Source organism: Streptantibioticus parmotrematis, assembly GCF_019890615.1.
Taxonomy (GTDB): Bacteria; Actinomycetota; Actinomycetes; order Streptomycetales; family Streptomycetaceae; genus Streptantibioticus_D; species Streptantibioticus_D parmotrematis.
Map to the genome: position 1 here is coordinate 57672 of NZ_JAINVZ010000025.1, position 42535 is coordinate 100206.

A 42535-nucleotide genomic window follows, 5' to 3' on the forward strand; every position below is an offset into this window, starting at 1 on the left:
ACCGACGTCAACCCGCGCGCCCTGGCCTTCGCCCGCCTGACCCTCGCGCTGTCCGGCGCGCCCGAGGCCGACCTGCGGCAGGGCGGCCTCTTCGAGCCGGTCGGGGAGGAGCGCTTCGACCTGATCGTCTCCAACCCGCCCTTCGTGATCTCACCCGGCGAGCGCTTCGTCTACCGCGACGGCGGCATGGCGGGCGACGACCTGTGCCGCGCCCTCGTCCAGCGGTCGGCCGGTCACCTGACCGACGGCGGCTACTGCCAGCTGCTCGCCAACTGGCAGCACGTCGAGGGCGAGGACTGGCGCGAGCGCGTCACCTCCTGGCTGCCGCGGGGCTGCGACGCGTGGATCGTGCAGCGCGAGGTTCAGGACCCCGCGCAGTACGCCGAGCTGTGGCTGCGCGACGGCGGCGATCACCGTGCGGATCCGGCCACCTACGCGGCGCGCTACGACGCGTGGCTGGAGGAGTTCGAACGCGCCAAGGTCAAGGGCGTCGGCTTCGGCTGGATCACGCTGCGCAACTCGGGCGCCGACGTCCCGTCCGTCACCGCCGAGGAGTGGCCGCACCCGGTGCGCCAGCCGCTGGGCGAGGAGATCCAGCGCTGGTTCGAACGCCAGGACTTCCTGCGCGCCCACGACGACGCCTCGCTGCTGGCGGCGCGCTTCCGGCTGGCCGAGGAGGTCGTCCAGGAGCAGGTCGGCGCGCCCGGCGCCGAGGACCCCGAGCACGTCGTGCTCCGCGGCAACCAGGGCATGCGCCGGGCCACCAAGGTCGACACGGTCGGCGCGGGCTTCGCCGGGGTGTGTGACGGAACGCTCAGCGCGGGCCGCATCCTCGACGCCATCGCGCAGCTGCTCGGCGAGGACCCGGTGGTGCTGCGCGACCGCACCCCGGCCTCGATCCGGCTGCTGGTCGAGCAGGGCTTCCTGGAGGCCGTGGACTGACCGCGGCGCCCGGCTGAGCAGGCACTTCCCGGCCGCGCCGGGCCCGGTCCCGCCTCGTGCGGCAGGCTGTCCCGCTCCGGCGTGCCGGACGCGCGAGGCCGTCCCGCCGCGCGCCGGAACCGCCCGTACCACCCGGTCCGTGCGGCGGAAAGCACGGTTGTCGGGTTACCGTTCGAGTGGCGCCCGCGGACTTTTCCCGTTTGACACGGGGGCCTGGGTTACGGTCACACTCCGCAGCGTCACCCTTCCGACCCCGAGAGAAGAGCCGAAGTTGTCCCCGACCACCGACACCGCGCAGGGCGGCCACCGCCTCGTCATCGTCGAGTCGCCCGCCAAGGCGAAGACGATCAAGGGCTACCTCGGCCCTGGCTACGTGGTCGAGGCGAGCGTCGGGCACATCCGCGACCTGCCGAACGGCGCCGCCGAGGTGCCGGACAAGTACACCGGTGAGGTGCGTCGCCTCGGTGTCGACGTCGAGCACGACTTCCAGCCGGTCTACGTCGTCAACAGCGACAAGAAGAGCCAGGTCAAGAAGCTCAAGGACCTGCTCGCCGACGCCGACGAACTCCTGCTCGCCACCGATGAGGACCGCGAGGGCGAGGCCATCGCCTGGCACCTGCAGGAGGTCCTCAAGCCCAAGGTGCCGGTGCGCCGGATGGTCTTCCACGAGATCACCAAGCAGGCCATCCAGGACGCGGTGCGCAACCCCCGCGAGCTGAACAAGCGCCTGGTCGACGCCCAGGAGACCCGCCGCATCCTCGACCGGCTCTACGGCTACGAGGTCTCCCCGGTGCTGTGGAAGAAGGTCATGCCCCGGCTGTCGGCGGGGCGCGTGCAGTCGGTGGCCACCCGGCTGGTCGTCGAGCGGGAGCGCGAGCGCATCGCGTTCCGCTCCGCCTCGTACTGGGACCTGACCGGCTCCTTCTCCACCGGCCGCGCCGGTGACGCCACCGACCCGGGCACCTTCTCCGCCCGTCTGACCTCCGTCGACGGCCGCCGGGTCGCCCAGGGCCGCGACTTCGGGCCGAACGGGCTGCTCAAGGAAGGCGTCCAGGTCCTGCACCTGGACGAGGCGAACGCCCGGGCGCTGGCTGCCGCGCTCGCGGACAGCTCGTTCAGCGTCCGTTCCGTCGAGTCCAAGCCGTACCGCCGCTCGCCCTACGCCCCCTTCCGTACGACGACCCTCCAGCAGGAGGCGTCCCGCAAGCTCGGCATGAGCGCGAGCGTCACGATGTCGGTGGCCCAGAAGCTGTACGAGAACGGCTTCATCACCTATATGCGTACCGACTCCACCACGCTGTCGGAGACCGCGATCACCGCGGCCCGCGCCCAGGTCACCCAGCTCTACGGCGGCGACTACCTGCCGGACAAGCCGCGCACCTACGCCGGCAAGGTCAAGAACGCCCAGGAGGCGCACGAGGCGATCCGCCCCTCCGGCGACCGCTTCCGCACCCCGGCCGAGACCCGGCTGACCGGCGACCAGTTCAAGCTGTACGAGCTGATCTGGATGCGCACGGTCGCCTCGCAGATGAAGGACGCCGTCGGCCAGTCCGTCACCGTCAAGGTCGGCGGCCGCGCGTCGGACGGCCGGGACGCCGAGTTCTCCGCGTCCGGCAAGATCATCACGTTCCACGGCTTCATGAAGGCCTACGTCGAGGGCGCCGACGACCCCAACGCCGAGCTGGACGACCGTGAGCGCAGGCTGCCGCAGGTCGCCGAGGGCGACGCGCTGACCGCCGACGAGATCACCGCCGACGGCCACTCCACCAAGCCCCCGGCGCGCTACACCGAGGCGTCGCTGGTCAAGGAGCTGGAAGAGCGCGAGATCGGCCGCCCGTCGACGTACGCGACGATCCTGGGCACCATCCTCGACCGCGGCTACGTCTTCAAGAAGGGCACCGCGCTCGTCCCGTCCTTCCTCAGCTTCGCCGTCGTCGGCCTGCTGGAGAAGCACTTCGGGCGCCTGGTGGACTACGACTTCACCGCCAGGATGGAGGACGACCTCGACCGGATCGCGCGCGGCGAGGCGCAGTCCGTGCCGTGGCTGCGGCGGTTCTACTTCGGCGAGGAGTCCGGCGACGCCCTGGGCGACGCGGCCGCTGCGGGCAACGGCGACGGCGACCACCTCGGCGGCCTGAAGGAGCTCGTGACTGACCTCGGCGCGATCGACGCCCGCGAGGTGTCCTCGTTCCCGGTCGGCGACGGCATCATGCTGCGCGTCGGCCGCTACGGCCCGTACGTCGAGCGCATGACGCGTGACGAGAACGGCGAGGAGGTCAGTCACCGCGCCGACGTGCCCGACGACCTGCCGCCGGACGAGCTGACCGTCGAGCACGCCCAGGAGCTGCTGGACAAGCCCAGCGGCGACTTCGAGCTGGGCGCCGATCCCGAGACCGGCCGTCAGATCGTCGCGAAGGACGGCCGCTACGGCCCGTACGTCACCGAGGTGCTGCCCGAGGGCACCCCGAAGACCGGCAAGAACGCGGTCAAGCCGCGCACCGCCTCGCTCTTCAAGTCGATGTCGCTGGACACGGTGACGCTGGAGGACGCCCTGCGGCTGATGTCGCTGCCGCGCGTCGTCGGCACCGACCCCGAGGGCGTCGAGATCACCGCGCAGAACGGCCGCTACGGCCCGTACCTGAAGAAGGGCACGGACTCGCGCTCGCTCACCTCCGAGGACCAGCTCTTCACGATCACCCTGGACGAGGCGCTGGCCATCTATGCGCAGCCCAAGCAGCGCGGCCGGGCCGCCGCCAAGCCGCCGCTGAAGGAGCTGGGCACCGACCCGGTCAGCGAGAAGCCGGTGGTCGTCAAGGACGGCCGCTTCGGCCCGTACGTCACCGACGGCGAGACCAACGCGACGCTGCGCCGGGACGACGACGTGGAGACCATCACGCCGGAGCGCGGCTACGAGCTGCTGGCGGAGAAGCGCGCCAAGGGCCCGGCGAAGAAGACCGCCAAGAAGGCCGCCGCCAAGAAGGCTCCGGCCAAGAAGGCTCCGGCCAAGAAGGCCCCCGCCAAGAAGACCGCGGCGGCGAAGAAGACGGCTGCGAAGAAGACCACCACGGCCAAGGCCGCCGCCAAGAAGACGACCACGGCCAAGACCGCCGCGGCCGGGAAGCCGGCGTCCTCCGCGGAGTCCGCCGAGTGACCTGCTGAACGATCTGCTGACGAGCGGAGTGCCGGACCGACCGATGGTCGGTCCGGCACTCCGCTCGTCTGATCGTCGTGTCACGGTGGCGTCACCGCACGGTGCGCGCGTTCGGGCGGGGCGGTTACGCCGCCCGCGTGTTGGTTAGGCTGGCAGGATGACGCGTGCCGAGCAGCCAACGGGCGAGCCCGAAGACTTCACCAACGCACTCGCCGCCGACTCCCGCGAGCGTGCTGTGACCGCCCTGCTGCGGGTCCCGGCCTTGCGCAGGCTGTGGACCGCGCAGGTCACCAGCTCCGTCGGGGACCGCCTCGGGCTGCTGGCGCTGCTCGCTCTGGCGGTCCAGGCGGCCGTGGCCCAGCAGGTGTTCGGCGGTGGCTACCGGGGCGTCAGCTTCGCGATCGCCGTCGTCTTCGGCCTGCGGCTGCTGGCCGGACTGCTGTTCGGCGCCGTCCTGCTCGGCCCGCTCTCCACGCTCACCGCGCCACAGGGCGTGCTCGACCGGCGTTGGACGATGATCGGATCGGACGCGGTCCGCCTCGGCCTCTTCGTCGTCGCGCCCCTGTGGATCGACTGGCTCCCGAGCAGCGCGCTGACCTGGCTGCTCGTCACCGTCTTCGTCACCGGCGTCGCCGAACGCGTGTGGAACGTCGCCAAGGACGGCGCCGCCCCCGCGCTGCTGCCCGCACCGCCCGCCGACGGCGTACGCCCCGGGCCCGACCACCTCGACGCGCTGCGCAGGCTGGACCTGCGCACCGGGTTCGTCGCGCTGCCGGTCGCCGCGGCCGGTCTGATCGCCGCCGCGCTCGTCAACAACCTGCTCGGCGTGTGGTCCCAGTGGTTCGCCACCCACCACGTCGCCCTCGTCAGCTACGTCGCCGCCGGGCTGTTCGCCGCCTCGGTCGCGGTGCTCTACCTGCTCGAACTCCCGGGCGGCGCCACCCCGCGCCCGCGCTCCCCGCTGGAGGGCCTGCGGCTGCCCAAGGGCCCGGCCGGCGCCGAGAAGGGCCGCACCGGCGCCCTGCCGACGCTGGTCCTGTCCTGCGCCGCCGTCGCCGGGGCGATCGCCGCCTCGGTCGCGGTCGCCGTCCTGCACGCCGTGGACCTCGGATTCGGGCCGGTCGGCTTCGGCCTGCTCGTGGTCGCCCTGACCGGCGGCGTGGTCTGGGGCATCCGCACCGCCCCACGCGTCCTGCCCACGCTGTCCCGCCGCCGCCTGCTGGGCCTGGCGATCGGCGTCACCGGGATCGCGCTGCTCCTCACCGGCCTCGTCCCGGACCCGGTGACCGTGCTGGCGCTGTCGCTGCTGGCCGGCTACGCGGCCGGGCTCGCCGCCAACACCGGGCACACCCTGATCGACCAGGAGGCCCAGGAGGCGCGCCGGACGCGGACCACGGAACACCTGCACGCGGTGGTCCGGGTCGCGGTGGCCGTCGCCGCGGTGGCCGCGCCCGCGGTCGCCGGGCTGATCGGGCCGCACCGGCTGGTCGACGGGTCGTTCACCTTCGACCACGGCGGCGCCGCGTTCACCCTGATGCTGGTCGGCGCGCTGCTGCTGCCGGTGGCCGCGCTGGTCATCGGGACGCTGGACGACCGGCAGGGCGTACCGCTGCGCCGCGATCTGCGCGAGGCGCTGCGCGGCGACGACCCGGCGCAGGCCCCGGCGGCCTCCGGGTTCTTCATCGCCGTCGAGGGCGGCGACGGGGCGGGCAAGTCCACGCAGGTCGAAGCGCTCGCCGAGTGGATCAGGGGCAAGGGCCACGAGGTCGTCGTCACCCGCGAGCCCGGCGCCACCGCCATCGGCAAGCGGCTGCGCTCGATCCTGCTGGACGTCGCGAGCGCGGGCATCTCGCACCGCGCCGAGGCGCTGCTGTACGCGGCGGACCGCGCCGAGCACGTCGACTCGGTGGTCCGTCCTGCCCTGGACCGCGGTGCGATCGTCATCTCGGACCGCTACATCGACTCCTCCGTCGCCTACCAGGGCGCGGGTCGCGACCTGGCGCCCACCGAGATCGCCCGCATCTCGCGCTGGGCCACCGGCGGCCTCGTACCGCACCTGACCGTGCTGCTCGACGTCTCGCCGCAGACCGCGCGGGAGCGGTTCACCGAGGCACCGGACCGGCTGGAGTCCGAGCCCGCCGAGTTCCACGACCGCGTGCGCCGCGGCTTCCTGACGCTCGCCGCCGCCGACCCCTCGCGCTACCTGGTGGTGGACGCGGGCCAGGAGCCGCAGGCCGTGACCCGCGTCGTACGGCACCGGCTCGACCACCTGCTGCCGCTGTCCCAGCAGGAGATCGAGGCCCGCGCGGAAGCCGAGCGCAAGGCCGCCGAGGAGGCCCGCAGGCGCGCCGAGGAGGAGGCCGCCCGCAAGGCCGAGGAGGAGCGGCTGGAGCGCGAGCGGCAGGAGCAACTGGCCAAGCTGCGCGCCGAGGAGGAGGAGCGCAAGCGCCAGGAGGAGGAACGGCGCAAGCGCGAGGAGGCCGAACGCCAGGCGGAGGCCGCCCGCCAGGCGGCCGAGGAGGCCCGCAAGCGCGCGGAGGAGGAACGAACCCGTCGCGAGGCGGAGGAACGCGCCCGCGCCGAGGAGCAGGAACGGTTGCGCCGCCAGAAGGAGGAGCAGGATCGCCTGCGTTCCGAGGCGGAGGCCCGCCGCCTGGAGAAGCAGCGCAAGGCCGAGGAAGCGCTCCTGCGTGCCGAACACGCCCGTGAGCAGGCCCGCTTGGCGGAGGAGGCCCGGCGCGCGGAAGAGGCCAGGCTGGCCGAGGAGGCACGGCGGGCGGAGGAGACCCGGCGTGCCCAGGAGGCCGCCAGGACCCCCGCCGAGCCCGAGGGCCGTGCCGACGCCGAGCCCGAGGGCCCTTCTGGGCGGTCTTCCGAGGGGCCGGACGCCGAGACGACGCAGACCGTGGAGACACCGGCTGCCGCGCCCGCGCCGCGCGCCGACGACGTGACGCAGACCGTCGAGACCCCGCACCTGGGGCGCACGGACGAGACCCGCACCGACGAGACCCGCACCATCGAGGTCCCGGCGGTTCAGGACCCGGCGGCGGGCGGCAGTGCGGACCCGGCGGCGGGCCGACGTACGGATCCGGACGCCGAGGCGACCACGGCCATGCCCTCGGTCCGGCCCTCGGCGCCCCCCGCCGACGACGAGACGGCGGTGCTGCCTCCGGTCCGGCCGGTCCGGCCCTCCGCGTCCGACGACGAGACGGCCGTGCTGCCTCCGGTGCGTCCGGGCGGCGGCGATCGCGGCAACCCGGCGGACCGCGTTCCGCCCGGGCTGTTCCGCGACGAGCGCGCCGAGTCCTCGGTCGAGCGCACCCGCGAACTGCCGCAGGTGACGGACCCGAACGCGCGGGGCCGCGCGAACCCGCAGGCGAAATCCGGGGAGGACGTCCCGCCGCGGCCCGCCAAGCGCCCCCGTCCCAGCTGGGCGGAGGAGACCCCGCTCGACGACCTGCCGACCCTGGCGGACGAACTCCTCGGCCCGCGCGACGAGGACGACCACCGCGACGAGCACCACGACGACCGCGACGAGCGGCACGGCGAGCGGCAGGACGAGCGGCGCGAAGGCCGCCGGGGGCGCGGCAGGCGCTGAGCGGCGGGCCGGAGTCGGGCCCCTTCGGGCAGTCGGAGTCGTCGGGCCCCTCGGGCAATCGGGGTCGCCGGGCTCCGGCAGTCCGGGGCGTCGGCGTTGCCGGCGTTGTCGGCGTTGTCGGACCCACCCCTCACAATGGGGGACGACGACGCAGGAGAGGAGGGACCGCCGATGCCCGTGTGGGACGACCTGGTGGGCCAGGGCCCGGTGGTCGAGTCGCTGACCGCCGCCGCCCGGGACGCCGACGCCTTCGTGACCGCGGTCGCCTCCGGCGAGGCGCCCTCCTCCGCCACGTCGAAGATGACGCACGCGTGGCTGTTCACCGGCCCGCCCGGCTCCGGCCGTGCCACCGCCGCGCGCGCCTTCGCTGCCGCGCTCCAGTGCGTCAGCCCCGACCGCGCGCTGGGCGGCGTGCCCGGCTGCGGCTTCTGCGACGGCTGCCACACGACGCTGGTCGGCACGCACGCCGACGTCGAGGTGGTCGCCACCGACCAGTTGTCGATCGGCGTGAAGGACACCCGGGACCTGGTGCGCCGCTCGTCGCTGTCCCCGGCGGGCGGGCGCTGGCAGGTGATCGTGCTTCAGGACGCCGACCGGCTCACCGAGGGCGCGGGCAACGTGCTGCTCAAGGCGGTCGAGGAGCCCGCCCCCCGTACCGTCTGGCTGCTGTGCGCGCCCTCCGTGGAGGACGTCCTGCCCACGATCCGCTCCCGCTGCCGCCTGCTGACGCTGCGCACGCCGCCGGTGGACGCGGTGGCCGACGTGCTGGTGCGCAGGGACGGCATCGAGCCCGAGCTCGCCGCCGTCGTGGCCCGCGCCACGCAGGGCCACATCGACCGGGCCCGGAGGCTCGCCACCGACGAGCGGGCCCGCGCCCGCCGCGCCGCGGTGCTGCGCCTGCCGCTGCAACTCGGCGACATCGGCGGCTGCCTGAAGGCGGCGCAGACGCTGGTGGACTCGGCGACCGAGGACGCCAAGCAGGTCGCGGAGGAGGTCGACGCCAAGGAGACGGAGGAGTTGCGGGCCGCGCTGGGCGCCGCGTCCGGCGCAGGCAGGCGGATGCCACGCGGCACGGCGGGCGTGATGAAGGAGCTGGCCGACCGCCAGAAGCGCCGTTCCACCCGCACCCAGCGCGACACGCTGGACCTCGCGTTGACCGACCTCGCCGGTTTCTACCGCGACGTGCTGGCCGTGCAGTTGGGCACCGCGGCGCCGGTCGCCAACGCCGAGGTGCGCGACGCGATCGACCGCATAGCCGCCTCCGGCCGCCCGGAGCAGACCTTGCGCCGCATCGAGGCGATCCTCGCCTGCCGCGAGGCGCTCGACGGCAACGTGGCACCGCTGCTGGCGGTCGAGGCGATGACGATGGCGCTGCGCGCGGGCTGAGCGCGTGCGGTCGGGTTGAGCGCGTGCGGGCGCCGTCCACTGGCTGACGTGGCGTCAGCCCGGCGCGGGGGCGGTTGGTGCCTTCGGGTGATCATCGGACGCGGCGCGGTTCGCTGCGCGTCCGGCGGGGGCAAGCCTTGCACGCTGGCTGGGGCCGGCCGGGACCGCTCTCTCGCGGCGGTGCCGTAGCCGCGACGCCGCGCGACCCCACCCGGCGACCGCGGCCGGGCCGGTCCGCCCGGCTGTCCGCCGCTGTCCCCCAGGTGGTGCGTCCGTTGTCCCTGCCCGTGTCGCTGCCCGTCTCGTCATCGGCCTCGTCGTCATCGGTCTCGTCGGTCTCATCGGCCTCATCGGTCTCGCCGCTGTGGCCGTGGCCGTCACCGTCGCCGTCCGCGCCGCCCTCACCCCTGTCGACGGTGCTGTCCGGCGCGTCCCGCGTGTCTGGCATGCCCGGCGCGTCCCGCGTGTCCGGCGTGCTTCCGCGACCGGCGTACGAGGCGGCGTCCGCCTCCGCCGGGGCGATCACGCTGCTCTGCGTCGTGCTGCTCGTCACCGCCGTCGCTGCGGCGCTCTGGCTCGGGCGTACCGCCGTCGCCCGCTGGACGCTGGAACGCGCCGGCCGCGCCTACGAACTCCCCGAGAACTACCGTCCCGCCGTCCTTCGGGCCGCCGCCGCCCTCGCCGTGCTGACCTGCGGGATCGTGGCCGCGGTGAGCCTGCCGGACGGAGAGCCCGCCGCCCGTGCGCCGCTCGCCGCCCCCACCCTGCCCGCGCCTCCGGTCCGTAAGGCACCCGTCCCGCACGCCGCGCCGCAGAACGCGGTGGAGCCCGCGCCGGTCACCATCGCGCGCCCGGCGGGCGGCACCCTCCAGCGGTTCGCGGACGGCACCCGGGTCTGGCTGCCCCCGCAGTACGCGTACGGCGGCAGGGCGTCGCAGGCGTTCCCGATGGTGGTCGCCTACCTGCCGGCGACCGCGCCGGACCGCGAGCCGCTGTACCCGGCGTTCGTGCGGCACGTGCGGCAGGGGCTGGCCGATCCGTTCGTGATCGTGCTGCCGCGCGACTGCTCGGTGGATCCGGGCAAGGCCCTCGCCACGGCGGCGCGGCACTACCGCACGGTCGGCGGGCGCGGGGCCCGGGCGGTGGTCGGAGTCGGTGCGCTGGCCGCGTGCGCGGTGCGGGCGGCGCTGGCGAACCCGGGACGGTTCGGCGCCGCGGTGGGCGTCTCCGGCACGTACGGCAAGGGTGCCGTCGGGGTGCCGCGCGTCCGGCCGCTTTCCGCTCCGCACGTCCTGCTCGCGTCGGCGTCGGGGGAGGACGGACAACGGGCGTCGGCGCTGCGGCTGCGGGCGGCGCTGCGCCGGGTGGGCGTACGCGTGCGGATCATCGACGGCGTGGTGCCCGACCCCGGTACCGGCGGCGACGCCCGCCGCCACGAACTGGCCCTGGTCTCGGAATACCTCACCGAGGAGCTGGCGGGCCCGGCGCGTCCGGCCTCGTGACGAGCCCCGGCGCACGCCGTCCGCCGACTCCGGCGTCACTCGTACGAGTTGCGCTGGACGCGCGCCACCGCCCGGGGTGCGGATACGCTCGCCAGACCCGACGGGAGGACCTGTGGCAGCCATGGACACCGCGCGCATGCTCCGCACTTCGGCAACCGTGCTCGCCGTCGCGGGCCTGACGCTCTCCGGCTGCTCGTCGGGCAACGGCCGGGGCGCGGCCGCGGCCACCACGGGCACCGGGGCCACGGCGGGCACGGCGGCGGTCACCTCGTCGAGTGGTCCGAGCCTCGCCCCGTTGCCCTCGGGAATCCCGGCCGACCTCCAGTCGTACTACACGCAGAAGCTCAGCTGGCACTCCTGCGACGGCCCGGGCTTCCAGTGCGCCACGATGCGGGTGCCGCTCGACTACGACCACCCGGTCGCCTCCGACGACCTCAAGCTCGCCGTCTCCCGCCAGCGCGCGAGCGGCCACGGCTCCCGCATCGGCTCGCTGCTGCTCAACCCCGGCGGCCCGGGCGGCTCGGCCATCGACTACCTGGACAACGTGGCGGCCAGCTATCCGGCGCCGGTGCGGGCCCGTTACGACCTGGTCGCCGTCGACCCGCGCGGCGTCGCCCGCAGCGCACCGGTGAAGTGTCTGAGCGACACCCAGATGGACGCGTACACCGAGGTCGACACGACACCGCGCACCCAGCCCGAGGTCGACGCGCTGTCCAAGGCGGACAACTCGTTCGGCCAGGCCTGCGAACAGCACTCCGCCAAGCTGCTCGGCCACGTCAGCACCATCGACTCGGCCCGCGACATGGACGTCCTGCGCGCCCTGCTGGGCGACGCCAAGCTCAACTACGTCGGCAAGTCGTACGGCACGTTCCTGGGCGCGACGTACGCGGGCCTCTTCCCCAGCCGGGTCGGTCACGTCGTGCTCGACGGCGCGATGGATCCGTCGCTGTCCTCGCTGAAGATGGCCGAGACGCAGGCCGGCGGCTTCGAGACGGCGTTCCAGGCCTTCGCCAAGGACTGCGTGACGCGGGCTGACTGCCCGATGGGTCGCAGCACGGCCGCCGCCAACACCTACATCGCGTCGTTCCTGAACCGGCTGGACGCCCACCCGCTGGCCACCGGCCAGAGCCGCACGCTCGGCCAGTCGCTCGGCGAGACCGCGCTGATGGAGGCGATGTACTCCAAGGAGCTGTGGCCCCTGCTGCGGCAGGCGCTGAGCGCGGCCAACAGCGGCGACGGCAGCCAGCTCCTCGCCCTCTCCGATCAGTACTACGAACGCAACGCGGACGGCACGTACTCCAACCTCATGGCCGCCAACGCCGCCGTGAACTGCCTGGACCTGCCCCCGGCGGCGACCACCCCGGCGCAGGTGAAGGCCGCGATGCCGGCGTTCATGAAGGAGTCGCCGCGGTTCGGCGACGACTTCGCGTGGATGAGCCTGAGCTGCGCGAACTGGCCGGTCAAGCCCACCGGCCGCGCCGAGCGCATCCCCGCCAGGGGTGCCGCCCCGATCCTGGTCGTCGGCACCACCCGCGACCCGGCGACCCCGTACGCGTGGGCCCGCTCCCTGGCCGGCCAGCTGACGAGCGGCCGCCTGCTGACCTACGAGGGCGACGGCCACACGGCCTACGTCAACGGCGACGACTGCATCGACACGGCGGTCAACGGCTACCTCCTCCAGGACAAGCTCCCGCCGGAGGGCAAGCGCTGCGCGTGAACGCGCCGGGGGCGCGGGGCGGCCGCAGGTGGCCGTGGGCGGGCGGAGCACGTGGACCGGAGTCGGCGGCGCGGTCGCCGCACGTGGACCCGAGGCGGCGGGGGCGTCGGTGCCGCACGTGGACCTGAGCTGGCCGGGGCGCGGGTGCCGCACGTGAAACGCGGTACGAAGCACCCCCGTGGCGTGTGTAAACTTGCACCCGTTGCCCCCAGCGGGGGCGGCGCTGCCGCCTTAGCTCAGTCGGCCAGAGCGACGCACTCGTAATGCGTAGGTCAAGGGTTCGATTCCCTTAGGCGGCTCCGATAAAAGCCCAGGTCAACGACGTTATCGTCGGAGATCTGGGCTTTTTCAGTTGCAGCGCCGGTTGCAGTAGTGGCGGCGTGGAGGGGTTCGGGCTTCCCGGTCCGGCCCCAGAGCGCCTGGCCCATACGGGAGGCGGCTTCCTGGGCGAGCGGGACGGCGATGTGGGTGTACCGGGTGGTCACGCGGAGATCGGAGTGACCGAGGATCTCCATCACGATCCGGACGTCGACGCCGTACTCCAGGAGCAGCGTCGCGGAGGTGTGCCGCCCGTCGTGCACCCGGGCGTCCCGGACACTGGCGATCCGTAGCAGCGCCTTCCAGTCCTCCCAGTCGTCGCGCGGATCGACCGGCCGTCCGTCCGGCTGGCAGAACACGAGGTCGTTCTCCTGCCACACGGCGCCTGCTTGGGAGCGCTGGCGTTGCTGCTCGATGCGGTGCGCCTCAAGCTCCGGGATCAGCTCAGGCGGAAGCGAGATGGTGCGCTTGCTCTTGCCCTTCGGCTCGCGGAAGACGAGTCCGCCGCCTTTGCGTTGCGGGCAGGTGCTCGCGTGGCGGGCGCAGTCCTTCGGGCAGGGCGGGGGACAGGCGCGCGTGTGCTGCTTGCACGCCTTCGGGCACGGCTTGGTCTTGTGCCGCTTCACGCCGCAGGCATGCGGGTCGTCGCACCCGTGCTGCCAGGTGTTGCGCTGGAGTTGCCACCAGACGCGTACGCGGCCGGTGTTGAGGTCCAGGTACGACCAACGCAGCCCCAGCGCCTCGCCCTGCCGTAGGCCGAGTGCGAGTCCGACCGACCAGCGCACAGCGCTGGGTCGCCGCTGGGCGGCCGTGAGGATCTGCCGCGTCTCATCCCGGGTGAACGGGACGATCTCCGCCTCGCGCACGGTGGGCGGCTCAACGAGTTGCGCGACGTTGCGCGCGATGATCCCGCGCCGGACAGCGATCTTGAGCATCCGGGACAGTACGCGGTGAACCTTGAGCACGTGGCTCGGTGCCTTCCCGGCGTCGAGCATCTTCGCGTACAGCCTGTCCAGGTGCTCGGGTTGGAGCCGGTCCAACTTGTGCTGTCCGAGCCCCGGGACGATCCAGTTCTTCGCCTTGGAGCGGTAGTCGTCCAGCGAGCGGGGCGCGAGGGTGCGCGGCGCGATGGTGTCGAGATAGGTGGTCACCCACGCCTCGACGGTCGGCACGCGCCCCTTGCCGGGAACGTTCCCGGCGTCGCGCTTGCGCTCCAACTCGCGAATTTTGTCGCGTACTTCGCTTGCTGTCTTGCCGCTCCTGTGACGTCGATCGAGTGAACCGTCGTCCTTCAGGCCGATGGTGATGTACGCGTGGTACGCGCCGTCCGCCCCGAGGTAGATCTTGCTGTGGCCGTTGGGTTGCCGTTTGCTCATGCGGATTCCTCCTGTTCCTGTTCGCGTCGTCGGTCGAGGTAGTCGAGGAGCGCGCGGGCGGGGATCTTGCGGCTCCGGCCGATGTGGATGGATTCGATCTCACCCGAGGCGAGAAGGTCATAGAGCTTGCTCCTGCCGATCCGTAGGGCGTGCGCGGCTTCCGCGACGGTGTAGACGAGACGTTCGGTCGGATTCGTGATCGTCGTGGTGATCACCTCCTCTCGGTGGGGGGGCGGGGCGGAGTCGTCCGCGTGGACGTCCGCCGCGCCGTCCGCAGCCCGCTACGCGCAGGCGCGCGAGGGGACGCGGACGTTCGCGCGGACGCGGACGATCAACCGTTCATCGTGGTCTTCGCGGTTTCCCCGGACTCTGACCGCCACCGGCCCCTGGAGACCTGGATGACGCGCCCGGCTGCGGCGTGCTCCTGCAACCGCCGGTAGACCCACGTGCGGCCCATGCCGGAGACCCGCATGAGGTCGGCGACGGAGTGGCCTTGTGGCGGGGCGGCGTCGAGTGCGCGGAGGAGTACTGACTCCGGGCCGCCCTCGGGCTCCGACTCCTCTTCCTGCAAGACGAGTTCGGCGTCGATCACTTCGTCGTCCTCGTCAGATGCTTCGCACGTACGGGTGGCCGACTGCGACAGGGCGTCGAGTCGCGGTCGGGTCGGCCCGTACCGAGCGGCCGTCGCGCTCACCTCGGCGTCCGTCACGAGGTACGCGCGAGCGCGTTGCGGTTCGTCGGCACCGGGCGCGGAGAGCAGGAACTTGCCGGGCGCGTCGAGCGTGTGAGCGGTCCAGCCAGCGGCCAACATGCCCTGCCCGAGGACGAGATCGACGTCTCGCCGCTCACGCACCCGCAGGCACACGCGTACGTCCATCTGCGACCGGACCGCCTTGCGACCCATGGCCTGCTGCGTAGGCCGTTGCGTCGCGGCGAGTAAGGTCACGGCGACAGCCCGCCCGCGGCGGGCGATCGAGTCGGCGTGGCCGAGAGCTTCCTCCGCCTCCTCAGCCAGTTCCGCGTACTCGTCAACGACGATCACTAGAGCGGGCGCTGTAACGGTCGGTTCCCAGACACGTAGTCCACGCCGGCTCAGGGCGCCCGCGCGGCTCTCCAACACCCTTGTGCCGTCCCGCAGCAGGACCGTGGCCTCCTGCGGCGTCGTGGCCAGTCTGTCGAGACAGGGTGCCCACGGCTGGAGTTCCATGCCGCCCTTGAGGTCGATGCCCCAGAGGACGACGTCGGGGCAGGCAGCGAGATCGGCGAGGATGACATTCAGGACTCCACTCTTGCCGGAACCGGCGATACCGCCGATCAACGCGTGACGACGCAGCAACGAGACGAGGGCAGGGGAGGCGTCTTCGTGGACGCCCAGTTCGATGGGTTCGTGCACGGACGAGACGGAGGGGCCCGTCCACGGGATCGGCTTCGCGTGGGGGTCGCGGTCGAGAACGCGCAGGGTGAAGTGGTCGGCCCGCGCCTCGTCCGGAGCCACCCGCACCGCGCCGGGGCGCGTACCGAGGCCGGACTCGATCGCCGGGACGCGGTTGAGCGCGTCAGCCGCCGTCTGGCCGCCGCGCAGTCCCACCCGCGCCCGCCACCCCCAGGCGTCCACCACCGCGGAGACGATCCGGGAGCCCACGAGACCGATGGCCTCAGCGTTGTCCGGCCAAGCTCGGATGGTGCGTTCGACGGACACTCGTGCCCTACGGCGCCGGTGCGTCCACCACGGCACCCCGGCGGTCGGAGTACCGAGGAGCAGCAGCCACGGCAGCGGCGACCAGCTCACGCCGACCGCCGTGGCCAGCGTGAGCCAGATCCCTGCCGCGCATGCCGTCAGGGACGCGTAGAGCCGTTCCTCGAAGCGATCCAGACGCCGCAGCAACCAGCCCTTCACCAGCGCCACGGACAACGTGACCGTGACGAGGCCGATCCACGGCCAAGCCCCGGGGTGGGTCGCGTGCAGCACGATGCCGGCGGCGCCCAGCGAGGACCCGAACGCGATCGGCGCCAGTTCCGACCGATACCGGAACAGCCAGCGTGCGAGTGCTTCCACGAACGCCCCACCGCGCCGGTCGTTGAGCACGAGCATGAGCGGCGGGACGTCCTGCTTCCTGAATTGCTTCCGGGCGCGCCGTGCGTACCGTTGGGAATTTCGCCGCAAAGACATTCCTCCTTCCACAGGTTGGGGATTTCACGGGTGGATTCCTCCCAGGAACCGCGCGCCTGCCCGGACCGTGGCGCCGACGTACGGCGCGAGGGAACTCGACGCGAGCAGGAATCCGAAGAGGGTGCACAGCACCACGTGTGAGACAGCGATCCGGCCGTACCGCCAGAGCGCGAAGATCGCGGCTCCGAGCAGGACGAGCGCGGAGAGCGAGAGAACCACGAGACCTCCCTTCCGGCCCCATCAGGCGAGCAGCACGAGGGCCAGGACGGCAGAGACAGCGACGGCGAACGTGAACCGCTGGGGTGAGGACGTCGCCCACAGCACGAAGAGCGCGAGGCCGCGCACCGGCAGGGCGGAAACCCGGAAGGCGACGGGGACGGCTTCGCCGGTCGCCGACCACGCGCGGGTGAAGTGCGCGGCAGGCCGGACGGAGACGCCACTGATCTCGACGGCGGTCGGCGCCTGCCTCCGCAGGTGACGCCTTCCGTCCTTCACCCGCACCAGTTCGGTCGTGTGCGGAGTCACGATGCGTTCACCACCTCGGAGACGAAGAAGCTGGACTGGTTGAAGGCGCGCCACTGGTCGCGGCGCTTGCCGTTCAGGCGGCGCAGCCACCGCAGCCGTCCACGGCACTTGCGGCAGAGGTCGCCCCGGCCGTCGATCAGCGCGCCGCACGGGCAGGTGCGTGGTGCCTCGGGGTTGGCGTTGGGCTGAGTCCTCTCTGTGCGTGGCATCGGACCTCCTCTCTCGGCGGTCCGGGTGAGCTGATCTCTCGACTCCGACTTGCACATGTACAGCATGTGCAAGTTTCAGCGTCGCTTCACGACGAACGGAGGTCAAGGGGGCTTTCACGAACCGCAGTTGACGGTGGATCTGTGCGGACATTCCCGCACGACAACGAGCATCCGATGAGAGGATGGGACGCGATCACCACATGACTGGACGTGTGCAAGACGTCTCCATGGGCGGGGACGTCCCTGGAGAACCCAGGTGGGGGCAGATGCCGAACGAGAGACTGCGAGCGGCCCTGTTAGAGAGGGGCGTGACGCCGACCGCCCTGGCCAGCGCGGTGGACGTGGACCCGAAGTCGGTCGAGCGCTGGATCAGCGGACGTATGCCGTACCGCAAGCACCGGTACGCCGTGGCGACCTTCCTGAGCGTCGAGGAGGGTTATCTCTGGCCCGACGCCCTGCCGCGTCAACAAGTGGCCAGTGCCTCGGAGAGTGAAATCCTCAATGTCTATCCGCACCGCTGGGCGGTGCCCAGGGACGCCTGGGGACGTCTCTTCGAGACGGCGGGGCACGAGATCGGCGTGCTGGTCTACAGCGGGCTGTTCCTCGCGGAGGACGCCGGCGTTCTGCGCACCTTCGCCGACAAGGCCGAGACGGGTGTCCGCGTGCGCGTCCTGCTCGGCGATCCGGACAGCGCCCACGTGGCGAACCGCGGTGCCGACGAGGGCATTGACGACGCGATGGCGGCGAAGATCAGGAACGTGATGGTGCTGTACGACCGGGCGTTGGGCGGTGCCGATGGCGTCGAACTCCGCCTGCACGACACGGTGCTCTACAACTCCGTCTACCGCGCCGACGATCAGCTCCTCGTCAACACCCATGTGCACGGCTTCGGCGCCTCCCACGCCCCCGTATTGCACCTCAAGCGCATCCCGGGCGGGGAGATGGTGAACACCTACGTCGAGAGCTTCGACCGCATCTGGGCACAGGCGAAGCCCGTGCACCCGTGAACCACACTTCTTAGGACTCCTATGGCATCGAGGATCGACTACTTCGACGACCCCAGGGCACCGAAGGCCAACAGCCTGGTGCCGTCCGCCAACGTCGTGGTGCTCAACGAGCGCGACGAGATCCTGATGATCCGCCGCAGCGACAACGACAATTGGGCCGTGCCCGGCGGTGCGATGGACCTGGGCGAATCGCTGCCGGACACTGCCGTGCGCGAGTGCGAAGAGGAGACCGGCATCCGCTGCGAAATCACCGGCCTGGTCGGTATCTACACCGACCCGCGCCACGTCATCCTCTACACGAGCGACGGCGAGTGCAGGCAGGAGTTCTCAGTCGTGTTCACGGCGCGAGCGGTCTCCGGCACGCCGACCCCGAGCAGTGAGTCCCGAGAGGTCGAGTGGGTTTCGGTTGAGCGGGCGGCGGGCTTGCAGATGGACCGGTCGATGCGCAAGCGCCTCGATGACTACCTGGCAGGTCTGGACGCCCCGCACCTTGGCTGACTAGCGCTTCGCCGCCCGCGCGTGAGCCAGCCTCGCGGCGACCGCGTGCGAGGCGGACGTCAGGGTGGGCGCGGCGCGGGTGATCGACCGGGTGACCACGTGATCGGGCCCGTAGCGGGAGAGGATCTCCTTGATCCGTTCCTCAGTGGTGGTCTGTCCGCCGTGAGGCGTCGTGGTCATGTCGCAGTAGATCAGCGCTTGGACGAGTGCCTCGCCCTCGACAGTGAACTCCGACGCCAACTCCCTTTGCAGGGAACGCTCTTGCGCCTCGATCAGCGCGCACGAGTGGTGAGCGACGAGATCGCACAGGCGCCGATCGGCATGGATGGTGTCCCTCAAGTACCTTGCACCGTCGAGTGGATGGAACCCGGTGTCCGCAATCTGCGGCGCGTAACCGATGTCGTGGAGCCAGGCCGCGCACTGCACGAGTCCGGCGTCGTCGCCCAGGATCGGAGCGAGGCTTTCCGCTCGCGCGGCGACGCCTTGGGAGTGTGCCCAGCGGCGGGGGAGAGGTTCCTCGAGCAGCCGTCGAGCCAGTTCACGCGCCTCTGAGACGTCCATGCTTCGAGGCTAACGGCTACGCACGAACCAGCCCTTGCCTTGCACCGATTCGACAAGTCCAGCACCGGACAGGTCGGCCAGCGCCTGGCGGGCGGTTCCGCGGGACACGCCGTACTGCGTCGTCAACGCGGCTTCACTCGGCAACGCGGCACCTTCCGAGAGGTCCCCGCGCTCGATCGCCGCACGCAGCTCGGCAGCTATCTCGCGGTAACGCGCGGGCTTGGGCTGCACGGGGGCGGTGCTGCGCTGCTCGGGTGGCCGGACCATCCGTCCGCGCCCCGGAAGCGACTCGATCAGTCCCTCCTGCTCAAGCTGTGCGAGCGCCCGCCGCAGGGTGTTCCTGACGACGCCGTACTCCTGGGCGAGCGCCACCTCGGACGGCAGGAGTTCGCCGGCGGACAGCGCACCCGTACGGATGCGCTCGCGCAGCGCGTTGGCGATCTGGGCGTACGCGCCCCAGGCCGTCGATCGTGGGCTCACGCTGTCCTCTTCGGTCGTCCGAGCCGCGTGCGCGGCCGAGGTGAAGCCATCATGCCGAACCATTTCGTCGCGGGGCGCGTGCCCCGGTGAACCGATCGACGCAGGTGGGTAGTTCACGACCGAGGCGGTGAGCGAAGGGCAGGAAGGCGACAGGGCGAACGGTCCACGTAACGCGGGTCTGTCCGTGGTAGATCGACAGTTCGAAGTCCCGCCGGTCGAGCAGATCGTCGACGGCCGGGCGCGTGCCACCGTCCAGCCAGGCGAGGGCGGCGCGCAGCTCGTCGGAGGCGAGGGCGGAGACCAGCGTCCGCAGGGTGACGCGCACCACCGGATCGCTTGCTCGGGAGCGTAGGCGTCGATGGAAGCAACGTTCCGCATTTGGGTGTCCGTCACGTTGGCGCGGACGGTGCACTCGCACCAGTAGCCAGGGAGAGTGCCGGGGGAGTCGCCCATCACGACCGCTCACCAGAGGTCGAGCGTGCGCCCGCGTCGATCTCGCACCAGACACACTTGTCGGTGTTGGTACGAAAGCACCCCCAACGCGTCGTGAGCGCCGCGACGATGTGCAGGCCGCGCCCGGATTCGTCGTTGGGAGAGGTAGCGGTTCGAGGCGCAGGAAGCGCCGGTTCGTCGTCGTGTACTTCGAGCCGAACGGTCGTCCCGCACGTCAGCAGGCGCAGGTGGATGGACGCGGAGAACGGCCCCGTGCGGTGAACGACGGAGTTCGTCACGAGTTCGGAGACGACAGGAACGAGGCTCGCTGCGACCTCTCCGCGTTCGCCGGCCGACAGCGCGACCTTGGTGAACTCCCGCGCGAGCCGCGCGGACGAGGGATCGCTCCGCAGCACGAGCGAGCCGAGGAGTTCAGTGGTACGGGGGAACCCGGAGAAGGGCGCCCTACTGGTCAGAGTGCTCACGGGACACCCCCGGGAAGCGGCTAGCGCCGTAGATGCTCTGCATACCAAGGAGCGTTGCGTGAGCGTCCGGCCATCTGAACCACGTCTTAGGGACGTCTCGGGACGTCTAGCACCTCTAAAGACGTCCCACGAGCGGTTTCCTATTGCCTTACGCGGCGCCGGAATCTATCTCGTCAGCGCACGATAAGCACCCTTGTCGTTGGCTCTCTACTATCTTGCGAAAGGTCGTTTGCGAGCCCTTCGGGGTTGCTTAGTTGTCTAGTCGGGTCGTAGACAAGGGCGAAGATCGCTCTACAGTCCGGATGTTTTGGATAGCGCCCCCAATCTACAAGGAGTTCGTCCCCCAGAGTCTTGTCTGTCATGGACTTCCGGGTCATCTTGGTCTCGACTACGATCCCGCTGTCGCGAATCAAGTAGTCCACCCTGCTGCGCGCACCAGAGTGCTGGGGGGTGAAGTCTTCTGGGCGAACATCCCTGTATAGGAATCGAAGCAGGGCGAGTACAATCACCTGCAAGTCTGATTCTCTCGCGATCCTGGGTCCGATGACGTTCGAATTTTTCGATGCGTTGAGGACGTCAAGGTACCTTGGCAATCGAGAAAATAGCGAGGCGAGCTGCTCCAACTCGGCGGCTAGATCACCTGAGTAGAAGATAGAGCCGAGTAGAATCTCTTTCTATTCGGCAAAACTTTGTGCAAAGGTTGTCTCGTACGGATGAGACCACTCGGGGATGAAGGAGTTCGATTCGCTCGCGTTATAGAATTGATTCTTTTCGAGTGGGCTGGAGAGGAAAGCTTTAATTCGTTTAATGAAGTCGCCTCCTTCGTACATGTCGATGAATTTCGGCAGGTCTTCCGCGGGGACAACTCTCTTGGCTCGCGCGTACCAACTGTGGTACTTTTTTCTGTTCTCGAGCAGTGTCGAACTGGACGGTGTGGTTGGCGTCTGCCAAGTAGCAAGATCGCTGGAAATCTGCTCTGCTTCTTCGAGAAGTGACTCAATTTCTGTGCGTCGGCTCTCGGAATCTGCGGTAAGTTCCATTTGTGTTGTCTCCTTGAGGCGGCTTGGGGATGGTTTATTGCTTCTTGAATCACTGATTCATGCAGCTGGGATGGTTAGGATCTCACGGGTAGGCGTGTTTGAACCCAAGAATTCCCTGATCCTCAGTCGGTGGGGTCCGCTGCCAGTTGCAAGATCAGTAGCAGTACGCCCCTGTCCGCCAACGCCCGCCGGCGTCCGTACCCTGGGCTGACCAGCGTGGACGGACGCCGACGGACCCCACCGGACTACGGTCGGCTTGCTCGTAATGCGTAGGTCAAGGGTTCGATTCCCTTAGGCGGCTCCACAGAGGCCCAGGTCATCGATTTTCGCATCGGGGATCTGGGCCTTTCTCGTCGTGGCAAACGGGTGCTGGCGGGGTCATCCACCTACTCGAACAGCTCGAGGCCCACGACGCCGGACAGCGCTGCGGCGATGGCGAGCCGCTGGGGTGAGGACGCCGCCCACAGCACGAAGAGCGCGAGGCCGCGCACCGGCAGGACGGACATCCGGAACGCGACGGGGACGGCTTCGCCGGTCGCCGACCACGCGCGGGTGAAGTGCGCGGCAGGCCGGACGGAGACGCCACTGATCTCGACGGCGGTCGGCGCCTGCCTCCGCAGGTGACGCCTCCCGTCCTTCACCCGCACCAGTTCGGTCGTGTGCGGAGTCACGATGCGTTCACCACCTCGGAGACGAAGAAGCTGGACTGGTTGAAGGCGCGCCACTGGTCGCGGCGCTTGCCGTTCAGGAGCGCTGTCTCTGGCCCGACGCCTTGCCGCGTCAACAAGTGGCCAGTGCCTCGGAGAGTGAAATCCTCAATGTCTATCCGCACCGCTGGGCGGTGCCCAGGGACGCCTGGGGACGTCTCTTCGAGACGGCGGGGCACGAGATCGGCGTGCTGGTCTACAGCGGGCTGTTCCTCGCGGAGGACGCCGGCGTTCTGCGCACCTTCGCCGACAAGGCCGAGACGGGTGTCCGCGTGCGCGTCCTGCTCGGCGATCCGGACAGCGCCCACGTGGCGAACCGCGGTGCCGACGAGGGCATTGACGACGCGATGGCGGCGAAGATCAGGAACGTGATGGTGCTGTACGACCGGGCGTTGGGCGGTGCCGATGGCGTCGAACTCCGCCTGCACGACACGGTGCTCTACAACTCCGTCTACCGCGCCGACGATCAGCTCCTCGTCAACACCCATGTGCACGGCTTCGGCGCCTCCCACGCCCCCGTATTGCACCTCAAGCGCATCCCGGGCGGGGAGATGGTGAACACCTACGTCGAGAGCTTCGACCGCATCTGGGCACAGGCGAAGCCCGTGCACCCGTGAACCACACTTCTTAGGACTCCTATGGCATCGAGGATCGACTACTTCGACGACCCCAGGGCACCGAAGGCCAACAGCCTGGTGCCGTCCGCCAACGTCGTGGTGCTCAACGAGCGCGACGAGATCCTGATGATCCGCCGCAGCGACAACGACAATTGGGCCGTGCCCGGCGGTGCGATGGACCTGGGCGAATCGCTGCCGGACACTGCCGTGCGCGAGTGCGAAGAGGAGACCGGCATCCGCTGCGAAATCACCGGCCTGGTCGGTATCTACACCGACCCGCGCCACGTCATCCTCTACACGAGCGACGGCGAGTGCAGGCAGGAGTTCTCAGTCGTGTTCACGGCGCGAGCGGTCTCCGGCACGCCGACCCCGAGCAGTGAGTCCCGAGAGGTCGAGTGGGTTTCGGTTGAGCGGGCGGCGGGCTTGCAGATGGACCGGTCGATGCGCAAGCGCCTCGATGACTACCTGGCAGGTCTGGACGCCCCGCACCTTGGCTGACTAGCGCTTCGCCGCCCGCGCGTGAGCCAGCCTCGCGGCGACCGCGTGCGAGGCGGACGTCAGGGTGGGCGCGGCGCGGGTGATCGACCGGGTGACCACGTGATCGGGCCCGTAGCGGGAGAGGATCTCCTTGATCCGTTCCTCAGTGGTGGTCTGTCCGCCGTGAGGCGTCGTGGTCATGTCGCAGTAGATCAGCGCTTGGACGAGTGCCTCGCCCTCGACGGCGAACTCCGAGGCCAACTCCTCATCAAGGGATCGCTCTTCCGCCTCGATCAGTGCGCACGAGTGGTGAGCGACGAGATCGCACAGGCGCCGATCGGCATGGATGGTGTCCCTCAAGTACCTTGCACCGTCGAGTGGATGGAACCCGGGGGCTGAATCGCCTCCGGCTCGCCCACGGCCGTGAACGTTGAACAGCCGGTCTGCGGTGGGGCCGGGCCAGTGGGGTACTGCCCGGCCCCCCTGCGTGCCCAGGGCAACGGCCGTTCCCGTGGTCAGCCCGCACCGCGCCGGCCCGTGAAGCGCACCCGACCCGGAAGGAGCAGGAGCAGAAGGCTCCAGTACTGCAGCGCCGGTACGGCGAGGGCGACGGCGAACGCGACGACCGTGGCGATGACGTTGACGCAGCTGTCGGTGTACAGGTACGCGGTCCTCCGGCGGGTCTCTTCCTCATCCCCCTCGACCATGTCCGGGTTGCCCTTGAGGATCTTCAGCATGGCCAGTCGGCACACCATGCCGACCAGGAGCACCGCGTAGTAGAACGACGCCACGAACCGGTCGCGGCCGCCGAAGGCGCCGATCATCTCCGTCGGGAGCGGGAGCAGCACGACCGACAGCAGCCATCCCATGTTCCACACCGTCAGGGAACGGGTGACCTCCTGGACCGTCGAGAAGGCCCGGTGGTGCTCCCGCCAGATGTTCGCGATGACCGCGAAGCTGAGCAGAAAGCCCCAGAACTGGTCGAGATGACCGGTGATCACCTCGCCGGCGCGCTCGTGGGCGGACGCGGCCTCGGGGACGAGGTCCACCAGCGGTAGAACCAGCAGGGTGATGGAGATCGCCGTCACCGCATCGGTGAACAGCACCAACCGCTCCCCCGAGACACCCCCCTCGATCCTGTCCGGCGCGGGAGCCGACGGCTCTTCGAGGTCGCTCCGTCCCGTTCCGGTCTCGTCGACGACGTCTCTGGCACTCACGTGTGCGCACCTCTCCTGGGTCTGCCCACCGCACCTGCCGTCGCCGAGGCGCGGGTGGTCGAGTGTTCGGATGATCAGTGGGTTGTGCAGGTTCGATCTCGGGGGAGCCCTTTGCTACGAGCGTGTCCGCCGACAACTCGGCCGGTCGGACCTTTTCCGCCGTCAGTCGTGGGGTGCGAGGAGGTCGAGCAGGAGCCGGGCGAAGCGGTCGGGTTCGCGGAGGGGCAGTGCGTGGCAGGCGTCGGGAACGTGGACGGTACGGATGCCCGCCTGGTCCCAGACCGTCCGGCCGGCGGCTTCGTCGAAGATCTGGTCGCCGTCGGCGATGACAGCGGTGATACGCGCGCGGGTCTCCGCGCCGAGCGTCGAGAGGAAGGGCCGGAAGTCGATGAGGTATCGCAGTACCGCGGCCACCGACTCGGCCGGTGTGGCCTCGGCGACGGCTGCGACGCGTTCGAGTGCGTCGGCGTCGATGGAGGTGTCGTCGGCGCGGTTCGCAAGGATGCGGCGGGCGAAAGCCGTGCCGGCGTGCGCGGCCCCGGCGAGGGCCTGAACACCTTCGAGTGTGATGAGCCCCGCGGCGGGATCACCGGGCGGCACCGGGCCGATGACGTTGGGCGCGCAGGCGAGGACGGCGGCTTCCGCCTGTGCGAGCCCGCCGTGGGTGTACAGCCAGGACTGGACGACACCGGCGCCGAAGGACCAACCGACCAGGATCGGTGACGCCAGGCCTGCCACCACCGTGTCCAGGTCGCGTGACCAGAGATCCGCGCCGGCGGCAGGCCCGTCCGCCGTGAGCAGCTCCGGCTTGAGAACGGTGTCGGAACGACCGTGGCCGCGCAGATCGAACGCTATCAAGCGATAACGGTCGGCGAGTCCGGGAGCGGCCATCACCCCTTCCCACGCCTGGCACGAACTGCCGAGTCCATGGACGAAAACGATGGGGCGTCCGTCCGGCCGGCCTTTTTCGACGACATTGATGCGCACGCCGTCTTCGGTCGTCACGTAGGGCATTTCAGGTCTCCATATATAGAACGAGTACGAGGGTGACGGCCTCGCGCGGTCGGACGTCTCGGGGCCGTCGACGGTACGGAGCACGGCCGGCCTCCGGCAGGGACACGGGCAGCGCGAGGCCAGGCCGGGATCTGTCCGGGCAGGGCGCCCGGGGGAGCCCAGGCCATGGAGGGCATCCGCAAGACCTGCGTCGACGGCGGCTACCGCGGGCATCCCACCGAGTCGTCGTGCGCCGCCCGTTCCGACAGGCCGAGGCCGATGTACCGGTCGATCGTGGGGTCGGTCACCCGGCCGTTGCTTCTTCGGTGGCGGCTGCCGCCTTCTCCAGGATCGCCGGATCGAACAGCGTGCCGGGGTGACGCAGCATGTACGACACGTTGTTGAATGCTCCTGACACGTCCGCGTCGACGAGGGCAGCACGGACGATCTGTTCCATGGCGCGGCGCTGCTGCCGCACTTCCTCGGGTACCTGGGTGCCGTTCTCGGCGTCGATGCGGGCGGCGTCTCCTCCCGCGGATACGGCCCAGGCGGCGTCGACGACGACCTGCTGAAGGCGGAAGAACCCGGTGGCCGCCTGGTCGAGGTCGGCGCCGCTGTCGAGGTAGGAGGCCAGGCAGGAGGCGTGCAGGGCGGCGGAACTCATGCCCTGGCCGTAGACCGGGTTGAACGACGCCACGGCGTCGCCCGTGCTGACCAGCCGCGCCGGGAGGCGGCCGGCCTCGGTGAAGTGGCGTCGCCTGCTTTCGGCCTGGTGGTATGTCACCACCTCGCGGGTGACGTTGTTGCTGGTGACGTCGCTGAAGATGGGGGGCAGCGCGGCGCACTGGGCGCGGAACTCGTCGATGGTCCTGCCGGGCCGGTGGTCTCCGTAGCCCATCAGCATGACGAGCCACTGTTGTCCTTCGATCGCGGTCGCCGCCGCGACGGACACTCCGCCCGACGGGTACCGGGGTGTGAACAGTTGCAGCACGGTCGCCGCGTCCAGGTCCGGGAGTTTCGCCGGGCGCTCGAAGAGGGCGGTCGCGTAGTTGACGGGGGTTTGCAGCCGTTCGAGCGGGGGCTGGTCGTAGCCGTCCTGCTCGAGCCAGTGCGAGAGCCTGCTGGAGCGTCCCATCGCGTCCACGACGAAGTCCGCCGCGAGGACCCCCTCCGCCCGCTCTCCCCGCTCTGCCTGACCGCCTGTTCCGGTCTCGGCGTAGCGCACGCCGGTGACGGCGCCGTCGTCGTAGCGCAACCCGGTCGCCCGCGCCCGCAGGACCGAGACGTGGGGCAGGGCGGTGACCCGGTCCCGGACTAGGGTTTCCAGCAGGGGACGTCCGATGGCGAGGAATTGGTGGTCCACGCCGTCCGGGACCTGCGGGGTGTCGTCGTAGCCGACGAACTGCTGGTCGGGTCCGACGAGTGACGCGCCCCGGTCCTGTGCCTCCTGGGAGACGCCGGGAAGCCACCGTTCGATCCACAGGCGGCCGGCGGGCAGCAGCGTGTGCACCTGCTGGTCCTGCGGTACTCCGGGGCGCGACCCGGCCGTGGCCGCTGTGTCGTCGGGTTCGATGATGACGACGTTGCGTGCGCGGTCGGAGAGCACCCGTGCCGCGAGGAGTCCCGCGATGCTCCCGCCCATCACGCACGCCGTGTCGAACAGGACAGGTGCGTCGTGCCGCGGCTCGGCGCCGACGAGGCTTTCGAAAAGGGTCACCACGGATTCGGACACCGAGGACTCCAGTCGGAGAGTGGAACGGACCTGGACCGACGGATCAGCGCCCAGGCAGCTGGAAGCAGGACCCGGAGGTCCGGCGAGGCCCGCTCGTCCCGGGGGAAGGCGGGAAGCACTCGCTCATGCTCACCGGGCCCGAACGCCGGAGACCAGTACCGGTCGGCCAAGTACGTGGTACTTCCGTGCCACCCGAGGGCGCACGGTGTGCCCGGCCCGGGGGTGGTGGGCCGGGGAGGAGTAGCGTTGCTCCGGATGAGCACCGAAGTGAGCGCGTCCCCTTGGCGGGTCGGGGATCCCTCGACGCCCGTGGTCGACATCACCGTGCCGTACGCGAACGAGAACCGGGACCGCGTGCTGCTCGGGGAGTGGCGGCGGCAGGGCGGTGAGCGGGTGCCGGCGCCGCCCATGCGGCTGCCGCGGCACGGCGCAGGGACGTACCGCGCTCGCATCTGGAAGCAGAACCTGCTCGACTTGTTCCTCGAGGACCAGTACAGCGACGCGGTCGCGGGCGGCACCGGCGGCCCGGGCGGGCACCTGGAGGACCGGATCGTGACGAGCGTGACGCTCAGCGGTGAGTGGCGCTTCGCCACCGGGGGGCAGCGCGCCACGGCGGCGGCCGGAATGGTGTGCGTGCGCAGGAACGAGGACCCGTGGGACTTCGAGATCGCCCGGGGCACCCGGGCGATCACCCTGGTCCTTCCCGCGAGCGAGATCCGCTTCCCGTCGAACACGCGGGCGGTCACCGCGGAACAGGGCTCGCCCGCCGCGGCCCTTCTGCTCGCCCAGCTCCGTCTCTGGGCGGAACTGGCGGACGGACTCGGTGCCGCTGCCGCGGGTGCGGCCCGCAACGCGACTCTGGAGCTGTTCAGAGGGCTGATGAACGACCAGGTCATCGATGACGCGGAGTTCGCACCGGCGCTCCTCAGGGCGGCGATGGACCACATCGAGCCCCGGCTGCTCGCCGACCCCGACCTCAGTCCCCGGGGGATCGCGGCGGCCCTGAACGTGTCCGTCCGCACCCTTTACCGCGCGTTCGGTCAAGGGGGCACGTCGCCGGTCATGGGATATGTACGGGAACGCCGTCTCGAACGCGCCAGGGCGGAGCTGACCTCGACACGCCTGACGGTGTCCGAGATCGCCGCTCGCTGGCACTTCGCCGACAGCAGCCATTTCGTCAAGGCGTACAAGAAACGATTCGCCGAGACTCCCAGCGCATGGCGGTAGGACTTTCCAGTTGAGAGGTGTGGTGGTCCCTGCTTCCGGTGGGCGGGTCGTCGTCCGCCTGGCGCAGGTCTGGCATCACGAGGCCGGTGCCGGGGTGGCCACCGTCGGCAACGATCATGTTCACGCGGACAGTGGCTTTCGCGCAGCGAAAGCGGACGTCGAGGAAGTGGGGTCAGGGAGCCGGGCGGTCCGGGCCGCAGGTCGTTGAAGACTCGGCTCACGCAGCGGCGTACAAGTCGGAGGTTCGCGTGGAGCAGGGAGTGCACCGGTCGGCTCACGCGGGGAGCGACGACGTTGCTGCTGTCACTGCCGGTGTTGTTCCCGGTAGAGATCGCGAGGACTCGTCGACTTGTAGGTTCACAACAGGTGGCGTGGCGGGCAGCCCGAGCGTGTACTGCCTGTGACGCAGTCTTCTCAGCGGGGCCTTCTGGCGGTCCGAGAGCGTATGGACCGGTGGACAGCCGGTGGACAGACGCCTTTGGACGGGGCGGCGCAGGGCGGCACAGCTCAACCTGGTGCACCTGTCCTGATCAGGTAAAACGTAACGGCCTGGCACCACGCGGCACCGGGCAACTCGATCGCTCGCGGTCTCGTAATGCGTAGGCCAAGGGTTCGATTCCCTTAGGCGGCTCCGAAGGACCCCAGGTCAGATAGCCCCTGACCTGGGGTTTTGTGTTGCCCGGAGGTAACGGGTCACGCGGCCGGGGACACGGGATGGTTTGCGTGAGAGGAGCGGGCTCGGCCCTACCTCTTGGCTTTCCTTTGCCGGACCTTCTTGCCGTCGGCTTGGGCCTTCTTGGCGCGCTTGGCCTTCTCCGCCTCGGTCTTGCGTTGGAGCCGGACCAGCTTCGCGGTGGCCTCCACCACGTCCTTCGTGACCTCCGGGAGACGCTCCGGTGGATGTCGCGCGTGATCTGAGTATCCCTGTGCCGAGCATGTCGGACACCAGCTTCACGTCTCCCCCCGTCGCACTTCGTGCGCACCGCATTCGTACAGCGCTCGCACGGACGGTACGGCGTCATCGAGGTCCCCGGCCTCGTGGAAGGGGGTGCCGGGCAACGGATCGAGGTGCATCACGCCGAGGCATGCCTTGCCCGGGCGGGGCGAACGGCCTTTGCCCGCCTTGTCGTTGACAACCTGACTCAAGGGATCACCTCGTATACTACGCGTTATGCGTCTCTACCTTTCTTCTTTTCGCATCGGGAATCGTCCCGAGGAATTGCGGCGCCTGCTCGGTGGTCGCACGCGCGCGGCTCTCGTGATGAATGCCTACGATTTCCAGGACGCGGACACCAGGGCCGCTTCCACAGAACGGGAGATCGCGCAACTGCGATCCGTGGGCCTGGCGCCCGAGGAACTCGACCTCCGTGAATTCTTCGACGGCGGAAACGCGCTCAGGAAGACCCTGGAGAACGTCGACCTGGTCTACATCCGCGGCGGCAACACCTTCGTCCTGCGCCGTGCCCTGCGGCACAGCGGCGCCGACGCGCTGCTCCAGGAGCTCCTGGCCGCCGACCGCCTGGTCCTCGGCGGTTACAGCGCCGCCGCGTGCATCGCCGGCACCACCCTGCGCGGCATCGCCGGCCACGTGGACGACCCCGAGCACCTTCCCGAGGGCTACCCCGAGGGCCCCGTGCTGTGGGACGGGCTCGGCCTGCTGTCCTTCGCGGTCGCGCCGCACTACCGCTCCGACCACCCGGAGTCCGACGAGATCGAGGAGACCGTGCGGCACTACATCGACCATCACGAGCCCTTCGTGGCGCTGCGGGACGGCCAAGCGATCGTGGTGGACGGCGACGACGTGCGGGTGGTCGGCTGAAACGCGGGACCGGTGGCGGACTGGGCCGCGTTACAGAAACTCCGCAAGGACCCTTGCCTGCGCTTCAGTGATACGGACCGCATTCTGCCCAACTGGCTGAGCAGCCAGTCCGAGCGGCAGCAGCGGGAAGCGTCGCTCAACGCTATTCCGCCGGAGGTCGGCCGTTCGGCGCCTCGGTGAATTCAGCGGCTCGACAATTCGGTGCCTCGGTGATTCGGCGGCTGGGCTGCTCGGTGACTCGGCGGCTCGGGCGGCCGTTCGGCGGCGTGGCGACCCGTTGGCTGGTTGGCCCGGTGTTCCGGCGGCCTCCGCTGCGACTTCCCCCTGCGGCCCCTGAGATCTCTGGGACCGCTGAGACCGCTGAGGGCTCCTCCGGCTTCCTCCCGCCAACTACCATACGGACATGGTGACTTGTCCAGAGGGGCATCGTTCCGAGTCGGAGGACTACTGCGACACGTGCGGTCTACCCGTCGACGGGGGCCGGGCGCCGGACGGGACCGCCGGCGGGGCGGGCTGGTCCGTCGGCCATCGCGAGACCGGCGCCGCGGGCCACTCGCTGCCGTCCGTCCGGCCCGCCTACGAACTGCCCGCCGTCGAGTCCGCCTCCGCCGCGCTGGAGCGGGGCTCCGAGCCCGGGCTGATCAACGAACTCATCACGGGCGGTGCCGTCGCCGCCAGCTTCACCGCTGCCGCGTCCGTGGCCAAGGCGCGGATCGAGGCCACCACCCAGCGCCGCAAGAACGAGCTCGACGCCGAGGTCCGGCGCGAGCAGATCGCCTCCCAGGAACGCCAGGCCGTCGCGCACGAGCGCGGCGAGACCACCAGGGCCAGGCTGGGCGGGGGCGGTACGCCGCCGCCCGTCACCCCCACCGACACCTGAGACCGCCTCACCGCGCCGGAGCGACCTCCGCCGTGCCCGACGCCCGCTCTCGGCGCGGCAGGAGCAGCGGGGTCGCGAGGAACAGCACGCCCGCCAGCGCCAGCGCCGTCCGGGGCGAGGTGGCCGACGCCAGCACGCCCCACAGCGCGGTCGTCGCCGCGATGGCAGCGCTGGTGCTGACCGACCACGCCGACAGCGTCCGGGCCACCCGGTCGGGCGCGGTGCGGGCGAGGCGGTACGTGGCCAGCACCGGGTTGAACACCCCGCAGCACGTCACCAGTCCCAGCTGGCAGACGATCACCACCGCCATCCCCGCCGCCCCGGGCCGCACGAACGCCAGGCCGACGAGCCACACCGCCCGCCCGGCCCCGGCCCAGAGCATCACCTTGTGCTGCCCGAACCGCGTCACCAGCCGGTGCGCCATCCGCGACCCGATCAGCCCGCCCACGCACGGCGCCGCGAACGCGAGACCGTACTGCCAGGGGGCGAAGCCCAGCCGGCCCAGCAGGAGCACGGCGAGCGGCGGTTCCGTCGCCATGATCAGGCCGTTGGAGAGCATGGCGTTGAAGAACAGCGGGCGCAGCGCGCTGCTGGCCAGGACGTAGCGCCAGCCCTCCAGCAGCTCGCCGACCCGCGCCCGGGCCCCCGCCGCCCGCTCCGGGACGGCCGGCCTCTCCTCGCTCCCGCCGATCGCCCTGATCCCCACCGCCGACAGCAGATAGCTGACCGCGTCCGCGATCACCGTCGTCGCCGGGCCGAACAGCGCGATCGCCGCGCCGCCGAGCGGCGGTCCGACCACCGTGGAGGTCCACGTCGTCGACTCGAAGCGGCCGTTGGCGATCAGGAGGTCCTCCGGCGGCACGAGGGACTTCAGGTACGCGCCGCTCGCCGCCTTGGACGCGATGTTGGCCGCCGCGACGACGACCGAGACGACGAGGAGCTGGACGAAGCCGAGGCACCCGAGCGCGTACGCGACCGGGACGCTCGCCATCGTGGCGAACCGCGCCAGGTCCGTCGCGATCATCACCGGCCGCTTGCGGCGGAACTCCACCCACGGCCCCAGCGGCACCGCGAGCAGCGCCCCGGCCGCCCGGCCCGCCGCGGACAGCGCCGCCACCTGGGCCGGACCCGAGTGCAGCACCAGCACCGCGATCAGCGGGAACGCGCCGAAGCCGAGCCCTGAGCCGTACGAGCTGACCGCGAACGCCGCCCACAGCCATCCGAACCGCCGCCCCAGCGACCGCCGCCGCCCGCCCGTCACGCCCAACGCGATCCTCGTCCCGTTCCCGACCCGCTCCACACCGACCCCGGCATCCAAGCGGGCACGGGCCCCGGCGGGCAAACAACCGCCGGGCCGGGTCGGCACAACCGATCGTTGTGCGGATAGCGTGGGTGACGTGGACCTCGACGCCGTGCGCACCTTCGTGGCCGTCGCGCGGGCGGGGCGGTTCCAGGACGCCGCCGTCGAGCTGTCGGTCACCCAGCAGGCGGTCTCCAAGCGGGTCGCGGGGCTGGAGAAGGCGCTCGGCGTGCGGTTGTTCACCCGCACCCCGCGGGGCACCCGGCTCACGCTCGACGGGCAGGCGTTCCTGCCGCACGCCCGCGAGTTGCTGCGGGCCGAGGCGCGGGCTCTCGCCTCGGTGCGGCCGGGCGGCCGCGCGCTGCGGGTCGACGTGATCGGGCGGCGGCTCGGCCCGGCCGGTGTCCTGCACGACTTCCACCGCGCGCACCCCGACGCCGAGCTGGACGTCGTGACGCTGCCGGACTCCGACGCGGCGGTCGAGGCCATCGCCTCCGGCGCCGTCGACGCGTCGTTCCGCGCCGTCACGATGCCCGGTCGCCGCCTGCCCGACGAGGTCCGGGCGGTGCGGGCCTTCGACGAGCCCGTCGAGCTGCTGGTCGGCCCGGCGCACGCGCTGGCCGCCGCCCGCGCGGTCACCCCCGCGGAACTGGCCGGGCACCGCATCTGGATGCCGGGCCTGGTGCCCGGCACCGAGTCGACCGCCTACTACGCCGACCTGGCCGACGCGTTCGGCCTGACCATCGAGATCACCGGCCCCGACTTCGGCACCCAGCCGCTGCTGGACACGCTCGCGGGCTCCGGAGCCCTGGCGACGTTCGTCGGTGAGCGCACCCGCCTGGTCTGGCCCGCCGAGCACGGGCTGCGGCGGCTGCCGGTGCGCGACCCGGCGCCGGTCTACCCGCACTCCCTGCTGCGGCACCGCGACAACCCGCACCCGGCCCTCGCCGCGCTCGACGCCCACCTGCGCTCCACCCGCCCCGGGCACGACGACGCCGCGACGTGGACGCCGGGGTGGACCCTGGCGTGGGACTAGCCATGGTTCCGGTCGTCAGGCGTTGACGTGCTGGGTGAGGAAGAACGCCGCGCGGGCCAGCGCCTCGTCGGCCTCGTCCAGGACGCCCGCGAACGCCTGGAAGACATGCGGGACGTCGGCGGTGACGTCCAGGATCACGTCGACCCCGGCGTCCCGCGCGCGGTCGGCGAGGCGGGTGGAGTCGTCCAGCAGCAGTTCGTCGGTACCCACCTGGAGGAGCATCGGCGGGAAGCCGGTCAGGTCGGCGAGGGTCGCCGGGGTGAGCAGTTCCTGGCGCGGGTCCTGGCCCGCCAGGTACATCGACCCGGTGTGCGCCAGCCGTTCGCGGGTGAAGATCGGGTCGGCCTCCGCCTTCGTCGTCATGCTGGCGCCGGTGCGGGTGGCGTCGAAGCCGCCGGAGAACGTCACGATCGCCGCGGGCAGCGGCAGGCCCGCCGCCCGCGCGCTCAGGCAGGTCGTCACGGACAGCCCGCCGCCCGCCGAGTCCCCGGCGAACGCGATCGTGGCCGGGTCGGTCCCGCGTTCCAGCAGCTCCCGGTAGGCGCTCAGGCAGTCCTCGATCGCCGCGGGGAAGGGGTGCTCGGGCGCCAGCCGGTAGTCCGGTGAGAAGGCCCGGAACCCGGTCGCGGCCACCAGGTTGCCGGTCAGCGACAGCGCGGTGCGCGGGGAGCCGAAGACGAACGCGCCGCCGTGCAGGTACAGGATCGTCCCCGGGCGCGGTTCTCCTTCCGGCTCCACGAGGAGCGCGGCGCGACCGCCCAGGGTGACGTCCGTGGTGCGGAGGGCGTCGGGGACGATCATCCGGTCCATCAGGGCCGCGAACCCGGTGCGCAGCTCCTGCGGCGACAGAAGCCCCTCGGGCTGCGGCTGCCGCATCATGGCGTCGATCGCGGCGCGTTGTTCTCTGCTCATGTCGGTCTCCCACAGTGGTCACGGGTACGGGCGAGGGCTCGGCGGTACGCGCGGTCGCCGGAGCGACCGCGGTCGCGGCTGCCGAGTGGATGCCAGTACACTATATGCCGTGGCATATAAATCAAGCGATCAGCCGGCCGGCCTTCCGGAGCTCTTCTCCGACCTGGTCCGGTGCGAGACCCGTCTGTACAACGCGCTCAACGACCGGCTGCGCGAGCGGCACGCGATCGTGACCTCGCAGTTCGAGTTCCTGCGCCACCTGCGCGACCACCCCGGGTCCCGGGTGGCCGACGTCGCCGCCGCGTTCGCGATCGGCATCGGCGCGACGAGCAAGGGCATCGACCGGCTGGAGCGCGACGGATGGGTGGCCCGGCGGCCGAATCCGGCCGACCGCCGCTCGTCGCTGCTGGAACTGACCGGCGAGGGACGGGAGTTGGCGGACGCGGCGGAGGCGACGTTCACCGAGCGCCTGACGGAACTGCTCGGCGACGTGTTCGGCACCCCCGGCGGGGCGGCCGTCGCGCAGGTCTTCGCCACGTTGCGCGCCGCGCTGGAACGCGACCGGATCGGCCTGCCTACCGGATGAGCGCTCCGCCACGCGTCCGCGTCCGCCCCCTCGCGCAGCGCCGTCACGGCCGTCCCCAGCTCCTGTTCGGCCTCCTCGAACCGCCCCCGGGCCGCCGCGACCCGGCCGAGTTGTAGCCGCCCGGCGGAACGGGACCGCGCCCGGCCGGGGTAGGCATCGTCGGCGGTGGGTGCGAACGACCGGCGGGGGCGACGACGGGACGACGGAGGCGCGCGTGAGCGGAGACGGGGAGACGACGCAGGGGCGCGTGCGCGGTGACGGCGAACGGTGCCTGGTCACCGGGGCCACCGGGTACATCGGCGGACGCCTCGCGCCCCAACTGCTCGCCGCCGGGTACCGGGTGCGCTGCCTCGCGCGCTCCCCGGAGAAGCTGCGCGACCACCCCTGGGCCGGCCAGGCCGAGATCGCGCGCGGCGACGTCACCGACGCCCGGGCCGTGGCCGAGGCCATGCGGGACGTGGACGTCGCGTACTACCTGGTGCACGCGCTCGGCACCGGCAGCGACTTCGAAGAGACCGACCGCCGCGCCGCCCGGATCTTCGGGGAGCAGGCGCGGGCGGCCGGGGTCCGCCGGATCGTCTACCTCGGCGGACTGACCCCGGCGGGCGTGCCCGAACGGGAGCTGTCCCCGCACCTGCGCTCGCGCGCCGAGGTCGGCCGCGTCCTGCTGGACAGCGGCGTGCCGACCGCCGTCCTGCGGGCCGCGGTCATCATCGGCTCGGGCTCCGCCTCCTTCGAGATGCTGCGCTACCTCACCGAGCGGCTCCCGGTCATGGTCACCCCCAGCTGGGTCGGCACCCGCATCCAGCCGCTGGCCGTACGCGACGTGCTGCGGATCCTGGTCGGCTGCGCGCGGCTGCCCGCCGACGTCAACCGCACCTTCGACGTCGGCGGGCCCGAGGTGCTGACGTACCGCGAGATGATGCGCCGGTACGCGGCCGTGGCGGGGCTGCCGCGGCGGCTGATCCTGCCGGTGCCGGTGCTCACCCCGGGGCTGTCCAGCCACTGGGTCGGGCTGGTGACACCGGTGCCCGCCTCCATCGCCCGGCCGCTGACCGAGTCGTTGCGGCACGAGGTCGTCTGCCGCGAGCACGACATCGCCCGCTACGTGCCCGACCCGCCGGGGCACCCGCTCGGGTTCGACGAGTCGGTCCGCCTCGCGCTGCGGCGGGTGAAGGAGGCCCAGGTGGCGACCCGGTGGTCGTCGGCGGCGGTGCCGGGCGCGCCGAGCGACCCGCTGCCGACCGACCCCGACTGGGCGGGCGGCAGCCTCTACACCGACCGCCGCGCGCTGACCGTCGACGCGCCGCCCGCCGCGCTGTGGGACGTCATCGAGGGCATCGGGGGCGACAACGGCTGGTACTCCTTCCCGCTCGCCTGGGCGGTACGCGGCTGGCTCGACCGGCTGGCGGGCGGGGTCGGGCTGCGCCGGGGGCGGCGGGACGCGGCACGGCTGCGGGTCGGCGACTCGCTGGACTTCTGGCGGGTGGAGGAGATCGAGCCCGGCCGCCTGCTGCGGCTGCGCGCCGAGATGCGGCTGCCGGGCCTGGCGTGGCTGGAGATGCGCTGCGACCCGGGCGCCGGAGGCCAGGGTGACGGAGGCCAGGGTGACGGTGCTTCCGAGGGAGCGCGCCGCTCCCGCTACCGGCAGCGTGCCGTCTTCCATCCGCGCGGACTGCTCGGCCACGCCTACTGGTGGAGCGTCTCGCCGTTCCACACCGTGGTGTTCGGCGGCATGGCCCGCAACATCGCCCGCGCGGCACACGACCGGGCCCGCGCCACCGGGAGCGGTCCGCGTCCGGGGCGGTGACGCGGCACCCGCGGGCGGCGAACCGTGTTCAGGACGGGGGCTGTCCGCGAGGCGCCGTATCGTCCAGGCCATGACCGCTCGCCCCTCCCTCACCGACGCCCAGCGCCGCGTCCGGCTCGTCCGGCGGCACCTGCTCGTCCCGCCGCTGCGCGCGGACACCGTGGAAGCCGTCGCCGACGCCGTCGTCGCGCTGCACTCCTCCGACCCGGCCACGGTCTACCTGTCGGCCGGGGCGCGGCTCGCCCGCCCGGGCGCGGCGGAGGTGGACCGGGCGCTGTACGAGGACGTGACGCTGGTGAGGCTGCTGGCGATGCGCCGCACCCTCTTCGCGGTCACCGAGGACTTCGCGCCGCACGTCAGCGCGGGCGCCGCCCGCCCGGTCGCGGCGCGCGAACGGGCCACGCTGCTCAAGCACTTGAGGGAGCACGCCGAGGGCTGGGACGAGGCGCGGCTCGCGCGGACCCAGGAACGGGTGCTCGCCGCCCTCGCCCGGCACGGCGAGGCGACCACGGCCGAACTGGCGCAGGACGTACCGGAGTTGCGCGAGACGATGCTGATGGCGCAGGGCAAGCCGTACGAGGCGCGGCAGAGCGTCGGCAGCAGGCTGCTGCGGCTGCTGGCCTCCGACGGGCACGTGCGCCGGGCGCGGCCGCGCGGTTCGTGGACCAGCAACGTCCACCCGTGGGCGCCGGTGCCGCAATGGCCCGAGGTGCCGGCGGCGCGGGCGCGGGCGGAGATCGTCCGGCGGTGGCTCGCGTCGTACGGCCCGGGCACGGAGGCGGACGTGAAGTGGTGGACCGGCTGGACGCTGCGCGACACCCGCGCCGCGCTCGCCGACCTGGGCGCCGTGGAGACCGGCGCGGGCTACGTCCTGCCCGGCGACGAGGAGCCGGACGCCGAGGTGGAGCCGTGGGCGGCGCTGCTGCCCGCGCTCGACCCGACGGCGATGGGCTGGCGCGGCCGCGACTGGTACCTCGACCCGGACCACGTCCCCGCGCTGTACGACCGCGCGGGCAACGTCGGCCCCACGGTGTGGTGGAACGGCCGCATCGTCGGCGCCTGGGCCCAGCGCCCCGACGGCACGATCGCCTGGCGCACGCTGACCGACGCGGGCCGTGAGGCGCAGCACGCCGTCGAGACGGAGGCCGCCCGCCTGACGGCCTGGCTGGACGGCAAACGGGTCACCCCTCGCTTCCGCACGCCCCTGGAGAGGGAGCTGGCGGCGTGAGCGCGGTAATCGCCTTCGGCTCCGGGTGCCGGTCCTCAGGGCTCGGCGCGTTCCGGCCCGTCGTCGTCCAGCAGGTGCAGGTCCGGGTTGGGCTCCAGGAGGAACGGATTGCCCTCGGGGTCGCGCATGAGCAGACCGTCCTCGAACTCGCCGACGATCTCGGCGCCCTGGGTCACCAGGAACGCGGCCTCGTCCTCGACACTGCGGATCAGCGGCTGGGCGACGACCCGCATGGCGGGCGTCTCGGCCAGCACGAACTGCTTGGGCGTGTCGAGGTGCAGGTGGTTCCAGAACCGGACGATCCGTGACAGGTCGACTGCCTCGATCCGTAACATCGCTGCCTCACAGCCCCGATGCGCAGTCGTACAGGCGGAAGCTGCCGTCGGCGGCTCTGCCGTAGGCCCTCGCCGGGACTCGGGTGCAGTTGGACTTGACCCACTTCGTGGCGGGGGTGGACGGGCGCTGGGTGGTCAGCAGGGCGAAGCGGAGCTGGTGGGAGGAGACCAGCGAGGCCAGCTGCGGTGCCGTGGGGAACGGCGTCAGGCCCGTGAAGCCGCCCATCACCAGCATCGGCTGCGCCGTGTCGCGCAGCAGCGGTTCCGCGGAGTACGCGGCCTGCGTGGCGACCAGGTACTTCGCGCCCGAGCGGTTGGCCTGGAGGTAGCCGAGCAACTGGCGGTCGCGCTGGTCGGGGGCGTCCAGCGCGGTCGTGTCGACCTTGGCCTGCCCGTCCTTCAGCTCGAAGTACGCGGTGCCGACCGGCCCGGCCAGCGGTGAGGTCGGCGAGCCCGCGTACACCGGGTCGAGGCAGGACAGCGACCACGCGGCGGGCGCCAGCAGCGTCGCCGCGAGCCCCGCGCCCAGCGCGCCGAGCACCCCGCGGCGGGTGGTGCGCGGCCCGCGGATCCACAGGCCCAGCGCGCCGCACACCCCGAGCATCAGCACGATCGGCAGCGTCCAGCGGGAGAACCCCGGGTGCGGTTCCTCCAGCACCGTCGCCCACACCGCGCTCAGCGCGATCGCCGCGGGCAGCGCGGCGCGGCGCGGCCCACCGGTCTGGTACTGCTCCCACATCAGGGCGACCCCGCCGCCCGCCAGCGCGGCCAGCGCGGGCGCCAGCACGATGGTGTAGTAGCCGTGGTTGCCGTTGGAGAGGCTGAAGACCAGGACGTGCATCACCAGCCAGCCGCCCCACAGCACGAACCCGGCGCGCGACGCGTCGGTGCGCGGCTCGCCCCGGCGCCACCGCACCCCCAGCACCAGCGCCAGCACCGCCAGCGGCAGGAACCAGGCGATCTGCGGGCCGACCGTGTGGTTGACCAGCATCGTCCAGCCGGTGTTGCCGGTGGTGCGGCTCGCCGCGGTGCCCGCGACGGCGCCCAGCGCGTTGGGGTTGCCGCCGAAGCGGCTCAGGCCGTTGTAGCCGAAGACCAGCGTGAACGGGTTGTTGTTGGTGGTGCCGTCGAGGTACGGGCGGCTGCCCGCCGGGGTCGCCCACACCATCAGCAGCCACGAGCAGGACACCAGCAGCGCCAGCGCCCCGGCCGCCACCAGCCGTGTGATCCGCCGCACCGCGCTTCCCGGCGCGGCCAGTTGGTAGACCAGCGCGATCGCGGGCAGCACCAGCCAGGCCTGGAGCATCTTCGCCTGGAACGCGAGGCCGATCCACACCGCGCAGGTCAGCAGCGGCGCCCAGCCGCCGGTGCGCACCGCCTTCTGCGCGGCGCCCGCCGCCAGCACCAGCAGCAGCGTCAGCAGCGTGTCGGGGATGTCGTGCCGGGTCAGCACGACCGCGACCGGAGTGAGGGCGAAGACCGCCGCGGCGAAGACCGCGCCGAGCGGGCCCGCCCAGGCGCGGACGATCCGGTGCAGCAGGAAGACGGTCGCCACGCCCTCGATCACCTGCGGCAGCGCCACCGCCCACAGGTGCGGCCCGAAGACCCGCACCGACAGCGCCTGCGGCCACAGGCCCCCGGGCAGCTTGTCGATCGTGATGGAACCGCTGACGTCCACGCCGCCGTAGACGAACGCGTGCCAGCTCGCCGCCATCGACCGCACGGCCGCCGCGTAGTACGGGTGGACCGCGGCGTGGCCCATGCCCCACGCGTACAGCACGGTGGCCAGCAGCAGGACGCCGGCGAGCGCGGGACGCTCCCACACCGGCGCGGGCTGCCGCGGCGCGGCCGGCTCCGGCGCGGCGGCCCGCCTGCGCTCGCCGCCGGGGCGGGCGCGGCGGCGGCCCCGGTCGGCGGCGCGACGGTCGGCCGCGCGACGGTGACCGGGACGGGGGTCCGGGACGGCGGTGCCGGTGTCCGAGGCGGGTGCCTCGGAGGCGGGCGCGATCCGCGCGGTCGGGAAGTCGCCGGGTGTCGAGGGGAGTTGGGTCGTGGCGAAGTCGCCCGGCACCGGCGGGAGTTGGGCCGTGGCGAAGTCGCCGGGGGGCGTGGTGAAGTCCCCCGGGGCCGGGGTGACGTCACGCGGGCCCCGGGAGGAGGAGCGTCGACGGCGGGAGTTGGTCACAGGCGACGCGCCACCCTCAGTCCTGCGGCGTAGAAGCCGGTACCGTCAAGACGGGCCACGCCCGCCTTGTCGCCCATCGTCGGCCCGTTGGCCTGCGAGCGGCTGGAGTAGAAGCGGGGATGGCCCTCGTTGTCGATACCGAGGTACATCCCGCAGTGGTCGACGGTGATCGGCTTGCCGATGTTGATGGCGAAGAAGACCAGGTCGCCGGGTTGCAGCATGCTGATGTCGGCCGGCCGGCTGTTGGTGTCGGGGATCAGCACCACACCCGGGGCGTACTTGGCGATGGCGTAGGCCCGCCGGGGCAGCCCGGTCCCCGGATCGTTGGTGTCGTGCATCGGGTAGCCCATGCGGTAGCCCCACAGCAGCCGCATGAAGCCTGAGCAGTCCACGTCGCCGAGGCGCTCCTTCTCCGGCGTGACGTGCGTGCCGTCGGGGAAGGTCCACGGGATGCCGAGGTAGTCGTAGAAGTCGGACTTCTCGTCCCGGGAGTGGAAGGAGTCCTCCGACTCACCGGGCACCCGGGGGCCGAAGTTGGCGTCGCCCGCGTAGCGCAGCCCGTTCTTGTACTTCGACGGCGCGCCGTCACCGTACTCGAAGGCCGTCATCAGCACGTCGGGGCTGCGGTCGGCGAGGGTCGCGGGGAACCACGAGTGGAACCACGAGGTGTTCTCCCGCCCGCGCGACCACTCGGTGGACATCAGCCGCACCCAGGCGGTGCTGTGCACCACGGCGTCGGTGGTGCGCGGCTCGCTGAAGGTGCGCTGCGGGCCGCTGAGCAGCGCGGTGCGGGCGCCGTCGGTGAACGTCGCCAGCAGGTTGCCGGAGGCGTCGCGCACGACGGTGCGGTCGGGCGAGGTGACGCGTTCGAAACGGTAGCCGCCGGTCGGCACGGCGCTGGGCGACCCGCTCTCGTGCTGCGGCACCGCGTCGTCGGGCCCGCCGCTGCCACTGGCCCGGTCGACCGCGTAGAGGCCGACCGCACCGGCCGCCACCGCGCCCGCCGCGCCGCCCAGGAGGGCGCGGCGACTGGGACGACGGCGCGGCCGACCGTGTCTGGTCGGGTCCTGTTGCATCTCGGGGACTCCTCGGTACTCGAAGTCGCTTGGTCAGGAGGTGGGCAGCGCGCCGAGCAGCAGACCGGCGGCGAGCACCACGTACGCGCCGAGCGTCACCGCGGTGGTGGCGATGGCGGTCGCGGCCATGGGCTGGCGCACCAGCTGGTAGGCGATCAGGCCGGGCACGATGAAGCCGAGCGTCTGGGTGGTGTAGAGCAGCGGGAACTCGTGCTGGAGCGCGAGCATCACGGTCGCCTGGAGCAGCACCGCGGTCAGCACGACGGCCGCGAACAGCCGCTTGCCGTACAGGATCACGTTGCGCTGGAGCAGCTTGGTGGCGAAGAAGGTCAGCGCGGTCACGCCGATCATCAGCGCCGCCATGCCCGCGTCGGTGACCAGCGTCAGCGCCAGCCAGCCGGGGGTGATCATGCCGCCGGGGGAGAGGTTGGTGGTCAGGTAGCAGATGAGCGAGAAGACCAGGCCGAGGGAGATGCCCAGGGCGGCGACCTCGGGCGTGACGTTGGCGGGGATCACAGCGGCTTCCTCAGCGAGTCGTACGGGTGGTCGGGGTCTGCGGCGCGGGGCGCCCGCTGAACGGGGACGTGCGGCGCCTGGTCGTGCGGCGGCTGGTCGTGATGCGCCCGGTCGTGCGGCGACGGTTCGTGCGGCCCGCGGTCGTACGGCGACGGTCCGTGGCCCGGCGGGTCGTCGGGCACCGGCGGCAGGGCCGCGGTCGGCGCGTCCTGGGGCGGCCCGTATCCGGCGGCGGCCTGGCCGCCGTAGCCGCCGTCGTAGCCCCAACCGCCTTGCGCGGCGCCCTGGTCGAGCGTCTCGTAGCCGACGTGGTCCCACTGGCCGGGGTAGGGCTGGTGGACCTGCTGGTCGTAACCGCCGTGCGGCGCGGGGCTGTCCAGCGGCGCGACCCAGCTGTACGGCTCCGGCTCGGGCGGGCGGGCCACCGCCATGGTGCCGGTGTCGGCCTCGGTGCCGTCCGGCGCCAGCAGCGGGGCGTCCTCGCT

At 71.7% G+C, this 42535-nt stretch carries 42 protein-coding genes, 1 tRNA gene and 1 pseudogene (1 of these 44 running past the window's edge); 19 read left to right on the forward strand and 25 right to left on the reverse strand.

The window, feature by feature from the left end; all coding sequences use genetic code 11:
• From K7472_RS27215 to K7472_RS27245, 7 genes are all read left to right on the forward strand, one after another.
• Positions 1–942 carry the 3' portion of a DUF7059 domain-containing protein gene (locus K7472_RS27215; RefSeq protein WP_372458097.1) on the forward strand. Its footprint begins 600 nt before the window's first position, so 942 of the gene's 1542 nt are visible here — the last part of the coding sequence; its start codon lies off the left edge, out of view; it ends in the stop codon at positions 940–942.
• 271 nt (positions 943–1213) lie between these two features.
• Positions 1214–4093, forward strand: coding sequence for a type I DNA topoisomerase (gene topA, locus K7472_RS27220; RefSeq protein ID WP_222981222.1), 2880 nt, complete (start codon positions 1214–1216; stop codon positions 4091–4093).
• Between the two features lie 157 nt (positions 4094–4250).
• A complete protein-coding gene (tmk, locus tag K7472_RS27225; RefSeq protein WP_222981223.1) occupies positions 4251–7691 on the forward strand; it encodes a dTMP kinase in 3441 nt (1146 codons plus the stop codon).
• 171 nt (positions 7692–7862) lie between these two features.
• A complete protein-coding gene (locus tag K7472_RS27230; protein WP_222981224.1) occupies positions 7863–9077 on the forward strand; it encodes a DNA polymerase III subunit delta' in 1215 nt (404 codons plus the stop codon).
• Positions 9078–9550: 473 nt separating this feature from the next.
• The gene (locus K7472_RS27235; protein WP_222981225.1) at positions 9551–10579 is read left to right on the forward strand and encodes a hypothetical protein; all 1029 of its coding nucleotides are present in this window, start codon (positions 9551–9553) and stop codon (positions 10577–10579) included.
• 121 nt (positions 10580–10700) lie between these two features.
• Positions 10701–12296, forward strand: coding sequence for an alpha/beta hydrolase (locus tag K7472_RS27240; RefSeq protein WP_222981226.1), 1596 nt, complete (start codon positions 10701–10703; stop codon positions 12294–12296).
• A 225-nt stretch (positions 12297–12521) separates the two neighbouring features.
• Positions 12522–12595: transfer RNA gene (locus K7472_RS27245), tRNA-Thr, on the forward strand.
• Here the strand turns inward: K7472_RS27245 and K7472_RS27250 are convergent.
• The 6 genes from K7472_RS27250 to K7472_RS27275 form a co-directional block, all read right to left on the reverse strand.
• The gene (locus K7472_RS27250; protein ID WP_222981227.1) at positions 12569–13990 is read right to left on the reverse strand and encodes a tyrosine-type recombinase/integrase; all 1422 of its coding nucleotides are present in this window, start codon (positions 13988–13990) and stop codon (positions 12569–12571) included. The two genes, K7472_RS27245 and K7472_RS27250, sit on opposite strands and share 27 nt — an antisense overlap.
• Positions 13987–14205, reverse strand: a complete 219-nt coding sequence (locus K7472_RS32995) for a helix-turn-helix domain-containing protein (RefSeq protein ID WP_308014109.1) — start codon at positions 14203–14205, stop codon at positions 13987–13989. Before K7472_RS32995 ends, K7472_RS27250 begins: the two co-directional genes overlap by 4 nt.
• A gap of 116 nt (positions 14206–14321) precedes the next feature.
• On the reverse strand, positions 14322–16046 hold the full coding sequence (locus K7472_RS27260) for an FtsK/SpoIIIE domain-containing protein (protein ID WP_222981228.1): 1725 nt from the start codon (positions 16044–16046) through the stop codon (positions 14322–14324).
• 138 nt (positions 16047–16184) lie between these two features.
• A complete protein-coding gene (locus tag K7472_RS27265) occupies positions 16185–16379 on the reverse strand; it encodes a hypothetical protein (protein WP_222981229.1) in 195 nt (64 codons plus the stop codon).
• Positions 16380–16400: 21 nt separating this feature from the next.
• Positions 16401–16685 carry a hypothetical protein gene (locus K7472_RS27270; RefSeq protein ID WP_222981230.1) on the reverse strand — a complete coding sequence of 95 codons (285 nt, stop codon included), beginning with the start codon at positions 16683–16685 and terminating at the stop codon, positions 16401–16403.
• Positions 16682–16894 (reverse strand): hypothetical protein, encoded by a 213-nt coding sequence (locus K7472_RS27275; protein ID WP_222981231.1) that lies wholly within the window; start codon positions 16892–16894, stop codon positions 16682–16684. Before K7472_RS27275 ends, K7472_RS27270 begins: the two co-directional genes overlap by 4 nt.
• Positions 16895–17160: 266 nt before the next feature.
• On the opposite strand from K7472_RS27275, the gene K7472_RS27280 reads away from it, so the two are divergent.
• Both K7472_RS27280 and K7472_RS27285 read left to right on the forward strand, forming a co-directional pair.
• On the forward strand, positions 17161–17901 hold the full coding sequence (locus K7472_RS27280) for an XRE family transcriptional regulator (protein WP_222981232.1): 741 nt from the start codon (positions 17161–17163) through the stop codon (positions 17899–17901).
• A gap of 21 nt (positions 17902–17922) precedes the next feature.
• Positions 17923–18399 (forward strand): NUDIX hydrolase, encoded by a 477-nt coding sequence (locus K7472_RS27285; protein WP_222981233.1) that lies wholly within the window; start codon positions 17923–17925, stop codon positions 18397–18399.
• Here the strand turns inward: K7472_RS27285 and K7472_RS27290 are convergent, their stop codons facing one another.
• The 7 genes from K7472_RS27290 to K7472_RS27320 all read right to left on the reverse strand — a co-directional run bounded on the left by K7472_RS27290 (position 18400) and on the right by K7472_RS27320 (position 22068).
• Entirely contained in the window at positions 18400–18960 is a 561-nt protein-coding gene (locus tag K7472_RS27290; RefSeq protein WP_222981234.1) for an HD domain-containing protein, read from the reverse strand.
• A gap of 9 nt (positions 18961–18969) precedes the next feature.
• Complete coding sequence (locus K7472_RS27295; RefSeq protein WP_222981235.1) at positions 18970–19440, reverse strand: GntR family transcriptional regulator; 471 nt, start codon at positions 19438–19440, stop codon at positions 18970–18972.
• Between the two features lie 49 nt (positions 19441–19489).
• Positions 19490–19768, reverse strand: coding sequence for a hypothetical protein (locus tag K7472_RS27300; RefSeq protein WP_222981236.1), 279 nt, complete (start codon positions 19766–19768; stop codon positions 19490–19492).
• Between the two features lie 124 nt (positions 19769–19892).
• Entirely contained in the window at positions 19893–20357 is a 465-nt protein-coding gene (locus K7472_RS27305) for an ATP-binding protein (RefSeq protein WP_222981237.1), read from the reverse strand.
• Positions 20358–20530: 173 nt separating this feature from the next.
• A complete protein-coding gene (locus K7472_RS33785) occupies positions 20531–20980 on the reverse strand; it encodes a PD-(D/E)XK nuclease domain-containing protein (protein WP_222981238.1) in 450 nt (149 codons plus the stop codon).
• A gap of 51 nt (positions 20981–21031) precedes the next feature.
• The gene (locus K7472_RS27315; protein ID WP_222981239.1) at positions 21032–21397 is read right to left on the reverse strand and encodes a hypothetical protein; all 366 of its coding nucleotides are present in this window, start codon (positions 21395–21397) and stop codon (positions 21032–21034) included.
• Between the two features lie 386 nt (positions 21398–21783).
• Complete coding sequence (locus K7472_RS27320) at positions 21784–22068, reverse strand: hypothetical protein (RefSeq protein WP_222981240.1); 285 nt, start codon at positions 22066–22068, stop codon at positions 21784–21786.
• A 116-nt stretch (positions 22069–22184) separates the two neighbouring features.
• On the opposite strand from K7472_RS27320, the gene K7472_RS27325 reads away from it, so the two are divergent.
• Positions 22185–22721: an XRE family transcriptional regulator gene (locus K7472_RS27325; protein WP_222981241.1), complete on the forward strand. Its 537-nt coding sequence runs from the start codon at positions 22185–22187 to the stop codon at positions 22719–22721.
• A 21-nt stretch (positions 22722–22742) separates the two neighbouring features.
• Entirely contained in the window at positions 22743–23219 is a 477-nt protein-coding gene (locus tag K7472_RS27330; protein WP_222981233.1) for an NUDIX hydrolase, read from the forward strand.
• On the opposite strand, the gene K7472_RS27335 is transcribed toward K7472_RS27330, so the two are convergent.
• The 4 genes from K7472_RS27335 to K7472_RS27350 all read right to left on the reverse strand — a co-directional run bounded on the left by K7472_RS27335 (position 23220) and on the right by K7472_RS27350 (position 27125).
• Positions 23220–23558: a metal-dependent phosphohydrolase gene (locus K7472_RS27335; protein ID WP_222981242.1), complete on the reverse strand. Its 339-nt coding sequence runs from the start codon at positions 23556–23558 to the stop codon at positions 23220–23222.
• Between the two features lie 155 nt (positions 23559–23713).
• On the reverse strand, positions 23714–24415 hold the full coding sequence (locus tag K7472_RS27340) for a TMEM175 family protein (RefSeq protein WP_308014110.1): 702 nt from the start codon (positions 24413–24415) through the stop codon (positions 23714–23716).
• A 162-nt stretch (positions 24416–24577) separates the two neighbouring features.
• Positions 24578–25642: an alpha/beta fold hydrolase gene (locus K7472_RS27345; RefSeq protein ID WP_222981243.1), complete on the reverse strand. Its 1065-nt coding sequence runs from the start codon at positions 25640–25642 to the stop codon at positions 24578–24580.
• 70 nt (positions 25643–25712) lie between these two features.
• Positions 25713–27125, reverse strand: coding sequence for an FAD-dependent oxidoreductase (locus tag K7472_RS27350; protein ID WP_308014111.1), 1413 nt, complete (start codon positions 27123–27125; stop codon positions 25713–25715).
• 270 nt (positions 27126–27395) lie between these two features.
• On the opposite strand from K7472_RS27350, the gene K7472_RS27355 reads away from it, so the two are divergent.
• The gene (locus K7472_RS27355; RefSeq protein WP_222981244.1) at positions 27396–28367 is read left to right on the forward strand and encodes a helix-turn-helix domain-containing protein; all 972 of its coding nucleotides are present in this window, start codon (positions 27396–27398) and stop codon (positions 28365–28367) included.
• A 744-nt stretch (positions 28368–29111) separates the two neighbouring features.
• On the opposite strand, the gene K7472_RS33285 is transcribed toward K7472_RS27355, so the two are convergent.
• Positions 29112–29234: a hypothetical protein gene (locus tag K7472_RS33285; protein WP_289679265.1), complete on the reverse strand. Its 123-nt coding sequence runs from the start codon at positions 29232–29234 to the stop codon at positions 29112–29114.
• A gap of 394 nt (positions 29235–29628) precedes the next feature.
• Between K7472_RS33285 and K7472_RS27360 the strand changes: the two genes are divergently transcribed.
• From K7472_RS27360 to K7472_RS27365, 3 genes are all read left to right on the forward strand, one after another.
• On the forward strand, positions 29629–30186 hold the full coding sequence (locus K7472_RS27360; protein WP_252396320.1) for a Type 1 glutamine amidotransferase-like domain-containing protein: 558 nt from the start codon (positions 29629–29631) through the stop codon (positions 30184–30186).
• Between the two features lie 12 nt (positions 30187–30198).
• Positions 30199–30366: a hypothetical protein gene (locus K7472_RS33870; RefSeq protein WP_504740138.1), complete on the forward strand. Its 168-nt coding sequence runs from the start codon at positions 30199–30201 to the stop codon at positions 30364–30366.
• A 223-nt stretch (positions 30367–30589) separates the two neighbouring features.
• The gene (locus K7472_RS27365) at positions 30590–31066 is read left to right on the forward strand and encodes a hypothetical protein (protein ID WP_222981245.1); all 477 of its coding nucleotides are present in this window, start codon (positions 30590–30592) and stop codon (positions 31064–31066) included.
• A gap of 7 nt (positions 31067–31073) precedes the next feature.
• On the opposite strand, the gene K7472_RS27370 is transcribed toward K7472_RS27365, so the two are convergent.
• The gene (locus K7472_RS27370; protein WP_222981246.1) at positions 31074–32327 is read right to left on the reverse strand and encodes an MFS transporter; all 1254 of its coding nucleotides are present in this window, start codon (positions 32325–32327) and stop codon (positions 31074–31076) included.
• Between the two features lie 136 nt (positions 32328–32463).
• Between K7472_RS27370 and K7472_RS27375 the strand changes: the two genes are divergently transcribed.
• Positions 32464–33402, forward strand: a complete 939-nt coding sequence (locus K7472_RS27375) for a LysR family transcriptional regulator (RefSeq protein ID WP_222981247.1) — start codon at positions 32464–32466, stop codon at positions 33400–33402.
• 15 nt (positions 33403–33417) lie between these two features.
• Here the strand turns inward: K7472_RS27375 and K7472_RS27380 are convergent, their stop codons facing one another.
• Positions 33418–34314: an alpha/beta hydrolase gene (locus tag K7472_RS27380; protein ID WP_222981248.1), complete on the reverse strand. Its 897-nt coding sequence runs from the start codon at positions 34312–34314 to the stop codon at positions 33418–33420.
• 109 nt (positions 34315–34423) lie between these two features.
• Here K7472_RS27380 and K7472_RS27385 point away from each other — a divergent pair, with 109 nt between their 5' ends.
• The 3 genes from K7472_RS27385 (at position 34424) to K7472_RS27395 (ending at position 37938) form a co-directional block, all read left to right on the forward strand.
• Positions 34424–34900, forward strand: coding sequence for a MarR family winged helix-turn-helix transcriptional regulator (locus tag K7472_RS27385; protein ID WP_308014112.1), 477 nt, complete (start codon positions 34424–34426; stop codon positions 34898–34900).
• 214 nt (positions 34901–35114) lie between these two features.
• Positions 35115–36710, forward strand: coding sequence for an SDR family oxidoreductase (locus K7472_RS27390; RefSeq protein ID WP_308014113.1), 1596 nt, complete (start codon positions 35115–35117; stop codon positions 36708–36710).
• 70 nt (positions 36711–36780) lie between these two features.
• Positions 36781–37938 (forward strand): winged helix DNA-binding domain-containing protein, encoded by a 1158-nt coding sequence (locus tag K7472_RS27395; protein ID WP_222981250.1) that lies wholly within the window; start codon positions 36781–36783, stop codon positions 37936–37938.
• Between the two features lie 35 nt (positions 37939–37973).
• Here the strand turns inward: K7472_RS27395 and K7472_RS27400 are convergent, their stop codons facing one another.
• The 5 genes and pseudogenes from K7472_RS27400 to K7472_RS27420 all read right to left on the reverse strand — a co-directional run.
• Complete coding sequence (locus tag K7472_RS27400) at positions 37974–38273, reverse strand: hypothetical protein (protein WP_222981251.1); 300 nt, start codon at positions 38271–38273, stop codon at positions 37974–37976.
• A gap of 7 nt (positions 38274–38280) precedes the next feature.
• Positions 38281–40458 (reverse strand): ArnT family glycosyltransferase, encoded by a 2178-nt coding sequence (locus tag K7472_RS27405; protein WP_308014114.1) that lies wholly within the window; start codon positions 40456–40458, stop codon positions 38281–38283.
• Entirely contained in the window at positions 40455–41534 is a 1080-nt protein-coding gene (locus tag K7472_RS27410; protein ID WP_222981252.1) for an NlpC/P60 family protein, read from the reverse strand. Before K7472_RS27410 ends, K7472_RS27405 begins: the two co-directional genes overlap by 4 nt.
• Before the next feature lie 33 nt (positions 41535–41567).
• Positions 41568–42050 (reverse strand): poly-gamma-glutamate biosynthesis protein PgsC/CapC, encoded by a 483-nt coding sequence (locus K7472_RS27415; RefSeq protein WP_109448799.1) that lies wholly within the window; start codon positions 42048–42050, stop codon positions 41568–41570.
• Positions 42047–42535: pseudogene (locus K7472_RS27420) on the reverse strand (hypothetical protein); the annotation flags it as partial. The pseudogene K7472_RS27420 and the gene K7472_RS27415, both read right to left, overlap by 4 nt.

Coding starts and splice junctions, on each gene's coding strand:
- tmk (WP_222981223.1), top strand. CDS start 4,251: ATGACGCGTGCCGAGCAGCCAACGGGCGAGCCCGAAGACTTCACCAAC.
- K7472_RS27230 (WP_222981224.1), top strand. CDS start 7,863: ATGCCCGTGTGGGACGACCTGGTGGGCCAGGGCCCGGTGGTCGAGTCG.
- K7472_RS27240 (WP_222981226.1), top strand. CDS start 10,701: ATGGACACCGCGCGCATGCTCCGCACTTCGGCAACCGTGCTCGCCGTC.
- K7472_RS27250 (WP_222981227.1), bottom strand. CDS start 13,990: ATGAGCAAACGGCAACCCAACGGCCACAGCAAGATCTACCTCGGGGCG.
- K7472_RS27275 (WP_222981231.1), bottom strand. CDS start 16,894: ATGCCACGCACAGAGAGGACTCAGCCCAACGCCAACCCCGAGGCACCA.
- K7472_RS27280 (WP_222981232.1), top strand. CDS start 17,161: ATGCCGAACGAGAGACTGCGAGCGGCCCTGTTAGAGAGGGGCGTGACG.
- K7472_RS27285 (WP_222981233.1), top strand. CDS start 17,923: ATGGCATCGAGGATCGACTACTTCGACGACCCCAGGGCACCGAAGGCC.
- K7472_RS27290 (WP_222981234.1), bottom strand. CDS start 18,960: ATGGACGTCTCAGAGGCGCGTGAACTGGCTCGACGGCTGCTCGAGGAA.
- K7472_RS27315 (WP_222981239.1), bottom strand. CDS start 21,397: ATGGAACTTACCGCAGATTCCGAGAGCCGACGCACAGAAATTGAGTCA.
- K7472_RS27330 (WP_222981233.1), top strand. CDS start 22,743: ATGGCATCGAGGATCGACTACTTCGACGACCCCAGGGCACCGAAGGCC.
- K7472_RS27345 (WP_222981243.1), bottom strand. CDS start 25,642: ATGCCCGCGGTAGCCGCCGTCGACGCAGGTCTTGCGGATGCCCTCCAT.
- K7472_RS27355 (WP_222981244.1), top strand. CDS start 27,396: ATGAGCACCGAAGTGAGCGCGTCCCCTTGGCGGGTCGGGGATCCCTCG.
- K7472_RS27360 (WP_252396320.1), top strand. CDS start 29,629: ATGAATGCCTACGATTTCCAGGACGCGGACACCAGGGCCGCTTCCACA.
- K7472_RS27365 (WP_222981245.1), top strand. CDS start 30,590: ATGGTGACTTGTCCAGAGGGGCATCGTTCCGAGTCGGAGGACTACTGC.
- K7472_RS27380 (WP_222981248.1), bottom strand. CDS start 34,314: ATGAGCAGAGAACAACGCGCCGCGATCGACGCCATGATGCGGCAGCCG.
- K7472_RS27395 (WP_222981250.1), top strand. CDS start 36,781: ATGACCGCTCGCCCCTCCCTCACCGACGCCCAGCGCCGCGTCCGGCTC.
- K7472_RS27400 (WP_222981251.1), bottom strand. CDS start 38,273: ATGTTACGGATCGAGGCAGTCGACCTGTCACGGATCGTCCGGTTCTGG.
- K7472_RS27410 (WP_222981252.1), bottom strand. CDS start 41,534: ATGCAACAGGACCCGACCAGACACGGTCGGCCGCGCCGTCGTCCCAGT.